This window comes from Candidatus Methylomirabilota bacterium (genome assembly GCA_028870115.1).
Taxonomy (GTDB): Bacteria; Methylomirabilota; Methylomirabilia; order Methylomirabilales; family Methylomirabilaceae; genus Methylomirabilis.
The window spans coordinates 1-57671 of record JAGWQH010000029.1 but is presented as its reverse complement, the minus strand read 5'-3'; the positions used below and the strand labels follow the sequence as shown (position 1 = coordinate 57671).

At 58.5% G+C, this 57671-nt stretch carries 54 protein-coding genes and 1 pseudogene (1 of these 55 running past the window's edge); 17 read left to right on the top strand and 38 right to left on the bottom strand.

From position 1 onward, the window contains the following. From KGL31_02985 to secA, 5 genes are all read right to left on the bottom strand, one after another. Positions 1 to 756, bottom strand: partial view of a DUF1015 domain-containing protein gene (locus tag KGL31_02985; GenBank protein ID MDE2320872.1) — the 5' portion only. Its footprint begins 597 nt before the window's first position; only the first 756 of its 1353 coding nucleotides appear in the window; it begins with the start codon at positions 754 to 756; its stop codon lies off the left edge, out of view. 78 nt (positions 757 to 834) lie between these two features. Continuing rightward, positions 835 to 1662 (bottom strand): acyltransferase, encoded by an 828-nt coding sequence (locus KGL31_02980; protein MDE2320871.1) that lies wholly within the window; start codon positions 1660 to 1662, stop codon positions 835 to 837. Positions 1663 to 1670: 8 nt separating this feature from the next. Next, a complete protein-coding gene (locus tag KGL31_02975; protein MDE2320870.1) occupies positions 1671 to 2000 on the bottom strand; it encodes an OB-fold domain-containing protein in 330 nt (109 codons plus the stop codon). Continuing rightward, positions 1997 to 3154 carry a thiolase domain-containing protein gene (locus KGL31_02970; protein ID MDE2320869.1) on the bottom strand — a complete coding sequence of 386 codons (1158 nt, stop codon included), beginning with the start codon at positions 3152 to 3154 and terminating at the stop codon, positions 1997 to 1999. The genes KGL31_02975 and KGL31_02970 overlap by 4 nt, the downstream gene beginning before the upstream one ends. Positions 3155 to 3310: 156 nt before the next feature. After that, positions 3311 to 6127: a preprotein translocase subunit SecA gene (gene secA, locus KGL31_02965; GenBank protein ID MDE2320868.1), complete on the bottom strand. Its 2817-nt coding sequence runs from the start codon at positions 6125 to 6127 to the stop codon at positions 3311 to 3313. 234 nt (positions 6128 to 6361) lie between these two features. Between secA and KGL31_02960 the strand changes: the two genes are divergently transcribed. Genes KGL31_02960 through KGL31_02950 form a run of 3 tightly spaced genes read left to right on the top strand, consistent with a single transcriptional unit; the run spans position 6362 to position 9863 of the window. Then, on the top strand, positions 6362 to 7900 hold the full coding sequence (locus KGL31_02960; GenBank protein ID MDE2320867.1) for a HAMP domain-containing protein: 1539 nt from the start codon (positions 6362 to 6364) through the stop codon (positions 7898 to 7900). After that, a complete protein-coding gene (locus KGL31_02955; GenBank protein ID MDE2320866.1) occupies positions 7897 to 9288 on the top strand; it encodes a sigma-54-dependent Fis family transcriptional regulator in 1392 nt (463 codons plus the stop codon). Before KGL31_02960 ends, KGL31_02955 begins: the two co-directional genes overlap by 4 nt. 35 nt (positions 9289 to 9323) lie before the next feature. Continuing rightward, entirely contained in the window at positions 9324 to 9863 is a 540-nt protein-coding gene (locus tag KGL31_02950; protein ID MDE2320865.1) for a permease, read from the top strand. A gap of 32 nt (positions 9864 to 9895) precedes the next feature. On the opposite strand, the gene KGL31_02945 is transcribed toward KGL31_02950, so the two are convergent. The 12 genes and pseudogenes from KGL31_02945 to KGL31_02890 all read right to left on the bottom strand — a co-directional run bounded on the left by KGL31_02945 (position 9896) and on the right by KGL31_02890 (position 21511). Further along, positions 9896 to 10804, bottom strand: coding sequence for a 2-dehydropantoate 2-reductase (locus KGL31_02945; GenBank protein ID MDE2320864.1), 909 nt, complete (start codon positions 10802 to 10804; stop codon positions 9896 to 9898). 22 nt (positions 10805 to 10826) lie between these two features. Continuing rightward, on the bottom strand, positions 10827 to 11054 hold the full coding sequence (locus tag KGL31_02940; protein ID MDE2320863.1) for a type II toxin-antitoxin system HicA family toxin: 228 nt from the start codon (positions 11052 to 11054) through the stop codon (positions 10827 to 10829). Then, a complete protein-coding gene (locus KGL31_02935) occupies positions 11051 to 11254 on the bottom strand; it encodes a type II toxin-antitoxin system HicB family antitoxin (protein ID MDE2320862.1) in 204 nt (67 codons plus the stop codon). The genes KGL31_02940 and KGL31_02935 overlap by 4 nt, the downstream gene beginning before the upstream one ends. Before the next feature lie 133 nt (positions 11255 to 11387). Next, positions 11388 to 12047, bottom strand: a complete 660-nt coding sequence (gene radC / locus KGL31_02930; protein MDE2320861.1) for a DNA repair protein RadC — start codon at positions 12045 to 12047, stop codon at positions 11388 to 11390. Positions 12048 to 12216: 169 nt separating this feature from the next. Then, on the bottom strand, positions 12217 to 12369 hold the full coding sequence (locus tag KGL31_02925) for a hypothetical protein (protein MDE2320860.1): 153 nt from the start codon (positions 12367 to 12369) through the stop codon (positions 12217 to 12219). 31 nt (positions 12370 to 12400) lie between these two features. Continuing rightward, on the bottom strand, positions 12401 to 15820 hold the full coding sequence (locus KGL31_02920; protein ID MDE2320859.1) for an AAA family ATPase: 3420 nt from the start codon (positions 15818 to 15820) through the stop codon (positions 12401 to 12403). A gap of 18 nt (positions 15821 to 15838) precedes the next feature. Beyond that, a complete protein-coding gene (locus KGL31_02915; protein ID MDE2320858.1) occupies positions 15839 to 17038 on the bottom strand; it encodes a hypothetical protein in 1200 nt (399 codons plus the stop codon). 267 nt (positions 17039 to 17305) lie between these two features. After that, positions 17306 to 17500 (bottom strand): annotated as a pseudogene (locus KGL31_02910) (hypothetical protein). 96 nt (positions 17501 to 17596) lie between these two features. After that, positions 17597 to 18022 (bottom strand): type II toxin-antitoxin system VapC family toxin, encoded by a 426-nt coding sequence (locus KGL31_02905; GenBank protein ID MDE2320857.1) that lies wholly within the window; start codon positions 18020 to 18022, stop codon positions 17597 to 17599. Beyond that, positions 18019 to 18312 (bottom strand): type II toxin-antitoxin system prevent-host-death family antitoxin, encoded by a 294-nt coding sequence (locus tag KGL31_02900; protein MDE2320856.1) that lies wholly within the window; start codon positions 18310 to 18312, stop codon positions 18019 to 18021. The genes KGL31_02905 and KGL31_02900 overlap by 4 nt, the downstream gene beginning before the upstream one ends. A gap of 117 nt (positions 18313 to 18429) precedes the next feature. Continuing rightward, positions 18430 to 19788, bottom strand: a complete 1359-nt coding sequence (locus tag KGL31_02895) for a sigma-54-dependent Fis family transcriptional regulator (protein MDE2320855.1) — start codon at positions 19786 to 19788, stop codon at positions 18430 to 18432. Next, positions 19772 to 21511 carry a GAF domain-containing protein gene (locus KGL31_02890; GenBank protein ID MDE2320854.1) on the bottom strand — a complete coding sequence of 580 codons (1740 nt, stop codon included), beginning with the start codon at positions 21509 to 21511 and terminating at the stop codon, positions 19772 to 19774. Before KGL31_02890 ends, KGL31_02895 begins: the two co-directional genes overlap by 17 nt. 207 nt (positions 21512 to 21718) lie before the next feature. Here KGL31_02890 and KGL31_02885 point away from each other — a divergent pair, with 207 nt between their 5' ends. Beyond that, entirely contained in the window at positions 21719 to 22273 is a 555-nt protein-coding gene (locus KGL31_02885; protein ID MDE2320853.1) for an NUDIX hydrolase, read from the top strand. A 42-nt stretch (positions 22274 to 22315) separates the two neighbouring features. Here KGL31_02885 and KGL31_02880 read toward each other — a convergent pair whose 3' ends face one another. Further along, entirely contained in the window at positions 22316 to 23191 is an 876-nt protein-coding gene (locus tag KGL31_02880) for an alpha/beta hydrolase (protein MDE2320852.1), read from the bottom strand. 357 nt (positions 23192 to 23548) lie between these two features. On the opposite strand from KGL31_02880, the gene KGL31_02875 reads away from it, so the two are divergent. Next, on the top strand, positions 23549 to 24751 hold the full coding sequence (locus KGL31_02875; GenBank protein MDE2320851.1) for a metallophosphoesterase: 1203 nt from the start codon (positions 23549 to 23551) through the stop codon (positions 24749 to 24751). 176 nt (positions 24752 to 24927) lie between these two features. On the opposite strand, the gene KGL31_02870 is transcribed toward KGL31_02875, so the two are convergent. Further along, on the bottom strand, positions 24928 to 25290 hold the full coding sequence (locus KGL31_02870; protein ID MDE2320850.1) for a sulfite exporter TauE/SafE family protein: 363 nt from the start codon (positions 25288 to 25290) through the stop codon (positions 24928 to 24930). A gap of 414 nt (positions 25291 to 25704) precedes the next feature. Here KGL31_02870 and KGL31_02865 point away from each other — a divergent pair, with 414 nt between their 5' ends. Next, on the top strand, positions 25705 to 26241 hold the full coding sequence (locus tag KGL31_02865; protein MDE2320849.1) for a hypothetical protein: 537 nt from the start codon (positions 25705 to 25707) through the stop codon (positions 26239 to 26241). 14 nt (positions 26242 to 26255) lie between these two features. On the opposite strand, the gene KGL31_02860 is transcribed toward KGL31_02865, so the two are convergent. The 9 genes from KGL31_02860 to KGL31_02820 all read right to left on the bottom strand — a co-directional run bounded on the left by KGL31_02860 (position 26256) and on the right by KGL31_02820 (position 33408). Next, complete coding sequence (locus KGL31_02860; GenBank protein MDE2320848.1) at positions 26256 to 27251, bottom strand: SurA N-terminal domain-containing protein; 996 nt, start codon at positions 27249 to 27251, stop codon at positions 26256 to 26258. A gap of 174 nt (positions 27252 to 27425) precedes the next feature. Beyond that, on the bottom strand, positions 27426 to 27767 hold the full coding sequence (gene yajC, locus KGL31_02855; GenBank protein ID MDE2320847.1) for a preprotein translocase subunit YajC: 342 nt from the start codon (positions 27765 to 27767) through the stop codon (positions 27426 to 27428). 28 nt (positions 27768 to 27795) lie between these two features. Then, on the bottom strand, positions 27796 to 28923 hold the full coding sequence (gene tgt / locus KGL31_02850) for a tRNA guanosine(34) transglycosylase Tgt (protein MDE2320846.1): 1128 nt from the start codon (positions 28921 to 28923) through the stop codon (positions 27796 to 27798). An 89-nt stretch (positions 28924 to 29012) separates the two neighbouring features. After that, on the bottom strand, positions 29013 to 30131 hold the full coding sequence (queA, locus tag KGL31_02845; GenBank protein ID MDE2320845.1) for a tRNA preQ1(34) S-adenosylmethionine ribosyltransferase-isomerase QueA: 1119 nt from the start codon (positions 30129 to 30131) through the stop codon (positions 29013 to 29015). A 34-nt stretch (positions 30132 to 30165) separates the two neighbouring features. Next, positions 30166 to 30381 (bottom strand): DUF2905 domain-containing protein, encoded by a 216-nt coding sequence (locus KGL31_02840; GenBank protein MDE2320844.1) that lies wholly within the window; start codon positions 30379 to 30381, stop codon positions 30166 to 30168. 44 nt (positions 30382 to 30425) lie between these two features. Continuing rightward, positions 30426 to 31439 (bottom strand): Holliday junction branch migration DNA helicase RuvB, encoded by a 1014-nt coding sequence (gene ruvB, locus KGL31_02835; GenBank protein MDE2320843.1) that lies wholly within the window; start codon positions 31437 to 31439, stop codon positions 30426 to 30428. A gap of 38 nt (positions 31440 to 31477) precedes the next feature. Then, entirely contained in the window at positions 31478 to 32104 is a 627-nt protein-coding gene (gene ruvA / locus KGL31_02830; protein MDE2320842.1) for a Holliday junction branch migration protein RuvA, read from the bottom strand. Continuing rightward, positions 32101 to 32601, bottom strand: coding sequence for a crossover junction endodeoxyribonuclease RuvC (ruvC, locus tag KGL31_02825; GenBank protein MDE2320841.1), 501 nt, complete (start codon positions 32599 to 32601; stop codon positions 32101 to 32103). Before ruvC ends, ruvA begins: the two co-directional genes overlap by 4 nt. Before the next feature lie 57 nt (positions 32602 to 32658). Then, positions 32659 to 33408 (bottom strand): YebC/PmpR family DNA-binding transcriptional regulator, encoded by a 750-nt coding sequence (locus KGL31_02820; GenBank protein ID MDE2320840.1) that lies wholly within the window; start codon positions 33406 to 33408, stop codon positions 32659 to 32661. Between the two features lie 867 nt (positions 33409 to 34275). Between KGL31_02820 and KGL31_02815 the strand changes: the two genes are divergently transcribed. The 11 genes from KGL31_02815 to KGL31_02765 all read left to right on the top strand — a co-directional run bounded on the left by KGL31_02815 (position 34276) and on the right by KGL31_02765 (position 47314). After that, positions 34276 to 34881: a TetR family transcriptional regulator C-terminal domain-containing protein gene (locus KGL31_02815; GenBank protein ID MDE2320839.1), complete on the top strand. Its 606-nt coding sequence runs from the start codon at positions 34276 to 34278 to the stop codon at positions 34879 to 34881. 152 nt (positions 34882 to 35033) lie between these two features. Further along, positions 35034 to 35303, top strand: a complete 270-nt coding sequence (locus tag KGL31_02810; GenBank protein MDE2320838.1) for a hypothetical protein — start codon at positions 35034 to 35036, stop codon at positions 35301 to 35303. A gap of 87 nt (positions 35304 to 35390) precedes the next feature. After that, positions 35391 to 36353, top strand: a complete 963-nt coding sequence (gene nadA / locus KGL31_02805) for a quinolinate synthase NadA (GenBank protein MDE2320837.1) — start codon at positions 35391 to 35393, stop codon at positions 36351 to 36353. A 21-nt stretch (positions 36354 to 36374) separates the two neighbouring features. Continuing rightward, positions 36375 to 37238, top strand: coding sequence for a carboxylating nicotinate-nucleotide diphosphorylase (nadC, locus tag KGL31_02800; protein ID MDE2320836.1), 864 nt, complete (start codon positions 36375 to 36377; stop codon positions 37236 to 37238). Continuing rightward, positions 37235 to 38788: an L-aspartate oxidase gene (gene nadB / locus KGL31_02795; protein ID MDE2320835.1), complete on the top strand. Its 1554-nt coding sequence runs from the start codon at positions 37235 to 37237 to the stop codon at positions 38786 to 38788. Before nadC ends, nadB begins: the two co-directional genes overlap by 4 nt. Before the next feature lie 75 nt (positions 38789 to 38863). Next, positions 38864 to 39895 (top strand): zinc-binding dehydrogenase, encoded by a 1032-nt coding sequence (locus KGL31_02790; protein ID MDE2320834.1) that lies wholly within the window; start codon positions 38864 to 38866, stop codon positions 39893 to 39895. 51 nt (positions 39896 to 39946) lie between these two features. Next, complete coding sequence (locus tag KGL31_02785) at positions 39947 to 40702, top strand: glycerophosphodiester phosphodiesterase (protein ID MDE2320833.1); 756 nt, start codon at positions 39947 to 39949, stop codon at positions 40700 to 40702. A 469-nt stretch (positions 40703 to 41171) separates the two neighbouring features. Then, positions 41172 to 42938, top strand: a complete 1767-nt coding sequence (locus KGL31_02780; protein MDE2320832.1) for a long-chain fatty acid--CoA ligase — start codon at positions 41172 to 41174, stop codon at positions 42936 to 42938. Positions 42939 to 42944: 6 nt separating this feature from the next. Then, the gene (locus KGL31_02775) at positions 42945 to 43772 is read left to right on the top strand and encodes a DUF309 domain-containing protein (GenBank protein ID MDE2320831.1); all 828 of its coding nucleotides are present in this window, start codon (positions 42945 to 42947) and stop codon (positions 43770 to 43772) included. A 10-nt stretch (positions 43773 to 43782) separates the two neighbouring features. Beyond that, entirely contained in the window at positions 43783 to 46656 is a 2874-nt protein-coding gene (locus KGL31_02770; protein MDE2320830.1) for an MMPL family transporter, read from the top strand. A 1-nt stretch (position 46657) separates the two neighbouring features. After that, positions 46658 to 47314: an ABC transporter substrate-binding protein gene (locus KGL31_02765; GenBank protein MDE2320829.1), complete on the top strand. Its 657-nt coding sequence runs from the start codon at positions 46658 to 46660 to the stop codon at positions 47312 to 47314. Positions 47315 to 47349: 35 nt separating this feature from the next. Here the strand turns inward: KGL31_02765 and KGL31_02760 are convergent, their stop codons facing one another. From KGL31_02760 to KGL31_02715, 10 genes are all read right to left on the bottom strand, one after another. Next, positions 47350 to 48723, bottom strand: coding sequence for an inositol-3-phosphate synthase (locus KGL31_02760; protein MDE2320828.1), 1374 nt, complete (start codon positions 48721 to 48723; stop codon positions 47350 to 47352). Then, a complete protein-coding gene (locus KGL31_02755) occupies positions 48720 to 49919 on the bottom strand; it encodes a CDP-alcohol phosphatidyltransferase family protein (GenBank protein ID MDE2320827.1) in 1200 nt (399 codons plus the stop codon). Before KGL31_02755 ends, KGL31_02760 begins: the two co-directional genes overlap by 4 nt. Positions 49920 to 49983: 64 nt before the next feature. Continuing rightward, the gene (locus KGL31_02750; GenBank protein ID MDE2320826.1) at positions 49984 to 51042 is read right to left on the bottom strand and encodes a Gfo/Idh/MocA family oxidoreductase; all 1059 of its coding nucleotides are present in this window, start codon (positions 51040 to 51042) and stop codon (positions 49984 to 49986) included. Positions 51043 to 51056: 14 nt separating this feature from the next. After that, complete coding sequence (locus tag KGL31_02745; GenBank protein ID MDE2320825.1) at positions 51057 to 52418, bottom strand: aspartate aminotransferase family protein; 1362 nt, start codon at positions 52416 to 52418, stop codon at positions 51057 to 51059. Beyond that, a complete protein-coding gene (locus KGL31_02740; GenBank protein ID MDE2320824.1) occupies positions 52379 to 53266 on the bottom strand; it encodes a hypothetical protein in 888 nt (295 codons plus the stop codon). Before KGL31_02740 ends, KGL31_02745 begins: the two co-directional genes overlap by 40 nt. Further along, positions 53263 to 54018 carry an NTP transferase domain-containing protein gene (locus tag KGL31_02735; GenBank protein ID MDE2320823.1) on the bottom strand — a complete coding sequence of 252 codons (756 nt, stop codon included), beginning with the start codon at positions 54016 to 54018 and terminating at the stop codon, positions 53263 to 53265. Before KGL31_02735 ends, KGL31_02740 begins: the two co-directional genes overlap by 4 nt. After that, entirely contained in the window at positions 54015 to 54701 is a 687-nt protein-coding gene (locus KGL31_02730; protein MDE2320822.1) for an HAD family hydrolase, read from the bottom strand. The genes KGL31_02735 and KGL31_02730 overlap by 4 nt, the downstream gene beginning before the upstream one ends. Further along, a complete protein-coding gene (locus KGL31_02725) occupies positions 54701 to 55717 on the bottom strand; it encodes a flippase-like domain-containing protein (protein ID MDE2320821.1) in 1017 nt (338 codons plus the stop codon). The genes KGL31_02730 and KGL31_02725 overlap by 1 nt, the downstream gene beginning before the upstream one ends. A 40-nt stretch (positions 55718 to 55757) precedes the next feature. Then, positions 55758 to 57311, bottom strand: coding sequence for a TldD/PmbA family protein (locus KGL31_02720; protein MDE2320820.1), 1554 nt, complete (start codon positions 57309 to 57311; stop codon positions 55758 to 55760). Positions 57312 to 57325: 14 nt separating this feature from the next. Further along, positions 57326 to 57671, bottom strand: a 346-nt coding sequence (locus KGL31_02715) for a TldD/PmbA family protein (GenBank protein ID MDE2320819.1), incomplete at its 5' end; no start/stop codon positions are given.

The following is a 57671-nucleotide window of genomic DNA, read 5'->3' as shown; positions in this document are numbered from 1 at the left end:
CAGCGTCATCATAACGTAGTTGTAAGGCCGTCTCTGCGTGTCGGCGGGATCACCCTTCTCCTTCGCCCGCATGAGATCGCGGTAGGTCAGCGCCGTCTCATACCGATGATGACCGTCCGCGATAAAGAGCGGCGTTGTTGCACATTCCGCCTGAAGTCTGCCGATTGCTGCACGATCCTGACATATCCAGACCCGATGGTGGATGCCGTCCCAATCACACAGGTCAATGATCGGTGTGGATTCCCGGGCGGCAGCCGCCAGTCGATCCAGTTCGAGAAAGCGACCGGGGTAGATGCCAAAGACAGAGCTTAAGTTCGCGTGGCAGGCCTGCATCAGACGAAGTCGGTCCGCCTTGGCCGCCCCCATTGTTCGTTCATGAGGGAAGACCGTACGACCGCCGAACTCTTCCAGGCGAACCAGTCCGATCAGTCCGCATCGCACGAGTTCTCCGGCCCCGGGAAGCTGAAAGGTCTGTTGGTAGAGGTACAACGCGGGTACTGGATCACGAACCAGCACCTGCTCGGCTTGCCATTGGCGAAAGTAGTCTCCCGCGCGACTGTATTGGTTCCGTACCGCGTCGTCTTCCGCCAGCGTCTCACCCAGAATCAGGCGGATCACGTTGTGCGTGTGGCGGGCGTAAAAGGCTTGCTGCCCTTCCGGTGAAATGACATCGTAGGGCGGAGCCATCACCAGGCTCAGGTCTGTTACGAACTCAGGATTGTACCGTAATCCCCTGAAGGGCGCGATGACAGTCATTGTCCTTCCCTACCTCAACTATCGAGGTCCAAATGAGCTTCGTTCCAGGATCAGGGTTTTGCATCTCGAATCCTCATCCTAGGCCAGGCCCACGTAAATCTCCGGCCGGCGGTCTTGCAGGAATGGCCAGATCCCCCTGACGGTCTTGACCCACCTCAGGTCGATCTCCGCCAGAACTACCCCCTCGTCGGCGCCACTCGGCTCCACCACGAAGTCGCCGTTCGGATCGACGCAAAAGCTCTTGCCATAGAACGGCAATCCACCGCCATTGGCTACACGGTTGACCCGAAACACAAACACTCCATTGTAAACCGCGCTCCCAACAAGCGCCCGCTCCCATTTGGCGTGCGACGCGACGATCGAGGCCGAGGTCGGCGCACAGATCACTTCAGCCCCCTGAAGCGCGAGCAGGCGCGACCCCTCGGGAAAGAAATTATCCCATGAGATCTGGACACCGATCGCAGCATAGCGGGTATGGAACACGGGGAATCCCTGGTTCCCAGGGTGGAAATAGAACCGTTCCTGATAATTCGACAGCTGCGGGAGATGATTTTTCCGGTAGCGACCCAGCAGTGTCCCGTCGGCGTCAAATACGAGGGCCGTATTGTAGTAGGCTCCATCGGTCTCGCGCTCGAAGATCGGCGCAACCACAGCGACTTGACACTCTCGCGCAAATGCCGCCATCGCCTCACTGAGCGATCCTGGAACCGCCTCAGCAGCGGAAAACTGTGATGGATCGATCTCACGAGGGAACCAGGGCCAGGCGAAGCACTCCGAAAAACAGATCACCTTCGCCCCCCGTTGGGCGGCGATCTTCCCCAGCTCTATCGCTCGTTCCAGGTTGGCTGCGGGATCTGGCCCGCCACCCATCTGGATACCCGCCATCGTCAGTATGCTGTCGTCCATTCCCATTCTCAGATCAGCCGAAAGACCGGCCCATACGGACGCATCTCTTCAAAGACCGCCGATGCGCCGATCGCCGCCTCTCTTTCCTCCTGGACCGTGAGCCGGGCCGTGACCCGCAGCCCCTCATCCAGATCGATGACCGCGACAGTGTATGGCTCCTGCCCCTGGAAGGCAGTCGGCGGCACCCGAATGGTGGTAAAGGAGGTGAGCGTGCCTCGACCTGACAGATTCACCGGCAGGACAATGGGCGTCCCGCAGCGCCGGCAGGCGCTTTGAGGCCTGGCAAACAGGCCCTTGCAGGCGTCGCACGCGAACGCCTCGAATGAGGCCATACTCATCGCCGCTTCAGGATGTGAACCGTACTGACCGCCCCGGTCCCACCAAGGTTGTGAGCCAAGCCGATCTGCGCGCCCTTTACCTGATTGATAGCTTCACCCCTGAGCTGTCCGACGATCTCATAGATCTGAGCGAGGCCAGTGGCGCCCACCGGGTGGCCCTTGCTCAGCAGGCCGCCGCTCGGGTTGATCGGGAGCTTCCCATTCAGCGCTGTGAGCCCATCGGCAACGGCTGGTCCCCCTTGCCCTTTTGCAACGAATCCCAGATCTTCGATAGCCGTAATCTCGGCGATGGTAAAGCAATCGTGCACCTCGGCCACATCGACATCACTCGGGGCGATGCCGGCTTCTCGATAGGCCTGGTGCGCGGCGGCCACCGAGGCCTCAAAGGTGGTGAGATCCGCCATCTCGAACAGCGTCGCAGGACCCGTCGCGTGACCGGAACCGATGACATCGACCCGCCGATCGGTGAACTCGTCAGCCAAATCGGCTGCACAGAGGACGGCAGCCGCCGCGCCGTCGCTGATCGGTGTGCAGTCGTACAGTCGAAGCGGATCACAGATCAGCCGTGATTCCAAGATCTCCTCCAAGGTCACGGGCTTTTGAAAATGGGCTTTGGGATTGGTACTGCCGTTGGATCGGTTCTTGATCGAAACCATCGCCACCTGCTCGCGCGTCGTCCCGTACTGGTGCATATGCCGCCGCATGATGATCCCGAAGGTCCCCGGAAAGGTGAGACCCAGTCGCATCTCGCTCTCGGCGTCGCCGGCTGACGCCAGCGCCTCCGTCACCGCCCCTGTCTCCGCCGAGGTCATCTTTTCGACACCGCCGGCAAGTACGATATCACAGAGACCGGATGCGATCAGCAACACCCCGTGACGGAAGGCGATACCGGATGAGGCGCAGGCGCCTTCTACCTTCGTACAGGGAATCGGCCCGAGGCCGAGTCGATGAGCGACTATCGGAGCCAAGGAGCCTTGGTGAACCAACGTCTCAGAGACGAAGTTGCCGAGGTAGAATGCGTCAATACGGCTACTGGGAACCTGAGCATCGTTCAGGGCCTCCCGACAGGCCTGTAGCGCCAGGTCAACGATGCCCACACCGTTCTGCTTCCCGAACGGTGTACACCCGATGCCGATGACCGATACCCCACGCATCACTGTTTCTGTGTCATTGCGAGTGACCAACGAGAGCGCAGCAATCTCACCGTCGTGGTCCTGAAAGATTGTGAGATTGCTTCGGCTTCGCCTCGCAATGACGCGGGGGACTTTCGCAGCAATGACCTTGCACAGTCGTACCTGGAAACGCCACGCTCAAGCCCCGCAGCACTTCTTATATTTCCGGCCACTGCCGCAGGGGCACAGGTCATTGCGTCCGATCTTCTTCCCGACGACCTTGATCGGCGCGGTCGCGGCGGCCGGGCGCAGGGACCGCTCCGCCGGGCTCGGCGGTGCGCCGGGCTGCGCGCGCAGGGGCGGCTCGCCATCCCCGCCAGCGGGCGCCTGGGTCTCCGCAAACGCGGTCGCCTCCTCCGGCGCCACCTGGACCCGGTACAGGTACTCGATCGTCTGCGCCTTGATCCGTTCGACCATCGCCTCGAACAGCGCAAACCCTTCGCGTTTGTACTCGATGAGCGGGTCTTTCTGGCCGTACCCCCGCAGCCCGATCCCCTCCTTCAGGTGGTCCATGGCGAGCAGGTGGTCCTTCCACTGCCCGTCGACCACCTGCAGCATGATCATCCGCTCCAGGTACCGCATCAGGTCCGGACCGAACTTCGCCTCCCGGTCCTCGTAGGCCTTGAGGACGCGCGCCTCGAGACTGTCACGGAGTAATGCGACGGTCAGCGACGCGACCTCCTCCGGCGCCCACGCGACCTCCAGATCGAACTGGCGCTTGACCGCCTCGGTGAGCCCGGCCAGATCCCACTGCTCGGCATAGCTCTCCGCATTGGCGTAGAGCGCCAGCAGCCCATCGAGCACCTCGCCCCGCATCTCGGTCAGGGTCTCCTGCAGGCTCTCGCCCTCCAGGATCTTGTGACGCTCCGCGTAGATGATCTTGCGCTGGGTATTCATCACGTCGTCGTATTCCAGGAGATGCTTGCGGATCTCGAAGTTGTGGGCCTCGACCCGCTTTTGCGCCGTCTCGATAGCGCGGGTGACCATGCGGTGCTCAATCGGCTCGCCTTCTTCCATCCCCAGCTTCTCCATGATGCTGCTGATCCGGTCGGAGCCGAACAGGCGCAGCAGATCGTCGTCGAGCGAGAGGTAAAAGCGGGAAGAGCCGGGATCGCCCTGCCGGCCGGCGCGCCCCCGGAGCTGATGATCGATGCGGCGGGCCTCATGGCGCTCGGTGCCGATGATGTGCAGCCCCCCCAGGGCCACCACCTGCCGGTGTTCCCCCGCAGTCTGCTGACGCACCACGGCCAGCGCGGCGGCGTAGGCCTCAATGTTCACCGACCGATCCAGCAGGCCATAGTGCTGCATCTGCCGGACCTCCTCGAGGGTCGTGGCCAGCTCCTGCGGCTCGACCGTAGGCTCGACCGTCTCCCCACGCCGGAGCCGTTCCGCCGCCAGGAATGTCGGACTCCCCCCCAACAGGATGTCGGTGCCGCGGCCGGCCATATTGGTGGCGATGGTGACCGCCTTGAAGCGGCCGGCCTGGGCGACGATCTCCGCCTCCCGCTCATGGTGCTTGGCGTTGAGCACCTCATGGGGGATCCCTTTACGCTTCAGGAGCGCCGAGAGCTGTTCGTTCTTCTCGATCGAGGTGGTCCCGACCAGGACCGGCCGCCCGGTCTGGTGGCAGGCGGCAATCTCCTCGACGACCGCGTCGTACTTTTCCGGTCCGCTCTTGTAGATGACATCCGGGTAGTTGGCCCGGACCATCGGCTGGTTCGTCGGCATCACGAGCACATCGAGGTTGTAGATCTGGGCGAATTCGGCGGCCTCGGTATCGGCGGTGCCGGTCATTCCCGCCAGCTTGGTGTACATCCGGAAGTAGTTCTGGAAGGTGATGGTGGCCAGGGTCTGATTCTCCCGTTCGATCTTGACCCGCTCTTTGGCCTCGACCGCCTGGTGCAGCCCATCGCTCCACCGCCGCCCGGCCATCAGGCGGCCGGTGAACTCATCGACGATCACCACCTCGCCGTCCTTGACCACATAGTCCACGTCCCGTTTGAAGAGGACATGGGCCCGCAGCGCCTGCTGGACGTGGTGGACGAGGTCCATGTGGGCCGGGTCGTAGAGGTTGGTGACCCCCAGCAACTGCTCCACCTTGGCGACCCCGCTCTCGGTGAGCGCCACCGACTTGGCCTTTTCGTCGACGATGTAGTCGCCGGAGCCTTGCGCCTCGGCCTCGTACAGCTTACCGCCGACGATGGTGGCGCCCTGCTTGAGCCGGGGGATGATGCGGTCGAGCTGATAGTACTTCTCGGTCGATTCCTCCGCGGGGCCGGAGATGATGAGCGGCGTGCGGGCCTCATCGATCAGGATCGAGTCCACCTCATCGACGATGGCATAGTGTAGCGGCCGCTGGACGAACTCCGCGGCGGCAAACTTCATGTTGTCGCGCAGGTAGTCAAAGCCGTATTCGTTGTTGGTCCCGTAGGTGACATCGGCGCCGTAGGCCTGTTTGCGGGTCGCGTCGTCCAGGTCGTGCTGGATCAGGCCGACGGAGAGGCCGAGGAACCGGTAGATGCCGCCCATCCACTGGCTGTCGCGCTTGGCCAGGTAGTCGTTGACCGTGACGACGTGGACCCCCTGGCCGGCCAGGGCATTGAGGTAGACCGGCAGGGTGGCGACGAGGGTTTTGCCTTCGCCGGTCGCCATCTCGGCGATCTTGCCTTCGTGCAGGACGATGCCGCCCAGCAGTTGCACGTCGAAGTGGCGCATGCCGAGCACGCGGCGCCCGGCCTCGCGGACGACGGCGAAGGCCTCGACGAGCAGGTCGTCGAGGGGGGCCCCGCGGGCCAGTCGCTCCCTGAATTCGCTCGTCTTACCGCGCAGCTCCTCATCCGAGAGCGCCTGCACCGCGGGCTCCCGCGCATTGATCGCCGTCACCATCGGCCGGAGGCGCTTGAGCTCCCGCTCGTTTTTGGTGCCCACCACCTTCGAGACCCACTTCATGAACATCGTGCCATCCTCTCCTTGCTGTCGGCTCGGCCTGCCACGCGGATCCTACCATAGACGCCGGAGGGCTTCAATGCCGAAAGGGACGCGCCAGCCTCGCCCTCGACAGCCTCACCTCTTTATTTGGTGACGATAACCCCGCTGCACGTTCGCCGAGCTGGGCAGGCACGACGCCTACCCTGCCACATGTTAACTTTCCCTTGACGGCGCTGAAGCAGGACGGCTAAAGTTCTAATCATGAAGTTCCAACGCAAGTTGCTGCTCGGCTTCGCGCTCATGGTTGTACCGGTTCTGCTGATCAGCATAGAAGCCATCTGGAATAACCGGGAGGAACGAGCAGCCCTCAGAGCGCTTGGCGAGAGTATGGCGAGAACTCGGACGTATGCCGAACTCGAAACGGTCTTATTTCGCCAGAGCCGCCAAATCTGGGGGTTTCTCACCGGGACGGACCATGAGGCGCAGGCGGAGTTCTTTCGGTTGGAGCCGGAGATCGAGGAGCACCTCCGCCAATGGAAGCTAACACTGACACCCGATGAAATGGATCTCGTCACAGACGTCGAACAGATCCATGGCCAGATGTTCGACGTCGGCAAGCGCATCATCTCCCTGTATCAGAACGGACAGCGGAGCGCAGCGCTGACCTTGGCCAATACGGAACTGAAGGGCCGGCTCCTGCCTACCCTCAGCGCCAAAAATAAAGAGGTGTACGGCGCGGCCCGCGCCCACAGCCTGCAACGGGCCTACGCCAGACTTGAGAAGATCCTGCAAACCGAGGGGCGCCTGCTGTCATTGATTATTCTGCTTTCCCTGGCCATCGGGGTGGCCGCCTCGATCTTGATCTCCAGAGGGCTGGCGCGTCCGATCCATCAGCTTAAAGCGGCAATGGAGGTAGTGGGCGCAGGCCGTCTGGATCACGAGGTAGCGGTTCGCTCGAAAGATGAGATCGGCGAGCTGGCGCAGGCGTTCGCCGGGATGACCGAGAACCTGAAGCGGTCCCATGAGGCGATGGCCCGGCTCAACCACGAGTTGGAGCTCAAAATCAAGAAGTTGGAAGAGACTCAGGCGCAACTCATCCAATCTGAAAAACTGGCCTCTATCGGCGAGATGTCCGCCGCGGTCGCCCACGGCTTGCGCAATCCCCTGGCGAGCCTTCGAGCCGCGGCCCAGGTTACCCTTCATCACGTAGCCGACGGGCCTGTGGCGCAGGCGCACCTGAAGATGGTCATCGCCGAGGTCGACCGGTTGGACCGCCGCATCACGCATCTGCTCGCCTTCTCCCGCCCAGGCCCTTTTCGTCCCATCCCGGAACAGCTCCCCAGGCTGATCGACGGCCTGTTACCCACATTCGCCGGACCGCTCAAGGATCGCGGTATCCGACTTGAAATCGACATGCAGCGCGACCTGCCTGAGGTAGATATCGATCCGATTCAGGTAGAGCAAGCGCTGGGCGAGATCTTCTCCAACGCCCTCGATGCCATGCCCGATGGCGGGTCTATCACGATCCGGGGGTACCGCGGAACGGGAAACGGCAGGTCTGGATCGGTGGTCCTGGAGATCGCCGATACCGGGGGCGGGATCGCCACGCCACTGCTCCCGTCGGTTTGTGATCCATTCTTCACAACGAAGGCGGAAGGAACCGGCCTTGGCCTCGCCATCGCCAAACGATACGTGGCGCAGAATGGCGGATCACTGGACATCGCCAGTGCGCCGGGAGTCGGAACCACGGTGCGCATCACACTGCCGATATCATCGGGTGACCGGGACAGGACCGCATGAACCCCTCGACGCTGTTGATTGTGGATGACGAGCGCACCCTGGCTCGCTCGATCAAGCTGTTCATGACCGAGCAAGGGTACGAGGCAGAAGTGGCGGAGAACGCCGACAAGGCGCTCGAACTCTTAGATCGTCTCCGCCCCGACCTGGTCTTCCTGGATGTCTGCCTGCCGGGCCAAAGCGGCATGGAGTTGCTGAGCAGAATCAAGGAGTTCGACCGCAATATTGCCGTCATTATTATGACCGCCTACGGCTCTATTGAAGGGGCAGTGGAGGCGGTCAAGCTTGGGGCGTTCGATTACATCAAGAAACCGGTCGATCTGGACGAGCTGAAGCTGCTGGCCGACCGGGCGTGTGAGAGCGCGCGGTTACGACAGCAACTCTCTTACTACCGAGAGCGGGAAGTCCGGGAGCTTCCCCTCATGGGGATCATCGGCAAATGCGATGCGATCCGCGAGATCATTGCAAGAATCCGGCAGATCGCCGCCCTGGAGGAGCCCCCACCGATTCTGATTACGGGGGAGACGGGAACCGGTAAGGGGTTGGTAGCGCGCACGCTGCACCGCCACAGTCGGCGGGCTGCCCGCTCGTTTATCGAGGTGAACTGCACGGCGCTGCCCGCTACGCTGATGGAAGCGGAGCTGTTCGGATACGAGCGCGGAGCGTTCACAGACGCCAAGGAATCAAAGATGGGTCTGTTCGAGGCCGCTGATGGGGGCTTCCTCTACCTGGACGAGGTTGGAGACACCGAGCTCCCGCTTCAAGGTAAGCTGCTTCGCGCCGTCGAGGAGAGGGTCATCCGCCGAGTCGGGGGATTGCGGGACCGGCGGGTTGATGTCACCATCGTTGCCGCCACCCATCGGGATCTCGAAACTGAGGTTAAGGGCGGCCGATTCAGAAAGGATCTCTACTATCGGCTCGCCGTCATCACCATCGATCTGCCGCCGCTGCGCGAGCGCGGCGAAGATATCCTGCTGCTCGCCACCCATTTCCTGGAGACGTTCAACGTCAAATACGGGAAGACGATCCGAGCAATCGATGACCGGGCCGCCCACACCCTATGCGAGTATCCTTGGCCCGGCAACATTCGGGAACTGAGCCACGTCATCGAGCGCGCGGTCCTGTGGAGCTACGGGGATCATCTTTCGATCGAACAGCTCTCCCTGACGCCTGCACCGCCGAGTACGCCGGTGGACCCCCTGCCTGCTACGGGTCTTACCCACGGGGCGCTCCCGCGCGAAGGGATCGACCTGGCGGCGTGGGAACGGTCGTTGGTGGAGCAGGCGTTGCGGGATAGCGGCGGCAATCAGACGAAGGCGGCCAAGCTACTCCGCCTCAGTCGAGACACCCTTCGCTATCGACTGAAGAAGTTCGGCCTATCCCGACCCTGAGTCGTCCTCAGGTCGTCGATTACGGGAGGATGGGTGTGGCAGACCAACCGCCTACGCCGAAGGGGAAAAGGATCATGGATACCGACGTCCTTGTCATGGGAGGGCTGACCATCCTGATGGCCGTATGGGCTTTTACGAGAGGGGCCGATCTGCCACTGCGGGGTCTTCAAGCCGGGTTGAGGCTGCTCCAGGACGTCTGGCTGCCGCTGTTGTTCGGCTTCTGCCTGGCCGGCCTCTTCGAGGTGCTCGTCCCCCGCGAGTTGCTCGTCAGATGGATGGGCAAAGAGTCCGGCATGCAGGGCATCCTGTTTGGGTGGCTGGTGGGCCTGCTGATGCCCGGCGGGCCGTATGTCGTTTTCCCCGTAGCCGCCTCGCTCTTGAAGGAGGGAATGGGGGTCGGACCGTTGCTCACCTTCATTACCGCGAAGTCGCTCCTCTCGCCGATCCGCTTGTTCACATGGGAGGTCCCGTTTCTCGGCTGGGCCTTTGTCACGGCGAGGACAGTTCCGAGTCTGCTCCTGCCCCCGATCATCGGCATCATCGGCCAGCGACTGTACGCCTTGTTTCTCCGCTAGCAATCTCTGATGCAACTGCAATGGTGGACTGCTCAGCTTGTAATCTGAAGCGCCGACAGGAGGGCGTAGAGGGTGAAGTTGTAGGGCGCCTGAAGACTGTGTTCGGCCGCCTTTTTGATGATGACGCCATTCAAGGCTTCATACTCCAAAGGCTTGCCCGCCTCGTGGTCCTGAAGCATTGAGGTCTTGACGTCGTACCCTTGCGAGAACCGAATATTCCGCGCCCAAACCTCTTCAAAAGCAAGGCTGACCCCTGAAGCGTTCGCCAGGGTGACGACCTCTTCCGTCACCCGCCTTGCCAGCTCAAGGGTGTGGGGGTTCTCGATGATGGCCTTGACGGGGCCGCCGACCAGTGTATTGACTGCGTTAAAAGGGGCATTCCAGGCAAGCTTCGCCCACAGGACTTTTTTCATGTCAGGGGAGCCTTCAGCGGATAGGCCGTATCGGTCGAAGAACGCTTTAAGCCTGACAACCCGCTCGCTGACGCCCCCGTCGAGCTCTCCGAATACGATCTTCCCGCTCTCCTGGTGGAGGACCACTCCGGGCTCCGGCGCGCTCGCCCCGATGTAGGCGACCCCCGCTATGACCTTCTCCTTACCGATGAGGGACGCAATCTTCTCCTCGTTGTCGATCCCATTCTGAAGCGACAGAACGTCGGTCTGCTGCCCAATCATGGGGAATGCCTGGCGAATAGCCGACTCGGTATCGTACGATTTCACGCAGAAAAGGACCAAGTTGACGGAACCAACCTCCGCCGGTTCATCAGTAGCGCTGACGCGGACGGAGAAGTCCCCCTTCCAACTCTTGACCGTGAGGCCCTTCGCCCTGAGCGCCTTCAGGCGCTCGCCGCGGGCGATGAATGTGACATCGACACCACCCTTGGCCAGCAGACCACCGAAGTAGCCCCCCACTGCCCCCACTCCCACCACCGCCACCTTCATCCGTTCACCTTCAGGAGGTTGCTCACAGTAATTTGGTAAACTCGTCTACCGAGAAACGAGCATGCTTCAGGATTTGGGAGAGGGTAGATCGCTTGAAAGGGCGATGCGCAGGAACGGCGAGCTTCTGCGTTTCGTCGGAGGTATGCTTCTGCAGCCTGATGTGGCTCCCTCTCTGTCGAACGACTACCCAGCCATCACGTCGAAGAGCCCGAACCACTGCCTCGTAGTTGAGGCTCGGGACCTTCGTCATACAGCTATCTCAACAACCTCTGCATTGGCAGCGAGGTTCGAGTCGTCGTCCACCGGCTCAAGATATAACCTGATCGCCTCTTCGATATTGCGGAGCGCCTCTTCCCGAGTATCACCTTCGCTGATACACCCGGGAAGCGAGGGTACCAGGGCTGTATACCCCCCCTCCTCGCTCAGTTCCAACACCACCCGCAGTTTCATTCTGCACTCCTCTCAGTCCATACTTTAAGCCATTCACACATCTTGCGCAATCTCACGCCGGACGTCAGGCACACCTTGCAGTGCAGCACTCTCTTGGGCTGTTCCTTGACTGTCTATTCGTCGTTTGTCGTCATCAAATCAAACCGGCTTCCTGAAAGCTGAAGTAGCCTTTCCGCGTTACTATCAGGTGATCCAGGACACGAAGTCCGAGAATCTTCCCGGCCTCGGTCAACTGCTCGTGCATGCGAAGATCCGCCTCGCTCGGTTGAAGTTCGCCGGATGGGTGGTTGTGCGCAAAGATGACGGCTGCCGCGCGGTCGGCAATGACATCCGCGAACACTTCTCGGGGATGGACCGGGCTTTTGTCGAGAAGGCCGATCGTGACCACGCGCTTTTCGATAACCTCGTTTGCGCCGTTGAGTGAAATGCAGATGAAATACTCTTGCTGTTTCCCGGCAATGTCGGCCACCAATGGCAGAACATCCTGGGCGACGATGATCTTGACCGTATCCTTGAGTAAGTGACGGCGGGCGAGTTCAAATGCCGACAGGATTTGACCGGCCTTGGCGAGTCCCATGCCGGGAACAGCCCGCAAGTGATCGAGCGTCAATCCGACCTTGTGCTCGCGGATGAGATTGGCCACCTGCCGGGCAATGGTACGCACGTCGACGCCCGCCGTTCCCATGCCAAGAATTGCCGCGACAAGCTCCTCGTCGGTAAGGGCGGACGCGCCTTTCTCCCGCAGTTTCTCGCGTGGGCGGCTATGTTCCGGCAGGTCCTTGATGGTTCTCATGCGCAACTCTATGCATCAGCCTAGGCGACCTATGCATCATCCTCAGATTTTTCTGATGCATATTGAGGCTGATGCGTTAAACGATCAACCGCCGACTTCCGCTCGAAGAAAGGGCCTTCCTGGTCAGTAGTCCAGCGGATTATTTCGAGTTGCTCATTCATCAGATCGTTTAGCCGAAAGGAAGCGTATCATTCTTGCGGCTATCATCTCCTTGGCCCCAAATCTCCGCCAGCTTCGACTGAATCTTCCTCTCGAAAAGCTCCACCAGCTTCCGGTTCGCCTCCACCAACGCCCGCTCGGTCTCCAAATCCGTACAAGCCATGAAAAGGCTGTACAAACGATGTGAATTCACATTAAGAGTGCTTGGTAGCTGTTTCGTCGGCTTGCCTTTCAGGATGCCATAAGGCCCTCAATTCTTGGGCGCGACGAATTACCTGCTCAACAGAATCGGCTTGACTCTGAGCAGATGAAGATTTCCCGGTGGCAAGCTCTGGAGCAATGCCTAATTCTTGCAAACGCCTGAACACCGACTTCAAGGCACGTTCTTCATCACGGAAGAAAAGGCTGCCACGAACGCGAACGAACGTCCAATGGCCACATCGTTTCAGGATGGCCTCTCGTTCGAGGTCTTCTTGGAGTTTCTCCAGGCCATGAAACTGCTCGCCGTCGCACTCAATGGCCAAGCGCTTTCCACTTCCAATGACCACCAAGTCAATGTAGTAAGCCCCCGCTCGGTATTGCGGAAGGACGTTGTAGCCGCGCTCCATCAGCCGTCGCAGAACGGTTCCCTCGAACACCTGCGAGCGAGGGTCCACCTTAGTCAATCGTTTTTCTAATTCGCGTTCCCACGCCTCCGGGTCGAGGGCATGTTCGATGATGCGGCGGCGATAGTCGCCAACCTGAAGATCCGTTTCGTGATTCAGGCTGTGCACGATCCACATCTGGTTGCGCGCACGGCTTGCGGCGACATTGAAGCGTTTCTTAAAAATTCTCTTCGGCCCTTCCTGCCGCATATAGAGCGGTGGCTGTTCAGGTGGAGAGTCCACTACCGAAAGGAACACGACGTCTCGCTCGTCACCTTGGAACTGCGCGGAGTCGCCGCATAGAATCTGTCGTCGTCGATACTCGGCAGGTTCCATACGTTGTCGAAGGAGGCTATCAATTCTTGAGGCTTGTTTGTCGCTGACGAGCGAGACCACGCCGAAGGTTGTCGGCTCCCCTAAATCATTTTTCGTATACTCCGGCCGCTCAATAGCGGCGCAAATGAGCGAGGCAATGGTTTCTGCCTCGACTTCATTGACGTTGTCGCCACGATCGTGCCCTTTCTCAACTCGATAGTGAACGACGTGCGGATTGAGTGGAACGGACGAAGCCTCACGTAGTGGTTTTATTTCACCTTTATAGGATAGGTTGTTGCTAAAAGCGATGATATTGGGCGCACACCGGAAATGTTCAGTTAGCCGAATTACACCGCCGAAGGCAATTTGAGCCAAGTCGTAGACAGAGGTTGTGCCGTCATACAATTCCTTGAAAGGCAGGCCTTCAAGAAAGACACGAATAAGCTTAGTTACCTCTTCCATATCGACGCCGGCGGCGACCGGGGTTACCTGTTCGTCATCGCCCACAATGATAGTTTGATAGCCCAGATACAAGGCAAATAGCGAGGTCGGGTCACATTGGCTGGCCTCATCGATGATCACCACATCAAATCTTGTCTTTGTTGGGTCAAAGGTGTCGGCCACTTCGGCCAGAGGCATAATCCAAACGGGAACGGCATCTTTAGCCGTCGCCATCTCCCGGCGAGCAGCAGCCAGAAGCTCGGCGTCGCGAACTCCTCTACCAGTTTTTGTTAGCTTATTTCGCATCGCTGCGTAAGCACCAAGCGCCCTCTTCTGCGTGGGGTTAGTCTGCCGGATTTGATTCATCCATGTCTGTTTTTCGACAAGATACGCAGTGGTTTCAAGAAGTTGTTGACTGAGCCGTTCAATGTGTTGCTGCAACTGATCAAGTGACACGCTCGCCCGTCTTTCCAATTCGTTATGAAGCTGTCTCCATTCCCAAGCGGCGTTCGGGTCGCCCGGCGGCTGTGACTCACTATGCTCTGCCAGCCGATTGTCAATCGCGGACGCCCAAGCCGGAGCGGACCGACTGAGTCGGTTCAGGAGCTCATGTCGTCGCGTGAGATCTTGTTCAAGGCTCTTCAGCCGTAGCAATTCCTCGTATGCGGATTGATAGTCCATTGCCGAGCGATCATTCATCGCTCGTCGCAATCGCTTTGTCGCTTGAGCTTCTGGAAGATTTGACTTGGGCAACTGCTCGTACCATGTACGCAACGTCGCCAGTAGCCTGTTGTATCGCAGCCATCCGCTCCGCGATTGAAGAATCGGACCAAGGTCGCCAAGCACCGCACGGCGAATTCGGCGAAGTTCAGCGTTATCTCCAGACTCCGGAGCAGTGGAGTCAAGAAATGCAGACCATCCGAAACCGAGGCGATGAAATTCGCTTTCGAGCGGCTGCCAAGTACGGGCCTGCCATTCCAAGCACATCCGGATTTGCGGCACGAACTGTTTACAGACCTGCTCTGGACGATCGCTGAGATCGGAACACGCGAGACCTCCCTGACAAGCCATCTGACGTTCCCAGCGTTCAACCAACTCAGAGCGAAGCTGTTGCATACGTAGAAGCGCCTTCACCGCGCGCAAGTGCGTCGCATCGCTCAGTTCTATTGCGCGGCTGCCAACGCGAACCTTTGCCTTAAACTCAAACCAATGGGGCCTGGTCAGCCTGGCGAGCAAACCGAATGAGTTGCCTGCTTCCTGGTACCGAATAATTTCTTCCACCAATGACAAGAGTTCGTGCGGAGGGCGTGGGTCAGATAGATTCGGACCGTGTTCAATGACCAGTGCGTGACATTCATGCACCTCACGCCAAGTATCTTCAATTTTCTTGACCAGCGAATCCCATTCACAACGCGCGGTCTCACCGTCTCTTCCCGCCTGGATGGCCAATAGCTGCCACGGCGCGCTATCACGCAGAAACTCAATCGTTTTGCTGGCCAGTTCTAACATCCGGTCAAACTCGGTCAAATCTACAGGCTCGAGCGTGTCATCCCATAGTTCCTCGCGTAGCCGGAGATTCTGGCCAGCCAAAGCGGTCATCTCCTCAACAGCAGAACGGAACTCCCCTGGCGTAGGTAAAGTACCCAACTCAGGCCGGCTGCTTGCGAGTTCACGTTCGTCTGTGAGAGAGACACGAGCGTTCGTTTGATACAGCACTACAACCTCGGCATGAGCAAGGGGAAGCACCTCACCGAGATTCACTGGACTGGGAATCCAGTCGTCCTTGCCAGCACCTTCTTTCACACGTTTGGCCGCCTCAATCGGTCGCATGGCTTTCCCGCCGAAGACGACATCGCGAATTTCATCCTGCCTGGCGTTGAGAAGCCGGTGACGCCCATCGCCCAATGATTCGAGAATGTGCTTTCGCTCCTCACGCAAACGGTGCGCATCTCGTTCCAAGAGACGGTCGTCGTCGCTCAGGCGAACGTGAATTTTCTGAACTGAGGTTTGAAGCTCTTCCTGGCTCTGCTTGTCATTGTGAAGAACGCTGATGCAGAGCGGCTGAAGCGGCTCGACGACTTTTTTGCGGAGTACGCGCAGCGCCTTGGGCGTATGGGCAGTGACAAGCACACGTTTCCCTTGCGCCAACAAGTGACCGAGAAGATTCGCGATTGTGTGCGTCTTTCCTGTACCTGGGGGACCCTGCACGAGCACACAACCTCTACGCGTCAATTACTTTGCGATTTCAAGCTGTTCACGATTGGCGGGCTTGCTCAAGAGAACGTCGTCATCCTCATTTCCTATAGACAGCTCGCTATCATGAGATTCTGTTTGGCTGACAGCGCTCGCCTCCAGTCCAAGGATCTGCAGCAACGAGGGAGGGAAGGCCTCACGGCCTGCAATGTCCTCCAACACCAAATCGAAGACGTTAGCTGGGCCCGTTCGTCGCTGTCGCATGAAAATGACTGGCCGGCGCTCTATGGTCGGTTTGTCCTGCTCTCGCATGGTGTGTGGCTGATTGAAGAGTGTTAGATCGGACTGCGATGAAGAACCAGTTCGTCTGCTTACTGAAGGCTGGTCATTCTCAAGCACGGCACCACTGCTAGGAAAAAGTCCCTGGATGAGGCGGCGAAGAAAACCGTGGGTGTCGTCTACTCCAAGAGGAGCAAATTCCGATTTCCTCATTTCGTCCGCGCAACGAGCAAGCTGTTGGCTGTTAACTCCGGGAAGAATACGGAGAAACTCTGTATAAAGTTCTGGTGGTTGCTCTCGCTTTCGGAAAATAAACTGCGGCTGCCGTTTCTCTGGATAGAATTCCAGTTCCAACTTTTGCAGAAGGACTGGATGGTAAAACTCGCCGCCAACATCACGACATCGCAAGAGACCATCACCTACCACCAACTCAATCCTTTCGCCTTCCCGCTCCTGAATGCCATACCACTCGTATACGGTTTGGAAAAGTATCATTGATTGCCGAGCTGGACGCTCGTTAGTCACCCACTGCTCACGTTGCTGCTGCCACGCGTGGAGGAGCGAAGAACGTCGTGAGTCCGCATCAAACCGCTCAATGAACGTTTTACCATCCTTGCTGGTGCCATTGCGGGTTGGTTGGATTTCGACTTTCCCCGCAATATCCTGCCAGCCAGGCTTCAGCCATTCAGACAGCACTGAAGGCGGTGGAGGGCATTGCGTAACGACCGGGCGCACCAGCCGCAGCACGATATCACTATCTTCGACTTTATCCTCAGTCTTACCTGCGTCTCGAAACAACTCGACGGATGGATGGACAGGAAGGTCTTTCAACCAAAGGGAGTGCGGCTGTTGTGCAATATTCCGAACCGGCGGGTAGCGCAGGTCTGTGTAGGCTTTGAGGAACTCGAAGAGTTTGGTCAAACGCTCGCGCACAGGTTGCATGTTTGGTTGGATGCTCATGGTGCTACTGCTCCGAGGACGTCATTGACTGACAAGACGCTGTGTTGTCGCCGTGGGCGATCTGCGCAATGTTGGCGGAGCTGGTCTCATCATCAAAGAAGCGCCAGCGCGACCTTCGGAGAAGGTCGTTGATCAGAATCCTTGCTTTGGCTTCTTTCGGCATTCGTGCGGGTGGCTAATTCGCGTTAAGGGGCCGCATTGTTAAGCGGTCCGTTTAAGCCGCGTGCGGCGCTGGCGCGATGGCATTGTGCCCGAACTGGCGGCGTCAAGCAAGAGGCGCAAGGCCCGATTCACTGAGTCAGAATCAGGAAACGCTTTCGCCAGAGCAGGTTCAATCAGGACGAGGTTCGTCCCTGCCATAGCCCGCTTGTAGTGTTTGCCGCGGACTCCTCCCTTCAGTTGGGATAGATCGTACTCGGCCCGAAGCTCGTCATCAATTTTCTTCACTGGTTCTCTTTTCATACTGTATTGGCTCCTGGAACCTCTCTACGCCCCCACCACTGCGACTTTCAAGGCCTTACCTTCAGTCACACTATTCGACATGTCAAGTTCCAGGGGTCATGCAGGAAGCAGCGCAAACCCTTCAGTTCTGGCTGCGTCCCTCAACCTGTGATCGAGACAGACAAAGTGGTGACCCCTGGGTGTTGTGCCGGCCCATACAAGACCGGCAGCCAATTGAAGGGAATCAGCCGCGCGTAAAGGATGCGCGAGGAGAAGCCGTGCGGCAATGACCCGTACTTCGGCGCTCGGCTCAATCTCTGTCCATGCATCTGACAGCAGGACCAGCAGGTGACGAATCTGATCCTCCCCCTGAGGCGTCAAGAACCCCTCCCGCCGCAGCCGTGCAAACGCTGAAAAGCATTCAATGGGGCTTCCCCACCAGGCGACGATATCCCCGTCGGCTTTCGCGATGGCACGGATGGCCTTGGTCTGCGGACCTTCAAAGTACAGGGGAATAAGGGCCGAAGCGTCCCAGAATTTCACCGGGATTCCGCTCGTTCTTGCAAGAGTGCCTCCAGGGCACGATTCTTGGGGTCTTTCGGTCGTGGAAGGTCCCAAAATCCATGGGGTAGTCCACCTGTTCCGATTTTGACCATTCCCGCGCGCTCAAGTGCCAGGAGATGGGGCGGCCGATCTGTTTTGTCCCGTGTGACAGGGACCAGCTTGGCGACCGGCTTCCCCCTATCAGTTACGATGACCTCCTCGCCTTCCTTGACTGCGGCGAGAAATCTGCTCAGCGAGGCTTTCAATTCAGACACAGCAACGGCCTTCATAAATATGTCCTCCATGGTTGTTTATATATGACTAACATAGTCAATCATAAGGTGTCAAATTACCTCGCCCCACCGTCTTGACCTCCAGCCCCTTTAACTCGGCAAAGAGCCGGCCCTTCACAGGGAGATGTTGTACCGCTTAATTTTGCTATTCAAGGTTTTGAGGTCGATGCCGAGCAGTCGCGCGGCCTGCATCTTTTTGCCCCCCGTATGATCGAGCACCCGGATGAGGTGCAGCCGCTCCATTTCCGCCAGCGAGGCGGGGCCGGCCGCCGATCCGCTCGGAAACCGGATGTTGGGCGACAGATCCTCAAGGCCGATGATGTCGCCGGAGGAGAGAATCTGAAGGCGCTCGATCGTATTCGCAAGCTCTCGCACATTGCCCGGCCACGGGTAGTCCGCCAGCGATTGCATCGCCTCCCGGGAGATGGTCTTGGCCTTTTGACCGGTTACCTGGAATTGCGTCAAAAAATGCTCAATGAGGAGCGGGATGTCCTCCTTCCGCTCACGCAAGGACGGCAGCGTCAAGCTGACCACGTTCAGTCGATAATAGAGATCCTCGCGGAACCGGCCTGTTCGTACCTCCTGGGCCAGGTCCTTGTTGGTGGCGGCGATGATGCGCACATCTACCCGGTGCACGCGGGTGCCTCCAACCCGTCGCAGCTCCTTAGTGTCGAGTACTTGAAGGAGCTTGGCTTGCATGGCCGGGCTCATCTCCCCCACCTCATCCAGCAGGAGGGTCCCACCTCCTGCCACCTCGAAGAGACCCATTTTGACGCTGGTGGCGCCGGTGAATGCCCCTTTCTCATGCCCGAACAGCTCGCTCTCCAGGAGCGGATCCTGAAAGCCGCTGCAGTTGATGATCAGGAATGGCCCGCCGGCTCGAGGGCTCGCCATATGAATGGCCTTGGCCACCAGGCTCTTGCCGGTCCCGCTCTCTCCCTGTATGAGGACGCTCGCCTCACTCGGCGCAATCCGTCGCACGGTCGCCGACAGGGAGGCCATGGCAGGACTGTGACCGATCATAACAGGCGCGGGTTCGCGCTGGGCGATCATACGGCGCAGGGCCGTATTCTCCGTGCGCAGGCGCTTTCGCTCCGCGGCTCGCCGCAGCACCTCCTCCAATTCGGAGAGCTTGAAGGGCTTGGTCAGGTAGTCGTAGGCACCCAGCTTCATCGCGTTGATGGCGCTGTCCACATCGGGGTGACCGGTCAGGATGACGACCTCCGCCGAAGTCCCGGATTCCCGAATCCGGCGGAGCGCCTCCATCCCACCGATTCCGGGCATCTTGAGGTCGAGGAGGACGACATCGAACTCTCGCGTGCGCAACTGCTCCATGGCCTCTTCGCCGCTTCCGGCGCAGGTGACTATATACCCCGCCCGTGGCAGCTCCTTTTCCATAAGCAGCCGGATGAGTCGCTCGTCATCGACAACAAGCACGCGGGTCACACCGCTTCGTTCACCCGCTTGAGGCATCTTCACCCCCCGTCCTGCGGCGATCTGGCCGCTTCCCATCCATCTCACTGCGGTCGGCCAGCGGCAGACTGACGATGACCACCGTGCCCTTTCCAACTCCCCTACTTCGCACCTCGATGCTGCCTTTATGCTGCTCGACGATGCTCTGGCTAATGGCAAGGCCAAGGCCCGTCCCTTTGCCCACCTCCTTGGTGGTAAAGAAAGGGTCAAAGATCCTTGAAAGGTTCTCTGGCGAGATCCCGCTACCCGTATCGGATACGAACACATCGAGCCATGCGTGTTCACAAGCCGGCCCGACGACATCACGACGGTGATGGGCGTCGATGCGGATCTCCCCACCGCTCTCGATGGCATCGAGCGCATTGGTTAAAAGGTTGAGGAAGACCTGTTGAAGCATCTGCGCATCGGCTTGAACTACACTTCCATCCGGAAATGGGACGACGACAATCCGCTGATTTTCGAGACTGGCTTGCCGCTCTACAAACGAGACCGCGTGTAACGCCACGTCATATACATCCACCAGGCTGAAGGTAGGCTCGCGCTGTCGCGCGAAATCGAGCAGGCGGCGGACAATGGCCGCTGCGCGGGCCGTTTCGTCTTGGATCATCGTGACATACTGTCCCCACTCCGCAAGAGCGGAAGGACTGCTGATCTCTTCGGCCTCAACCCGTCGCTGGAGGGCCTCGGCGAAGCCGGCTACAGAAGCGAGGGGATTATTCAGTTCATGGGCCAGGCCGGCTGCCAATCGACCAAGCGAGGCGAGCTTCTCCTGCCGTACCAGCAACTGCTGCGATTGTTTCAACTCGTCGTACGAGCGGCGCAGTTCCTCATACAGGCTGGCGTTCTCGAGGGCAATGGCGGCCTGAGTGGCTAACGTAATGGCCAGGGTCTCATCCTCTTCACTGAACTCGGCGGCGCCCTGCTTCTGCGTCACATAGAGATTCCCACGGACCTTTCCTTTTGACGCGACGGGTACGCCCAGGAAGGAGTGCATCGCGGGATGATGAGGCGGGAACCCGTGCGCGCGCGGGTCGGCTGTCAGGTTCTTCAAACGAAGGGGCTTTCCCTCACGTACCAGGACGCCCAGGACCCCCTTTCCGACCGGCGGAGAGCCGATGGCCTGCCTGGTACTTTCGTCAATACCCGCCGTGATGAACCGGCTGAGGCCGCCCTTCCCACCCAGGACGCCGAGAGCGGCGTATTTGGCGCTCATCAACTTACAGGCCATGTTGACGATACGCTGCAACACCTCTTCAAGCGAGAGCTTCGCACTGAGGATCATCCCCGCCCTCACCAGCATCCGAAGCTGGTTCATTTCTCGTTTGCTCATCCGCTCCCGTTCCTCTACGAACGTGAGTGTGATCAGGGTCTGGAGGCGGTGCGCTACGGGGGCGTAGAGATCGAGGAGCTTGGCCAGCCGGTCCGCCTCACCCCGATACCTTCTGAAGAGAGATTGCCTGTACACATCATGCAGCAACGCCAGGCAATCGATGATCTGTTCCGGAGTCTGCCCTCCAAGCACCCCCTGCTTCGCCTTGAGATGGGCATAGGCCAAGGCTGAATCATACTTTCCGGTCTCCACGCACTCCAGAACGATGGCAGAGAGCGTGCCGGACTCGATCTCGATCTCGTCTGGGGTAAGACCCTCCAGCAGGCCCTGTGCCGTCATCCGGCGAACCCACTCTCGCCGAAGCAGTTCGCCCTTTGCTGAAAAGTGTCTCACAAGCTCTTCGCGTAGTGCAGAATTCCTATGAACCATCAACGTACCATCTCTTTGACCCGCTTTTTTCCTTGTCACCACGACCTGTCAACCGGCTCCATCCGATAGGGAGAGGTTGGGAATTGAGTATTACCGAAAACGTCGGTGTTGACACACATCATAAAGATCTTTATGCTCCTTCCCGCAGCACGCGCTGTCGTAGGGGGAGACGTGAAACTTTTCGAGCAAGTCCTCAGCACGCAGGTCGTCTACTCGGGGAAGTATCTTTCAACCGAGCAACAGACGGTTGTCCTGCCTGATGGCCGACAGGCGATCCGTGACATCGTTCATCCTCCGGACGCTGTTGCAATCGTGCCGATCGATGGCGATGGCCGAATCTACCTGGTTCGGCAGTATCGGCCGGCCATCCAGCGGGCCATCTACGAGATCCCTGCCGGCATTATCGATCACGGCGAACGCCCGGTCACAACCGCCCGGCGTGAGTGCGAGGAGGAGGTCGGGCTTCGACCCCGCCGGCTGCTCAAACTGTGCACCTTCTATTCCGCGGTTGGCTTCTCCACCGGGTCCATCCAGCTCTTTCTGGCTCAAGGACTCATGGCCGGCCGGAATCGCCGCCACGACGCCACCGAGTTCCTGGAGGTCCATGCGATCCCATTCGAACAGGCCTACCGCTGGGTCTTATCACACAAGATCGTGGATGCCAAGAGCATCGTCGGCATTCTCTGGGCCAAGCAACAGCTTGACCTTCCATCGCTCCGCGATTAGCGCCAGTCTGCTGGACACCGGCGTTAGCAATGCGCACGTTCATCACTCGCAACCAAGAAATTCCAGGATCGCCTGATTGGTCTCGTCAGGCTTCTCCCACATCGGCATATGACCGCTGCCTTTGATCACGACCAGTGTGGAATCTCGGATTGTGGAGTGAAGCTGCTGTCCGACCTCCACAGGAAACAGTTCGTCCTGCTCGCCCCAGATGATGAGCGTTGATGTGCGTAAGGTTGTCAGCGCATCGGTATACCGAGCGACCTCATCAGTATGGCGAATCGTAGAGGCCACAACCCGCGCGGTCCCTGCAATTCGGCCGATCCGGTATTGTCGTTCCACCACCGCGTCGGTGATGAGTCGATCGTCATAGACGACCTGTGCGAGCGCCGTCCGCACCATGCGGCGAGTCCGTAACGCGATAGCCAGATACGGCAAGAGTGGGACGCGACGGAACGCGAGGAACCAGCGCAAGAGGCGATTTCGAACCGCGGGAACCACCTGTGGAGGGATGCCATCAATCAGGACAAGCTTATCAACTCGCTCGGGATGCGCGAGGGCAGACGCCCAGGCGATCCCCGCACCCATTGAGTTGCCGATCAGACTGGCACTGCTCACGCCGAGTTGGTCCATGAACTGCTTGATCATATCAATGAAAAACGACGGCGTGTAGTCAACCTTCGGCCGATCCGAATACCCGTACCCGAGGAGATCGGGGATGTACAGGCGATATCGCTTGGACAGCGCCGCCACCTGCCTTTCCCACATCCAGATCTCTCCTCCAAGACCGTGAAGCAATAGGAGCGGCGGGCCATCACCGGTTACTACATAAGCGAGCGTCCCCTCGTCGATCTCCGCCAGACACAGTTCGAGGGCCGGGTTCCAGTCAAAGGCGGTCGGACGGATGAGTACGTTCGTCACGCTTACCAGTCCCGTTGTAATCGCCTCGGCCCTTGCCGCCTCCGACTCGGGGACTATCCCCTTTTGGAAAGAAAAAGAAGCTTGCGAGGATCACGGAAATCTATTAGCATTATTAGATTTGCTTGTCCACCTTCTCCTGTGTGGACTTCTGGCAGACGGTACCCCTATTAACCCGCATTATTCATGAAGGCGGCCCAATCTTATTTGCAGTCTTCGCTGCGGAGCGACAATACAGCCTTCGCATAGCATGACCCTGAAGACCGGAATCGACATGGTGTCAAAGCCCATCTCGCTCATTTCACTGGTAGTATAGGCATGTATAAATGAACACCAGACATTCATGAATAATGCAGGTTAATGCGATTCATGCTGCTCCGGTCGATCATCGTTGGGATGCTGGTTGCATCGCAGCTCTATCTCTTCGCAAGAGGGGATCGGGCACTGCGGCTGTCCCGGTGGAGCCCTCGGCGCAAGAAGCTGCTCCAACTTGCCCTGATCGGGTTCTTCGTCTCAACATTGATCATCTATGTTGCCTTCCTCTCTCGATGGGCCCCATCGGAGCACCCGTCTCCGCTGATCCTGTATCTCCTGATCTATCCAACCGCCATCTGGAGCTTCGGATCGCTGTTCTCATTTCTGTTGCTGCTGCTTACCGACCTGATCGGCTATTGCACCAGGTTGATCCGCTTCAGGGCCGTCAAGAGAGATGAGATATCTGCGCCACCGCTTGATCCCTCGCGCAGGATATTTATGCAAACCTCGCTGGGCGCGCTGGCTGCGGCACCCATCTTGGTCTCGGGCTATGGGGCATCCTATGCAAGCAATGGATGGGGTATTGAGGAGGTGCATCTCTCACTCAGCCGGCCTCATCCTTTTGATCCCCCGCTGAAGGTAGTCCAGGTCTCCGACATCCACTCCGGCCTCTTTATGACTCCCGCCCAGATGCGCCTTTATGCCGAGGCGATCCGGCAGCTTGAGCCCGACCTGTTCGTGCTGACGGGGGATTTCATCGCAAACTCGGCAGCCGACCTGCCAGCCTGTATCAAGGAGATGGCGCGAGTGGAGAGTCGATATGGAAGTTTTGCCGTTCTTGGAAATCATGAACATTGGTACGGAGAGCCTGAAAAGATTATCGCCGCCTTCGAAGGAGCAGGGATCGCGATTCTACAAAATACCCATCGGGTCTTGGAGACCAACCGTGGCTCCATTGCCATTGCGGGGATCGACGATCTGCGCGTCGGCCGGCCCAATCTTGGCCGAGCGCTGGCTGGTCTGAATCCAGCATATCCAACAATCCTGCTGTCCCATCGTCCTGAGATCTTTCCGCGGGCTGCCATTCGCAACATCGCCCTCACCTTGTCTGGCCATTACCACGGAGGACAGATTAAGATAAGCGCGCTCGGGCTGAATATCAGTCTTGCTCACCTGCTGAGCCCTTACCCCGAAGGTCTATACCGTCTCAGGAATTCCCACCTGTATGTCAACCGTGGCCTTGGGACCACCGGGACCCCCGTCCGCGTCAACGCCCCTCCTGAGATCACCCTCTTTCATCTGACATAGCTGCTGCTCGACGTCAAAGAGCAGAATACACCCGCGCAACAACAGGGCCGGTCCGTCTTCATGCGGCGCGCGGCGGATTGAATATAGCGGTATGTTCTCAGCGCGGAGAAGAGCGGTGCAAGGAGGGTCACAGCACGGGTTGGAAGGTTCAGGGCAACTCCTAACGAACCAGACTGTTATTTGGTTAGTAGCATCTTAAGCGAAATGAGAAGTAAGGCTATCCCAAATAGTTTTTCCAGCACCGAGTTGGACAAGCTCGTCGCAAGTTTGGCGCCCAGCAACCCTCCCAAGAAAAAACCAAGGCATATCAGGCTTGCTATTCTGAGGTCCACATACCCTTCTTTGTAATATGTCCAGGCGGCTAATAGTCCGATGGGCGGTACCAGCAGCGCCAGCGTCGTGCCCTGAGCCTGATGTTGGGATAGCCCGAACAAAAAGACCAGCGCGGGAACAATGATGATCCCTCCGCCGATGCCGATCAGCCCGCTAAAGCTTCCTGCTACCAGGCCCAAGAGCAGATACAGCAGAATGTGTGTCATATGTGAACCTTCCTTGCGTTGAGGAAAAGTTACACAACATAAGGTCATTGACCCCGCTCGATTTGGAAATCAGGATGGGCAAGAGCACGGCGCTAGTTCTCGAATGCCGAATTTCACCAAGAATCTTACTGTTATCGACTGCTGGAAGGCAAGCGCTTTCCAGTCGTTTGAGGTCATGCGCCGCCTCACTGGCTCTGCTGCACTCGGCACAACGAAACTGACTGGGCCGGATAAACCATTCGGCCGATCCACCATTCTACTCGTTGGGGAGATCTAGCGATGGAAAAGCCGTGGGGTGAGAGATAAATGTAACCCCCAGGACCGACCCACCGTAGCTTTAAGCAAGACCACAACGGGCGATCAGTAAAGACGACCGGGGGCGACGCAGCCACCCTTTGCGCAGGAGGAAGATCGATGATACAACGGTTGATGCTGGGTATCGTCTCGGTAGGAGTATTCTTTGTTTCGTCGTTTACGACTGTTTCTGTCTTCGCAGGGTCGCCGCCTATCGCCGGCGCGAGATCAGGCGCCCGCAGTGAGGGCGCGGGAGCAATCCGCAGTCAGACCTCCCCATCCAGTCTGGCTTTCCCGCAGGAGGTCACTACTGCCTTCACCGCGAGTCCCACAACCGGAGGGTTGGGCGATGCGTTAGCGGCATCGCGCAGCACCTTTTCGACTGCCGAACGGATCGAGTTCGATGCGGTCCTGTTCGAATCCGGTCTGGCGGGCAGCGTTGCTGACCTGCAGCTCCTTGTCTTTGATGCGACCGGAGGACGCCATTTGGCCACCTTCACCCCGCCCAGCGTCTTCGCCCCTGGCGACCGAACCGGATTTTTTATCCAGGTGGATGGCGGCTCGCTTCCGCTCGGACAACTGAAGTGGGTAATGGGGATCGTTGACGCCTCGGGCCGACTCTTTGTCACACCCTTCCAGATAATCGAGATCCAGTGAAAAGTTAAGAAGCGTTAGAGGTTGGCCGTCTCGATTTTTACCTTAGCCCGTGCCCGTACTTGACGAATCCAGTCGGCAAACACCTGCGCCCGCTTCCTTTCCAAAAGCCTAAGGCTGAATTGAGCTTTCTCGCGTTCGAATTCTGCGGGACTCGGGTCTTTTCGATCGATGACTCGGAGGAGATAGCTCGCCTTCGTGCCCTGGATGACCGGACTGATTGCCCCCCGCTCCATTGTCAACGCGGCCTCCTTAAACCTCTCCTGGTCCGGTATCTGCGGGAGGTTACGATCTGATGAGAAGAAGTCGCTGATAAGCGGCTTGAGTCCGGACGCCCTAACGATCTCCTCCCAGGGTTTTTTGTCCTTAACCAGTCCGGACACTTTCTGAATGATGGCCTGTTGTGCCTTTGGATCTGAGAACAACAGGTACTCGGCCTTCACGGAAGCTCGATTCAAGCGAAATGCCTCCCACACCTCATCTGGAAGGAGGTGAACCTCCCCCTTCACCCACTCCTGAACCTTGCGAAGCAGCAGGTCCTCACGAAGACCTTCCTCAAACTTCTCAGGGGTCAGGCGCGCCGATTGAAGGGCCCGGAGATATCTGTCTCGGCTGAAGCCGGTCGCATCGCTAAAGGCCGGCACGGTGGTGATCTCTGCGATAAGCTCATCCGGACTGATCACAATATCCAATCGTCTTGCCTCGTGAAGTAGCAGGTACCGTCCGACGAGCCCTTCCATAACCTGCCCTTTCAGGTTCAGTTGGTCGAGGATCTTTTCATCAAACTTATCTCCTAATTTCTCTTGGTATTGCCGATACTGACGCTGGTAAGCCTGCTGATACTCCGTGTATGGGATCTTCTCACCCTCGACGACAGCAATGGGGCCCACCCCGCCGGGACCCGATGTGGAACGGAATCCCCAGACCAGGAAGGTGGTCCCAACAAAGGCAAAGATCACCAGCCACAAAGTAACGCTTAGCGCCTTGCTATATCCTCGCATTCGCTTCAGCACAGTACCCTCCATCGATTTCCGGACACCAGTACGCTCATACAACTTAATGGATTTGATGCTATCGCATTGTGACAACCGACGCAACCCTTTCTTCTTCCAGATAGAAAACGGACAAATCCGTGCACTTTCCTCACGCGATCTGGATACAGTCAAAAGGAATGCGTCGGCGCAAGCCTAATCGCCCTTGGCCTTCGCCACCTCCGCCGTTCCACCGGCTTTCTCGGTGATGGCGCTCCGCGCGATCTCAACCGTGACATTTTCGGCGATCCTTACCTTGACCCGGTTGTCTTCGCCAAACTTGATTATTGTCCCGTACAACCCTCCAGTGGTCACGATCTGATCGCCGGTTTTCAATTTGTCGAGCATATCCTTTTGCTCTCGCGACTTCTTTTGCTGTGGACGAATCATCAGGAGATAAAATACAACGAATATCAGTACTGGAGGGAGGAGAGCCGCAAGCATACCTCCAGTTCCACCTCCAGATGGAGGGCCCTGTTGCGCATACGCCGTTCCCATTTTCTAACCTCCTCGTAGTTGTGTTCTGTTATGCTACAGTTTCGTCGCGATTCAGCGCGTCACTCCTCTCAAGAAACCTTGTCCGGAGTGCGGCAAGGCTCCCATCTTCGATAGCCTGGCGGATCTGCTGCATAAGCGCAACATAGAAATGAAGGTTGTGAAGCGTGTTCAAGTGCAGTCCAAGGATCTCGCCAGCCACAAAGAGATGCCGGAGATAGGCGCGGGAGAAGTGCCGACAGGTGTAACAATCACAGGCGGGATCGGGCGGCCTCTCGTCTGCCGCATACACCGCCCCCTTGATATTGATTCGACCCTGGCTGGTGAACAGGCTTCCGGTCCTGCCGTGCCGGGTGGGCATTACGCAGTCGAACATGTCTACCCCCCGCATCACGCTTTCTACGAGATCCTCAGGCGTTCCGACCCCCATCAGGTAGCGAGGCCGATCGGCGGGTAGGAGCGGCGCAGTATAAGCGACGGTCTCATACATTACAGCTTTCGGCTCGCCGACAGCGAGGCCGCCTAACGCATAGCCGTCAAAGCCGATCTGTTGCAGGGCTGTGGCCGCCTGTTCCCGCAGCGCCTTGTCGGTCCCTCCCTGTAGAATACCGAACAGCGCCGATTGCCCATCGGGATGAGCCGCCCGAGACCGTTCTGCCCACTTGAGCGTCAGCTCCAGTGATCGCTGAAGATACTCGGTGGTCGAGGGATAGGGGGCGCACTCGTCAAGCGGCATGATGATATCCGCCCCGAGGGATTCTTGGACTTCGATGGCGAGCTCCGGCGAAAGAAAGTGAAGTGATCCGTCAAGATGAGACCGAAAGCTTACCCCCTTTTCCGAGATCCGGCGTAATGGGGCCAGGCTATAGACCTGAAACCCCCCACTATCGGTGAGGATCGAGCCGGGCCACGCCATGAAACGGTGCAAACCGCCCAACTCCTTAATGAGTCGGTGGCCGGGACGCAGGTAGAGGTGGTACGTGTTACACAGAGCTAACTGTACCCCGTCAGCCTGAAGCTCATGGGGTGTGAGCGCCTTGACTGCGCCTCCCGTCCCGCAGGGCATGAACACAGGGGTCTCCACGGTGCCGTGGGGTGTCCTCAGCCGCCCCCGCCGTGCGCCTGTTGCAGCATCGATCTTCAATAACTCGAAGGTCACAAGCTTTCCTCTTCAGTGGTCAGCTTTCAGTTCTTGGCTCGATCAATACCCGCGGAGTACTGATTGCGGATTGCCGTCTGACCGCCTCATCACACAATCAACATCGCGTCGCCGTAGGAGTAGAAACGGTAGCGCCCGGCAATAGCCTCGCGATACGCAGCCAACATAGTCTCCCGACCTGCGAAGGCAGAGACCAGCATAAAGAGGGTAGAGCAAGGCAGATGAAAGTTAGTGATGAGGGCGTCGATACTCTTAAAACAATAGCCCGGGTAGATAAAGAGGTCTGCCAGGCCGGTCCCAGCCCGTATCTCGCCCAACGTTGCGGCATGCTCCAGAGTCCGGACGGTCGTCGTCCCCACCGCGATCACCCTCCGCCCCTCTCTCCTCGCGACCTTGACTGCCAGAGCCGTCTGCTCCGGAATGATATAGCGCTCCGGCTCCATCCGATGTTGTGCAATCTGCTGCACTCGAATAGGACGAAACGTACCGGAGCCGACAAAGAGGGTAATCGGGGTCACGGTGACACCCTGCTGCATGAGCGTCTCAATCAGTTCCGGCGTAAAGTGGAGGCCGGCCGTGGGCGCCGCGATGGCCCCTTCATGTTTGGCGTATACCGTCTGGTACCGCTCGTGATCCAGCTCTGCACCCCAAATCCCCCCGTACCCCCCTTTTGTAAAGGGGGAGTGGGGGGATTTTGTACCCTGTCTTTTGATGTACGGCGGAACCGGCATCTGACCGAAGCGCCACAGGAGGTCGGGAAGTCTTCCGTCATAGACGAGCTTGAGCAGGTGGCGCCCCTCACCGCGTTTCTCTATCACCTCGGCCATGATCGTACCATTAGCCAAGGTAATGCGGTCGCCGGCCCGAACCTGCTTGGATGGCTTGATTAAGGCCTCCCAACAGTCTGTCCCAGTACGGCTTGAGCCGGGATCGGCGTCAACCTCACACAGGAGCAACGCCTCGATAAGATACCGCCGCTCGGATCGACCGAAGAGCCTGGCGGGGATCACCTTCGCTTCATTGACGATCAACAGGTCTCCCGGAACGAGATATTCCGGGAGATCGCGGAAGATCCGATCCTGCAGGGCGCCCGTGCTCCGATCCAGGACCAGGAGCCGCGAGCGATCGCGCTCGGGAGCGGGCGTCTGGGCAATCAGCTCGGGGGGCAGGGTGTAGTCAAAATCGGCTGTCCGAAGCGAAATAGGCACAGGTGGTGTCAGCTCCTGGCGGTATCGTCGCCGCTCACCGGCGGCGAAAGAGCGAAAAGAGTATGGTCAGGAGGATACTCAAGAGTATTGAGGTCGTGAGCGGAAAATAGAATGAGAAGTTTTTGCGTTGGATATAGATGTCGCCTGGGAGCTTCCCGATGAAAGGGACCTTACCGATGAACAGAAGGAGTCCCCCTATGGCGGCCAGAACGAGACCGAACAGGATCAACATCCTGGCGAGTGAATCCAGCCCCTGCACTGCTCCTCCGCCTCCAGCGATGTCGAGCGCCCCCGTTACCCGTGCCATAACTCGCCCTGCACCTCGGCCGGGCGGGGGAGCTTGAAGTGATCAAAAGCCAGGCGAGTCACGGTGCGGCCCCTTGGAGTCCTGGCTAGAAACCCTTGCTGGATCAGAAACGGCTCGTACACGTCTTCGATGGTATCTTTTTCCTCTCCCACAGCGACTGCGATCGTCTCGATTCCTACCGGCCCGCCGGCAAACTTTTCGATGATGGTATGCAGGATCCGCCGATCCATCTCGTCGAAACCGTTAGTATCGACCTCGAGCCGTTCCAGCGCGCTCTGCGCGACTTCACGAGTGATGACGCCATCCCCCAGCACCTGGGCGAAGTCCCTGACACGCCGCAGCAGACGATTGGCAACGCGGGGCGTTCCACGGGAGCGCCGCGCGATTTCCCACGCGCCGTCCTCCATGATCGACACCCCCAGGATCTGTGCCGATCGCAGGACGATCCGAAAGAGGTCGGTCTCATCGTAAAAGTCCAGGCGCTGGACTACACCGAACCGGTTGAACAAAGGCGAGGCCAGAAGTCCGGCGCGAGTCGTGGCTCCGATCAAGGTGAAACGCGGCAGTTTCAGCCGGTAGGTCTGCGCGCTCGGTCCTTGACCGATGATCAGGTCCAACCGGTAATCTTCCATTGCCGGGTAGAGGGTCTCTTCGACCAGAGGATTCAGCCGGTGGATCTCGTCGATGAACAGCACATCCTGTTCTCTGAGGCTGGAGAGGATTGCCGCCAGGTCTTTCTGTCGTTCGATCACCGGTCCGGAGGTAACCCGGATGCTCACCCCCATCTCCGAGGCGATCATAAAGGCGAGAGAGGTCTTGCCAAGTCCCGGCGGGCCGTAGAAAAGCAGGTGGTCCAGGGGCTCCCTTCGCGCTTTGGCCCCCTGTACGAAGACCTGGAGGTTCGCCTTGACCTTTTCCTGGCCAATGTAGTCATCCCAGGCTTTTGGGCGCAGGCTTTGTTCGAGCTCCTGATCCTCGTCCTGAAGCTGCCGATTCGCCACCCGTTCTCGCCCGCTCTCCTGCTTCTGTTTCGCCGATGTCATAGCCGCTTCCCCGTTCCTTCGGAGAGATGTTTCAGCGCCTGCTTGACGAACTGTTCAAAGTCCGCCCCGTCGCCAACGGCGTGATGCGCCGCGTCTGCCGCCGCCGAGGCCTCTTTGCGGCTGCAGCCCAGATTCAGCAGCGCGGAGACGACATCCTCGATGGTCCGATCTCGTTCCGGGCTCGGCTGGTGGGCAACCACGACTCGACCCGCGCGAGGAACCCCCAGCACCTTGTCCTTCAATTCCAGGATGATCCGCTCGGCCGTTTTCCGACCCACTCCTGGAATCGCCTTGAGCCTTGCAATATCGCCCTCCAGGATGGCCGGGATAAACTCCTCCACCGCAATTCCTGACAGGATATTGGCTGCGAGGCGAGGCCCGATCCCGGACACTCCCGTCAGCAACTCGAACGTTATCTTCTCTTCGAGAGCATGAAACCCGTACAGTTGGATGGCATCCTCGCGGACATGCGTGTACACACGAAGGCACACCTCCTGTTGGATCTCCGGGAGCTGATAGTACGTCGAAAGAGGGATAAAGACCTGGTAGCCGACCCCGTTCACATCAACCACAATCTGCCCTGGATCCTTGGACACCAACAGCCCGCGGAGCGCTGCGATCACCGTTCTCTGCCTCTCGTGAGATGCAGGAGTCGGGCCGAATGGTGATGACAAATGGCCACGGCCAGCGCATCGGCGGCGTCGGTCGAACAGACCGGCGCTTCGAGCCCAAGGAGCGATTCGACCATCTGCTGGACCTGGCGTTTGCCCGCAGCGCCATACCCGGTTACCGCGCTTTTCACCTGCAGCGGGGTGTATTCCGCGATGGCAAGTCCGCTCTGTGCGGCAGCCAGAATCGCGACCCCTCTCGCCTGGCCTAGCTTGAACGCGCTTTGTACATTTTTCGCGAAGATGAGACTTTCGATTGCTGCCCACTCCGGCTGATAATAACGGATCAACTCGGCCAGGCGGCTGAAGATCTGTTGCAGGCGGGAAGGAAAGGGGTCGGCAGACGTGGTGATGATGCTGCCGTATTCGACGGCTCGCAAGATACCATCACTGCGAGCCACTATCCCGTAGCCGGTCGCGCTGGCCCCTGGATCAACCCCTAAGACCAGCACAGCAGTTCCGTCGTCATCATCGGGCGATCCAATGGTTCGACAGAGCACACCACAGGCCTAGCCGGTTACTGCCGCCATGATCTCTTCGGGGATGTCGAAGTTCGCGTACACATTCTGGACGTCATCATGCTCTTCAAGTGTTTCCATCAACTGGAGCATCTGCTGCGCCTGCTTCCCGTCCAGCCTGACAGTGCTCTGTGGAAGCATGGTCACCTCCCCCTCGGTGATCTCGATCTTTCCTTTTGTCAGGGACTCCTTAACCCGCTCCAGGTCTCGTGGCGCGGTGATTACCTCGAAGATGTCATCCGACCGCCGAACATCCTCGGCACCCGCCTCCAGCGCAACGCCCAGCAGCCGATCCTCATCGGCAGCGGCCGCTTCTACTTGAATCAGCCCCTTCTTTTCAAACATCCACGCCACGCATCCCGATTCTCCCAGGTTGCCCCCGTATTTCGAAAACGCCTTACGGATCTCCGGGGCGGTTCGGTTCTTATTATCGGTCACGACCTCCAGCAAGACGGCGACGCCTCCTGGCCCGTACCCCTCATAGATATACTCCTCGTAGGAGGTGCCAGGCAGCTCACCCGTCCCCTTCAGGATGCCTCGCTGGATGTTGTCCTGGGGCATATTGACAGCCTTGGCCTTTTCGATCGCCAATCGAAGGCGAGGATTGCCATCCGGGTCGCCGCCACCCACCCTGGCAGCTACGGTGATCTCGCGAATAATCTTGGTAAAGGTTCGGCCCCGCTGGGCATCCACCTTCGCCTTCTTGTGTTTGATGCCCGCCCACTTAGAATGGCCAGACATAGTTTCACCTCCTTACTGTAAGGCGAAAATAGCACAATAACTCGAAGATTGTAAAGAAGAATCAGCCGGAAGACCTGCCCTCCAAGTCATCGTGGGCTCGCACCGTAAATCGTTCGGAGGCGAAGAGTTCTACGAAGGCTGTCAAGGAGTTCACGCAGAACTTCTTAGACTTAACCGCACCTATCTGGCCAAGCTCGTTCGGTTGCTCCGGAGGGGGATCGAGCCTGGCCGAAAAAGGCCACTCTTGATGCAGCTGACTAGTTATCCTCCGTGTAACCCTCTTGATTTTTCTAGTACCCCATTAGGTACTTTTTTCTGATGCGTCTTTGTAGCCCAGCAGATTTCACCTCTTCGCCAAATCTCGCCTCAGGCAAATAAATCAATAAGATTACGTCTGATTCTTCGTTGTATAACAGGCGCAGCCGCCAAGATGTGATGTGGCACGCTTGTTGCTTACTATAAGCTGTGTAAACCGGGTAAGAAACAGTACCCGGATTCGAACCAAGGAGTCAGAGTGGTTTTGAAAAACAGCACACTGTCATTGACTTTCCTATGGTCGTTGGTGGCGGTTACTGCAATTCGCCGCACGAAAGAGGCGCATCATCGCAGGATCGTTCAGCTGGCGACCATTGCCCCAACACGGCCCACTGGGGTCTAAGGGAGTAGAGAGGGGGCCTCCGCTACCCCCCAGAGGCCCCCTCTCTACTCCATCCTTTTCAGCATCTGCTGACTTTCCCTCTCTAATAAGTGTCAGCGGTAGGTCGGGTACTCGCCCTGCTGGCCTGAACTCAATTCTTTCTTGACTGATGTAGCCCATTTGGGCTAGAGTTTTAATGTACTAACCGGTCGGTTTGTTTGAGGGGAATCATGGCCAATACTAAAGAGCACATTATCGAGGTCGCAGCTCGTCTGATCCATCTCAGGGGTTTTAACCATACGAGTATTGGGGAGATCTTAAAGGAGAGTGGGGTCGGGAAAGGGAATTTTTATTACTATTTTAGAAGTAAAGAAGAGCTGGGCTATGCCATCGTTAAGGATAACTTCAGGCGGTTTTCAGAAGAGGTGACGGGTAAAGCCTTCGGAAATAATAGAGATGCTGTGACTCAACTGGATGATTTCCTGGATATACTTCTTGAAATACATCGAAGGCGAAACTGCGCCGGCGGATGCCGCTTAGGTAACATGGCTATGGAATTGAGTGATATCCACGAAGAATTTCGAAAGAAGTTTCAAGATGTGTTTGATGGCTGGAGTGTTCAGGTGGAAGGTGTTCTGCAAAAAGCCAAGGCGGGCGGACAGCTTACAGGTCATGCGGATCTTCAAGCGTTAGCCCAGTTCGTCATCGCTTCCGTCGAGGGAGCAATACTGCTCGCGAAGGTAAAAAAGGATATCAGTACCTTGGAACGCTGCCTTAAGGAGTTGAAAAAGTATGTCCGAATGTATGTTAATCGCAGATTGCCGCTTCCGGCTTAAACGAATACGCCGATCTCCACGTCATATTTTGCATAATGTTGTACAACCGAAGAAACTTGGGACAGTCGGTAGCCTCCTTCATGAGATAACAGCAGTTGCGCGATGTGGGTATATAGAACACGGACGATAGTTCATGCTACGAGGGTAAACAGATGGCAACCATCATCGAGTACACAAACCAAAAAAGGCCGACTAATAATTATCCTAAGCGGATTATTTCACCACTCACGCCGGGTCCATGCTGTTACTCTAAAATGGAGCAGATTGGGGTGGAACAGCACGAAGAAGGCTGGAGTTTCATTTATAAGCGTTGCAAGAAGTGCGGGTTTGCAGTCCGCCATGTGACGGCGCGGAACCCACAAATCCTCACGAAGAAGGGTTCTCGCTTCAATTACCAGGAGTTGGTTGGTTTCCACAACTAGAATGGTTCGAAACTTCCGCTCCGCATTGCACTCCATCTGTGTTATACTTTTTTACCAAGCGACAAATCGCACTCATGGAGTTGAGAGATGAAAGTGGGTGGGCTTGCAGAAGCAACTGAGGTGAGCGCTCTGCTTGATCTGGAAGAAGAGATCGAGCGGCTGAAAAAAGATTTACATGCGGTGGTGCTAGCGCATTACTACCAAGACTCTGAAATTCAGGATGTCGCTGATGTCATCGGCGATAGCCTGCAACTTTCCCAACAGGCCGCAAAGACAAGCGCTGAGGTGATCGTCTTCGCCGGCGTTCACTTTATGGCGGAGACCGCAAAGATCCTGAACCCCTCGAAGCAGGTGCTGCTCCCCGATTTACAGGCGGGTTGCTCGCTAGCGGAAGGATGCCCCGCGCCTCTCTTCGGACGCTTTCGGCAAAACTATCCGGACCACATCGTTATCAGCTATATCAATTGCACTGCTGAGATTAAAGCAATGAGCGATATCATCTGTACCTCGAGCAACGCAGAAAGGATCATCAACCAGATCCCGAAGGAGCAGCCGATTCTCTTTGCGCCCGATCAGAACTTGGGCCGCTATCTGATTAAAAAGACCGGCCGTAATCTGACATTGTGGCCCGGCACCTGTGTGGTGCACGAGACGTTCTCTGAGAAGAAGCTCGTACAGCTTATGCTGCACCATCCTCATGCCAAGGTGCTCGCCCATCCCGAGTGCGAAGCAGGCGTGCTTCAGCATGCCGACTACATCGGCTCAACGAGCGGACTCCTGAATTACGTGAAGCAGAGCGCTGACACGGAATTCATTATCGCGACCGAGCCCGGCATCATTCATCAGATGGAGAAGGCCTGCCTGGACAAGACATTTATTCCAGCCCCTCCGGATGGGGATTGCGCCTGCAACCAGTGCCCCCACATGCGGCTCAACACCATGGAGAAACTGTACCTGTGCATGAAGCACCGTGCGCCGGAAATTACGCTTGATGAAGAGCTGCGGCTTCGTGCCCTACGGCCGATCCAGCGTATGCTGGACATGAGTTAGAGCTGTCTCTCCTTTACCACCATGCCCCTATCCGTCGTTCGGATCAGCCGCCGAGAGGCCCTCAAGCGATTTCTTGAGGAAGACATCGGTCGGGGTGATGTGACGACCCTCGCGATTGTCCCGCCCGATCAAAAGGCAACCGGCCATTTTATCGCCAAAGCGCCTCTCGTGCTGGCTGGGATCGAGCTGGCGATCGAGGCCCTCACCCTTTTAGATCAAGGCGTAGTGGTTGAAAACCGGCATCGTGACGGTGATGAGCTCTGCGAAGGCGATAGGGCAGCATCCCTTCGAGGTCAGGCCAGGGCGCTGCTGACCGGCGAGCGTGTGGCTACAAACCTGCTTCAGCGGCTCTGCGGAATCGCCACGCTGACAAGACGGTTCGTCGAGGCTGTCCGCGGAACAGATGCAAAAATTCTCGACACACGAAAAACAACGCCAGGGCTGCGGGTATTTGAGAAGTATGCGGTCACCGTCGGCGGTGGGATCAATCACCGCTTTGGGCTTGATGACGCGATCTTGATCAAGGATAATCACATCAGGCTGGCCGGCGGTATCCGCGCAGCCACTGAAACAGCCCGGGAACATGAGAGCCGCTCGCACCGGTTTGAGGTGGAGGTCACCACACTCGACGAGCTGCAGGAAGCCCTTCGGTACGACCTTGATGCCGTCCTCCTCGATAACATGACTCCTGAGATGGTTCGACAGGCGGTGGCCTGCGTACGCGCTCACGAGCGCGGCAAGAAGATCGTGGTCGAGGCGTCAGGCGGCATGACCCTCGACAATGTTCGAGCATTCGCGGAGGCCGGCGCCGATTGGATCTCTATCGGAGCATTGACTCATGCCGCTCCGGCCGTTGACATGAGCTTTAAGATCTACCCCGCATGAAGACGGACATTCTGATCATCGGCAGCGGCCTCGCAGGATGTGCTGCGGCGCTGGCGGCGGCTAAACAGGGTATTGATGTCACGCTGCTCACGCGGTCACCTCACCCGGAGGAGAGCAGTACCTTCTGGGCCCAAGGCGGCATTATCTATCAAGGCGCGGATGACTCCCCTCGCAAGCTGGTAGCCGATATTCTCGCTGCCGGCGCCGGTCTGAGTTCGCCCGAAGCAGCGCTGCTGGTCAGTCGCGAAGGCCCACGGCTGGTAGAGGAGATCCTCATTGATGAGCTTGGGGTTCCGTTCGACGAGTCGTCGGAGAATTCGACCCGATGGGATCTGACTGCCGAGGCCGCGCATTCGCTTCCACGTATCCTGCATCATAAGGATCGGACCGGATCGGCGATCCAGCGCGCGTTCATCGAAAGAATGGCCCTTTATCCCGGGATCAAGCTGCTTTGTGCGACCACCGCCGTCGATCTGCTCACGATTTCTCACCATTCGGTCGAACCCCTGGATGTCTATAAGCCCCAGACATGCATCGGGGCGTACGCGCTGGACCAGGCAAGCGGCGAGATCTTTCCCATCCTCGCGAAGGAGACGATTCTGGCGACGGGCGGACTTGGCCGCGTCTTTCTGCATACTACGAATCCTGCCGGCGCCCGCGGTGATGGTATTGCGATGGCCTACCGGGCCGGCGCCCGTTGCATCAATATGCAGTACGTCCAGTTCCACCCTACCACGCTCTTCCATCCCAGCGGCCGGTTCCTCATCTCTGAAGCGATGCGAGGCGAAGGCGCCCGTCTGGTGGACGGCAAGGGCCGAGAATTCATGACCGATTATCACCCCGATGGATCGCTGGCACCGCGAGATATTGTCGCGCGCGGAATTCATCAGATGATGTTGGAATCAGGCGAGTCGTGCGCCTACCTCGACATCTCTCACAAGCCGACCAACGAGGTCCGCGAGCGATTTCCCGGAATTTATGCGCACTGTCTGAAGCGCGGAATCGACATGACCAAAGAGCCCATTCCCGTCGTCCCGGCCGCGCATTACAGTTGCGGCGGCGTAGCTGTTGATGAGTGGGGTCGATCGAATCTGCATCGCCTGCGCGCCGTTGGTGAGGTCGCCTGTTCTGGGTTGCACGGCGCGAATCGTCTGGCCAGTACGTCCCTGCTGGAATGTCTGGTGTGGGGAACCCGGGCCGGCGCTCAGGCCGCAGCGCTCATTGCAGGGAATGAGGAGTATTATTTTCCCCAGATTGCGCTCTGGCGGTATGAGCGCGAACCGGTTGATCCGGCGCTGATCGCTCAGGACTGGCTCAGCATTCAACAGACGATGTGGAACTACGTAGGACTCATTCGCAGTGCCAAACGGCTGAATCGAGCCCATGAAATTCTGCGAGAGCTGAGTCTTGAGATCTTGAGATTCTACGAGAAAGCTGAAGTGACCGACGCGATGGTTGGCCTGCGCAACGGTATTCAAACGGCGCTGGTTGTCCTGCTGGCAGCCATGGAATGCCGTATCAGCCGCGGCTGCCACTACCGGATCGACTAGGTTAACGCCTGTGACGGGTTTTAGGTTGCGAGGAAGACGCAGCATGACGCTGTTCAGTATCAGAGAGGCCATTCGATGAAAGCGGTGCGATTTCATGAGCACGGCGGACCTGAGGTTCTCAGGTACGAAGACGCCCCCGATCCCATCATCGCCCCCCATGAGGTGCTGGTAAAGGTCAAGGCATGCGCCCTGAATCACCTGGATCTCTGGTGCCGGAAAGGGATGCTGGGGATGCAGATTCCCCTCCCTCACATCTCCGGTTCCGATATCGCCGGTGAGGTGGCGGCAGTGGGAAGTATCGTGACCCACATCACACCCGGTCAACGAGTAGTTGTCTCACCTGGGGTGAGTTGTGGCCGGTGCGCCTGCTGCTTGTCGGGACGCGACAATCTCTGCCGCTCCTACGAAATCGTGGGCGGTTACCGGATCGACGGTGGATACGCGGAGTACGTGAAGGTTCCCGAGGTAAACATCCTGCCGATGCCTGACGGGATGAGCTTCGAGGCCGCGGCAGCGTTCCCGCTCACGTTTCTGACCGCCTGGAATATGCTCATCAATCTCGCGCACGTGAAAAGGGATGACGAGGTGCTGGTGATGGGGGCGGGAAGCGGGGTTGGAAGCGCCGCTATCCAAATCGCTAAGCTGTTCGGCGCTCGCGTCATTGCGGTCGCCGGCAACGACGAGAAGCTTGACAAGGCCAAGGAGCTAGGCGCTGACGACGGGATCAACTATGCCAGCCAGGATCTGGTCGCCGAGGTGCGGCGCCTTACGGCCAAGCGAGGAATCGACGTAATCTTCGAGCATGTGGGCGGCGCGGTTTTCGAGAAGCTGATTCCGGTTCTGGCCACCGGGGGCCGACTGGTCACCTGCGGCGCCACAGCAGGCCACCTGGCCCAGACCGACATTCGATACCTCTTCATGCGACAGGCATCGATTATGGGCGGCTTCATGGGTCCCAAGGCTGATCTGTTACACATCGTACGGGAGATAGCGCGCGGGACACTCAAACCGGTAGTAGATCGGATCTTCCCGCTCAAGGATGCCACAGCGGCGCAATGCGCGATGGAAGACCGCAAGCTGTTCGGCAAGCTGGTCCTGGCAGTCTAGTCACTATGGCAGACCGATAGCCGGATGGGACGTGAGATCAAGAGGAGGACCATGACGCTGAACGTCGCGCATCGAGGAGCCTCAGCGCTGGCGCCAGAGAATACGATGGCAGCCTTTGAAAAAGCGATCGACCTGGAAGCTGACGCCATCGAGCTGGACCTGCATGTCAGTCGCGATGACGAGCTGGTCGTTATTCACGATTATACGCTGGACCGAACCACCGATGGCCGGGGACCGGTCCATGCGCTGAGCCTCAAGGAGCTCAAGCGGCTGGATGCCGGTCGCTGGTTCGGTGAACGCTTTACCGGTCAACGGATCCCGACCCTCGCTGAGGTTCTCGATCGTTTCGGCGGACAGGTCCCGCTTGCGCTTGAAGTCAAGGCGGGGTCGGCCTTCTTTCGCGGCATCGAGGAGCGCGTAGTAGCGGTCCTGCGTGAGCATCAGGCTATTGAGCAGGTAGCCGTCGCGTCGTTCGACCATCATGCGCTCGTAAGACTGAAGGAGCTGGAGCCAAGCCTTCGGACAGCCGCCTTGCTCGTGGGACGGCCCATGTCGATGTCGACAGTAGCGCTCCCCAGCAAGGCAGACGCCATGGCTCTCGAGTGCAATCTTGTCACGAAAACAGAGATCGATGCCTGCCGCGCCGCCGGGCTTCAGCTTGTAGTGTGGGTAGTCAACGAGCCTGCTCGGATGCGCCACTTTATCGATCTGGGAGCCGACGGTATCATCACTGATAGACCCGACCTGCTGCGTCGTGCCCTGGCTGAGCGCGGCCAGCCCCGCCCAACGCTGCCGCGCTGGAAGTAAGCGGTCGCTTCAGGCCGGCCTCAGCGGCCTCGATTGAGGATAGTCATGGCCTTCGGCTCAACACCCAACGATCCGAACCGGACCGCCTGGCCGTTTATTCTCCTGATCGGTGCGATTGTCGCCGTGATAGTAGCCACCATCCTTTTGTTTGCCGCATGATCGTCATGGCCGGATATCGGAAACGGGTTTCAGGCGTCGGGTTCTGATGCGTGCGACGCACGATTTCTGGTTGCGAATTCTCGCTGCCTTACGCTATCTTAAAGAGGTGCTCATCTGTGGCGCACCAATCCTGAGCCTGTCAACATCTGAGTCTATTGAAGGGGCGGAATGATTCCAGAACCAACTGGCCGCTTCTGAGGGTCCTCGATAATTCCAATAAGGCATCAACGACTATTCAAAGGCTTCGTATCCAGGGAGCGGCCATGGCGTCAACAGGAAACAAGGGTACTGGAAGTTGAAGGAGTACGGAATGGCGGGCACGGTTGCTGCCACGAATCAAGACTTTGACCGACCCTGGTTCGCCTACTATGACCCGTGGGTTCCAACGCGCCTCGAATATCCCGATATCCCGCTCCACCGCTTTCTATCAACCTCCGCCCAGAAGTATCCGGATCGAACAGCGATCATCTTCTATGGCAGGAGACTGACCTATCGAGCCCTGGACGAGGCCGCCACACGGTTTGCTGCCGCTCTCGCAGACCGCGGGCTGGCGAAGGGTGACAGGGTCTCGCTCTTTCTCCCGAACTGCCCCCAGATGGTCATCGCCTATTACGGTACCTTGCGGGCAGGAGGTCTCGCGGTCTCGACCAGCCCGCTCTACTCCACACGAGAGTTGGAGCACCAACTGAACGATTCCGGCGCCGAAACCATCGTTGTGTTGTCGAAGCTCTACCCGCTCGTCAAAGAGGTCGCCCCAAAGACCGGCCTCAAGCGGATCATTGTGACGAATATCAAGGAGTTTTTCCCGCCCATGCTCCGGCTGCTCTTCACTCTTCTGAAGGAAAAGCAGCAAGGACACCGACCCCTAGTAGAGCGAAAGCCTGGGACGGAGTGGTTTGCGGAGATGCTGGCCTCTGCTCCCGCGAAGCCCCCCGCAACCACGGTCGGCTCTGACGACCCGGCGCTGCTGCAGTACACCGGGGGCACGACAGGCTTGGCCAAGGGAGCGATGCTCACGCACAGGAACCTGGTAGGCAACACGGTACAGACCGCCGCGTGGCTGGTGAAGCCTGCCCTGAGCCCTGTCGAAGGGCCTGCCCCGCGCTCAGCCGAAAGGGAAAGCGGTAAAGCTGAGGTCTTCCTTGGGGCGATCCCGTTCTTCCACGTCTATGGGATGACGGTAGTAATGAATCTCTGCATCTCGCTGGGCCACACGATGGTGCTCTTGCCGCAATTCAAGGTGCAGGAAGTCCTGGAAACAATTGCCAAGTATCGGCCCACCTTCTTCCCCGGTGTCCCGACGATGTACGTGGCTATCAATAATTACCCGGAAGTCGGCAGATACAACCTCCATTCGATCAAGGCCTGCTTGAGCGGGGCGGCGCCATTGCCGATTGAGGTGGCCAACAGGTTCGAGGCATTGACCGGCGCTCGCCTTGTGGAGGGGTACGGGCTGACTGAGGCCTCTCCGGTCACGCACGCCAACCCGCTTTTTGGCGCCAGGAAGGCCGGGACGATCGGCCTGCCGCTCCCGGACACTGACGCCAAAATCGTGGATCTGGAGACCGGTGAGCGCACACTGCCGCCAAAGGAGATCGGCGAGGTAGCGGTCAAGGGCCCCCAGGTGATGGCAGAGTATTGGAATCAGCCGAGCGAAACCGCCATGGTACTCCGAGATGGATGGTTGTATACGGGCGATATCGGCTATATGGATGAGCAGGGCTACTTCACCATCGTAGATCGTAAAAAAGAGATGATCATCGCGGGCGGCTTTAACGTCTATCCCCGGGAGGTTGAAGAACCGTTGTATGAGCATCCAGGGGTCAAAGAGGCGGTAGCGGTGGGCCTGCCTGACCCATACCGTGGCGAGACAGTGAAGGTCTATGTCGTTCTGAAAGAGGGCGAGCGCGCCACTGAGCAGGAGATCATCGACTTTTGCAAGCAGAGAATGGCAAAGCACAAGGTGCCCACCTTGGTCGAGTTCAGGCAGGAGTTGCCGAAGACACTCGTAGGGAAGGTGCTCCGTCGTACCTTGCGCGAAGAGGAGATGGCCAAGCGAAACCCAGGAGGCACCTGAAACGCTTTGGGCGCTGGAGACCGGTCCAAGCAGGCCGTCGGATGTGTGATGCGGACTATCCCGCCGCCGATCCGGAGTATTGACCTCCGCGACCGGCTGAGCGAGTTGTTGAGTAACGCGCTCCAAATGGACAACCGGGCTGCGCCGCTGTACCTGCTCCGCTCGTTTGGGGATATGCTCAGCGGGCAGGGACAGGCCGGGGTGAGCCGTGATGCGCTGGTCAAGACGGCAGAACGGACGTTCGGTGAGGTCGGGATTGGGATGACTGCAGCCGAGGCGATCGATGAGCTGCTTGCGGCTCGTTTGTTACGCACCCTTGCCCAGGAGAGCGGGCAGGCTCAGCTGGCCTTCGGAGAGGCGCTGCAAGCGGAGCTGTCCGCTGTAACTGACAGGATTGACGCCTACTGCCGGGTGTTAGAGCGGGTGTCACGACGGAGGTCTCGCTCGGCCAGCCAGGTGGAGCGGTCGCTAGAAGAGGCTGCGTACCTCTTTAATGAGAGCCTGTTCTTCGAGGTGCACGAGGTCCTCGAGGCGGTATGGCTCACGGAAGCCGAGGGTGCGCGTCTTCTCTTGCAGGGACTTATCCAGATTGCAGTCGGGTTTCACCATCTGGAGAACAACAACATCAGGGGCGCCCTCTTCCTCCTGCAGGAAGGGATTGAAAAGGTTAAGAGGTATGGTTCGGATCGATGCGGCGTAGAGCTGGATCAGTTTCTGGCGCAGGTTGAGCGCGCCCGGCAGTCGATCGAATCGCTTGGAGAAGCGGCGTTTGACCTCTTCGATCGTCGGATGATCCCGAATATGCCCCTCATTGGAGTATACAGCCGGATATGAGGCCTGCCGAATGAGTCTTCGAAAGCTGCTGTCCCATACGGTCCTCGCCTACCCCAGGATCACGCTGGTTGCGGCGATACTGCTCACGCTGCTTTCAGTCTGGACATCGATTATGCGACTGAGCTTCACCTCCACGCATGAGGCGCTATCCCCCCTTAGCGGCCGGGTCGGCCAGGTTCAAGAACATTACAACCAGGCGTTCGGCGATCCGGACCGCGCGGTCATCGTTGTGGAGGCCAAAGATCAGGAACAGGCCAAGCGTTATGCCGCTGTCCTTGCCGGCCGGCTGGAGGCGTTGCCGGAGATTGAGGAGGTAATCTACCGCTTTGATCTCACATCGTTAGAGGATCATTTTCTGATGTACCTGACTCCACAAGAGATCAGCGACCTGCAGAGTAAGCTACAGGAGCATCGCTCACTGCTGGAGGAGCTGTCTGCCAATCCGGGCCTGAATCACCTGTTCCAACTGATCCATCGAGAGATCAGCGCGGCGTTGGTCGGTCATCTGTTTACAGGCTTCCTGGGCGAAGAGGAGAATGACGAGGCCAAGGGTCCTGTCGAGCTTCAGCCGCTTCTTGCGCTGCTCACGCAACTTGATGCGTGGGCGGCCGCCCCGCGGACCTACACCTCACCGTGGAAGCAGTTCATGGTCGAGGCCGATGAGAACGGCGAACGGGAAGGCTACCTATGGTCCGATAACAAACGGTTCCTATTTGTCCTGGCCACTGTGAAAGCGGATACGAAGAGCCTGCACAAGTTCGAGCGGCCGATTCAAGCGATCCGCCGGGAAATTCGACTACTGCAAGCGCGGTATCCGGGGGTCATGGCCGGCGTCACGGGGGGCCCGGCCCTCGAGACCGATGAGGTGACCGCCGCACAACGGGATTCCGGGCTGATGTCGCTCATCTCCCTCGGCGGTGTAGCTCTGTTGGTGGTGGTGGTCTTTCGGGGCGTGTTGAGACCCCTCATGGGGTTGATTGCGCTGGTCATGGGAATCTGCTGGGCCTTTGGGTTTGCCGCTGTGACAGTCGGCCATCTGAACATGCTGTCGATGGTCTTGGCGCCGATGCTGATAGGGATCGGGATGGACTACGGCATCCATCTTCTGGCCCGATACGAAGAGGAGCGGGCCGCCGGTCACCCGATTCGTGAGGCGTTGGAGCAGGCCTTTGAAGGGGCCGGTCCGGGGATCCTGCACGCGGCCGTGACGACCTCTGTCGCCCTCTTTACCCTCATTTTGACCGGGATCGGCATTTTGCAGGAGTTGGGCCTGATCACCGGGTGCGGCCTGCTGCTCACGCTGGTCTCGACTTTTGTCGTCTTCCCACCGCTGCTCCTGTTGTGGGATAAGCGGCCCGCCCTGCGTGCTTCGGCGGCGCTCACCGCAGCATCCGTCGAAGGGCGCGCCATCGGCAAGGCCAGCGAAGTCCACTGGCCGCTGCCGCACTTGCCGAGGCCCCCGGATTTTATGGAATTCTGGTATCGGCGCCCCCGTACCGTCCTTGTTCTATCATCGGTCGCGACAGTTTTGGCCCTGTATGCGATGAGCCGCATCGAATTCGACGGCAACGTCCTCCGCCTTCAGGCGGAAGGGACCGAGGCGGTGGACTGGGAGCTCAAGATCATCCGTCAGTCTGAGCGTTCGACCATCTATGGGGCGATTTTGGCCAAGAGTCTCGAAGAGGTCAGAACGAAGACTGAGGCCCTCGAAGCGCTCCCCTCGGTGAGCAAGGTCGAGAGTATCGCGATGGTTATCCCGGAGGATCAAGAGCGTAAGCTCCTACTGGCCCGCAAGCTCGAGCCGATCTTGGCCGGGGTGGACCTTTCGCGACTACCTCAGCCTGGCCCGGTCGATCTCGATGACCTGCTGAACACACTACATCGGGTCAAGGCCAAGATGCTGACGGAGGAGGATGCTGAGAAGTGGACCGGGAAGGAAAAGCCGCCCCTGGAACAGATGGCGCGAGTACGAAACCTGATCGATCAATTCGAGCGACGGCTCCAATACCGAGACCACGCAGAGATCGGTCGGAGACTTGCCGTTTTTCAGAGTAAACTGTTCCACGATTTCTATGATAAGATGTCGCTTCTCGCCAGGGCAGTGGCCTCCGGTCCGGTCGGGCTCAATGATGTGCCGAATGATCTGAAAGAGCAGTTCGTGGGGCGGGACGGTTCGTTTCTGCTTCGGGTCTATCCGCGAGGCGACCCGTGGGAGCTTGCCTCGCAGACTGCGTTCGTACGCGACCTGAGATCGGTTGATCCTGACGCTGTCGGCGACCCCGTGAAGGGATACGAAGTCATCACCGCGATGAAGCGAGGATATCAGCAGGTGGCGATCTATGCGTTGATCGGGGTGGCTGCGTTATTCTTACTGAATCTACGCGATCTGCGCTACTTCCTGCTGGCCAAGATCCCCTTGCTGATTGGAGCCATCTGGACCGCCGGCCTGATGCATCTCTTTCAGCTCAGGTTCAACCTGGCCAACTTGATTATCATCCCGCTGATTGTGGCGCCCGGGGTGGAGAATGGCCTATTGATTATCCATCGCTTCCGAGAGGAGGCGGAGGCCGCCGTGCTGCCAAGAAGCATCGGGAAGGGTGTGGCGCTCTCGTCACTGACAACTATGATCGGCTTCGGCAGCCTCCTTATTGCTCACCACCGCGGCGCATTCAGCATCGGTCTTCTGGTCACGCTGGGGGTTGGAGCCGTCCTGGTTGTCTCTGTTATCGTGTTGCCGGCCCTCCTCACCATCGTGGCCAGGCACCCATTAAAGAAAGCGGTGTTGGGTTCCGGGGGGTTCCGGGCTGAAAGCGTTACAGGACACATTGAATCGAGCACTCGGAGCATAGAACAGGAAACGGTATTTACCACAAAGGAGAAGTAACATGTCAGGTGCTGCAAGGTTGGCCGTACGAACGGGAGTATTCAGTGGAGCCGTAGCTCTGGGGTTGTTGGTCTTTGCGGCGTTCGCCTTCGCGAGCGGAACAACTGATCAGGTAAAAACCGAGCTGGATCAGCTTACCGCCATCGTGAAGGATCCCGCCTTACAGGAAAAGGCGAAGGAAGAGGTGCGGAAATCGATGGTCAAAGAGCGGATCTTACGCTGGTTCGATCTGCAGGAGATGGCGCGCCGCTCTCTGGCCGGCCACTGGGCAAAGCGATCAGGCCAGGAGCGAAAAGATTTCGTTGAGCTGTTCGGGGATCTGTTTGTAGAGTCCTATACAACGTTAGTGGTCGATCATCTCGGCGACCAACGGGTGAGCTACCTTTCGGAGAAGATCGATGCGCAGGACGCCATCGTCAAAACCAAGTTCCTCTCGAAAAGGAATGAGCCGACGTTTGTCGACTTTGCCCTCCTTCGCCGAGGCAACGACTGGGTCCCCTACGATGTGGTGATCGACGAGGTGAGCATCGTAGGAAATTATCGAAAACAGTTCGATAAGGTCATCCGGGACCAGTCGTATGAAGCCCTCGTCAAGAAGATGCAGCTCAAGCGAGAGTCGGAGGGGCTGGGGCGGGCGGCAAAGAAGGGGTCGATGTAGCCGCGCTGCTCCCTCGGCAAAGCCTCAGGACAGGCTCACGCCCCGCCCATGCCCGCTCGATAGGCATCTCCAGATTCGTAGTAATCAAGTCCGGAGTGGTCAAGCACCTCTTCTCCGACCAGGATGCGCAAGGTATTTGTCAGCTTCAGATGCTGGATAAACAGATCGTGCTCAGGCTTCAGGTCCGCTCGGGCCATCGGAGACTTGAAGTAGAACGAGAGCCACTCCTGTATGCCCGATAATCCGGCCCGCTGCGCCAGGTCCAGAAACAGCGTGAGGTCCAGGGCCACCGGCGCCGCCAGGATAGAATCCCGGCAGAGAAAGTTGATCTTGATCTGCATCGGCTGCCCGAGCCAACCAAAGATGTCGATGTTATCCCACCCCTCCTTGGCATCGCCGCGAGGCGGATAATACTCAATGCGGACCTTGTGGAAGACCTGCCCATACAGCTCCGGATAGAGCTCCGGCTGCACAATCGCCTCCAGCACCGAGCCCTTACTGACCTCTTTGGTTCTGAACGATCCCTGATCGTCCAACACCTCGCCGTCCCGGTTGCCCAGGATGTTGGTAGAGAACCAGCCGTTCAACCCCAGCATCTTGGCCTTCAGCCCGGGCGCGACCACGGTTTTCAGAAAGGTCTGGCCGGTCTTGAAATCCTTTCCGGCGATCGGAACGTGACGCTGATGAGCGAATTCGATCAGCGCCGGGATATCTACCGCCAAACTGGGTGAGCCGTTCGCAAAGGGGACACCGGCTGAGATGGCGGCGTAGGCATAGATCATGCTCGAAGAAATTTCCGGGGCGTTCGCCTTCAGGCCGGCCTCAAAGGCTTCAATGGTCTCGTGCACCGGCGCCGGCTGCATGAAGACCTCTGTCGATCCGCACCAGATCATAACGACCCGCTGCGTCCCTTCCCTCTGGCGGAATGCCTCGATATCTTCGATCAGCATGTCTGCCAGGTGCCGCTTGCTCAGACCTGACTTCAGGTTCGTCCCTGAGAGCCTTCGCACATAGGCTTGATCAAAGACTGCCGGCCACGGTCTCACCGCTTCCAGTTGGTCTTTGACCTGGTCCAGCAACTCTCTGGGCAGCACTCCGGCATGGCACGCGGTCTGATAGGCATCCTCGGGAAAAATATCCCAGCCGCCGAAGACCAGATTGTTCAGGTCGGCGAGGGGAACGACCTCCTTGATCGGCGCATAGCGAGGACTGGTCCGCTTACCCAGGCGCATGCGCTGCATCTGCGTGAGAGAGCCATACGGTTGGGACAGTCCCTTATTGATCAGGTGGACCCCCGCAATGAGCGTCGTCGCGACCGCCCCCAACCCCGGGATCAGTACGCCCAACTTACCATGAGGAGACGCAATGTCTCGCTTCAATTCGGGATAGAACGAACTCCTTTGACTCATGCCTGTACCCCTTCCCTATACGAGTTCCACAATACGACCATGAAAAAGATCGGCGCTCCAATCGCCGAGAGCACCAGAAACCAGTGTGCCTTTCCGAAGGCTGAGAGGATGAACACGAGGTAGATGAAATCCCGCCTTGCGAGGGCATCGGCAAGCACAGAAAGGCGGGATGGGACCTCAGAGGTGGTGATGGACGTAAAAAGCGGCCCCTCGGAACGCTTGTGCCGCATGGTCTGCCGATAGACGAATCCAGCCGACAGCAAGCCTCCCACCGTTGCGGAGCAGGCCAGCAGCAGCGGTAACAGCGCCCCGTCGGCCATCCACCATCCCAGACCGATGCATAGAAATACTGCCGAGTGAACGGCATTATCCCCCCAGAAATCCAGAAGACCGCCAAAACGGGATTCCAGATATTTGAGTCTGGCGATCTCCCCATCGCAGCCGTCCAGGATCGAATGCAGGAGGAACAACAGCGCGCCGATCAGTTGATACGCAGACGTAGACGAGAGGAAGAACAGCGCCCCCACGATACCGATTGCCACGCTCACGGCGGTCATCTGGTTCGGGGTGAGATCGGTGCCCACGAGGCGGCGCGTCACCGCCAGCGAGATCTTCCGTTCGACATGCCTCGACATGAAGCCTTCCGTATCTTTAATCAGACCCCTCAGGAGCCACCGCTCAGCATGAGGGAGATCCGCTCGGTTCGAGATCCTGACCCAGCGTCCGTCATCGATGGACACGCTCGCCTTGTGGTAGCTCTGCTCCAGCTCGAAGAACAGAGACCGGTCGTCGTTTGCGCGCTCGATCATTGACAGACAAGTTTTGGGATCGGCCGTCTCAACGGCGGCGATTCCGCTGGTGGGGACACATATCGCCTCAGGGTGTAACGGCATCTCAGTCAGATGCGTCAGGAGCAAGGGATGGGGAAGGATGTGGGCGGTCAGCACCAGGATACGATCGGAGGGTTGATAGCCGGCTAACCTGGCTGGAGGCAGCAGCACCGCCTTCGTTCCCTCCAGCAGCTTCCCGCACTCGAATGATCCATTATCGACAACCAGGATATCCCGACAGCCGGCGCGAGAGGCCATCAACACAATCCGTCGAAGCAACGGCAGCCCCAATACCACGGTATCCGGACCGACCTCGCCAGAGCCCTTTGAGATCATGATCACAATTGTGGCTGGCTTGCTGACCATCACTTCAGACCGTACGGTAGGGGCGCCGCCTACTGCGCCCTTATGGGCAGGGCGAGGCCTGCCCCTACAAGGCTAACGCCTTACCTCCTTGGCTGTCCGATTCCTTGGCGAGGTGCAGAAGCTGCACACAGCGCGACGCCATGGCCAGGTTCTCCCCGTCTCGCCCAGCGGCCGATATCTCCCGCAGAAACTCATCCCGTACCTGGCGAAACCATTCCGGGTGATGAGAGCCCTGCGAAAGCGGCTCCTCAAATGTCCAACTCTGCTCGCCCTCGTCGCGTTTCAACACCAGGGTGCCGTCCTCGATCCGGATCGTCCCACAGGTTCCTTCGATGACGGCCCGATTGCTCCGCGACGAAGAAGCCCACGTCAAAAGGATTTCGACTTCGGCTGCAGACGACCTTAGTCGAACATTCGCCGTATCCTCAACCGGCCACTCCGGATGCCGACGCTTTTCCAACGTGGCCGTGATCGTCCGAGGCGCCTCCCCCAGCCAGTCCAACACGATGTACAGAGCGTGGTAGCCGTGATCGAGCAGGATGCCGCCGCCGGCAATGGCCGGATCCAGCCGCCAGTTGCCTGTCCTGAGCATAGTCGAAGGATCACTGACCGCGCTGTCGACGGGACCCGAGGCCGACTGTACTGCGATCGACGGTTCGCGCCTGTGGACGTGCCAGCTTATATACTGTACGGTCCCGATCTGTCCTTGCCGGATCAGGGCTGTCGCCTGCATGATAATCGGCGCGTATCGCCAGTTGTGGACTGTATGGAGAATACGACCGCTTTCCGCCCTGGCATCACCGACCAGCCGCAACTCGTCCGGCGTGAGCACGAGCGGCTTTTCACACAGCACATGCAGCCCGCGACTCAAAGCCAGCCGTATCAGGGATGCGTGCGTTCCAGGGGGCGTGCAGATATCGACAAAGTCAATGGCCTCGGCAGCCAGCATCGCCGACACATCGGCATAGAGCCTCGCTCCCGGAAGACGCGATCGCTCCTGGGCGAGTCTCGATTCAAGGGCATCAGCGGCGGCAACAATCCAAGCCTGCTCGCATCCTTCCCATCCGACCAGATGCCCATTCACCGCCACATTGCCCAGGCCGATGATGGCCCCCTTCAACATCGCTCCCACATACCCTAACCCCTATACCCTGTTTTATTGAGTTCGGCAAAGGCCTCATCCAGGATAGCCAGACCTTCCAATGCCTGCTGTTCGGTGATGATGAGAGGCGGATTGATCCGGATGTTATAGGAATAGCACATGGCCAGCAGTCCCCGTTTGAGGCAACTCTGAAACAACTTCTGGGTGAGAGATTTCGGAAGCGGCTCCTTAGTCTGCCTATCCTTGACCAGTTCGATGCCGAGCAAGAGCCCTCGGCCCCGCACATCGCCGACAAATGAGTATTTCTCCTTCATCGCTTCCAGTTGCTTCAGCATGACCGCGCCGATACGCTTCGCATTCGCAACAAGCTGTTCCTTGAGAATCACCTCGAGAGCGGCCAGCCCGGCTGTTGCGGCGAGCGGATTGCCTCCATAGCTTGAGGAGCTGCCGCTCGGATTGCTGAAGGGCTTACTCGCCATCAGTTCTTGCGTCGAGATGACTCCGCTGACCGGGAACCCCCCGCCGATTCCCTTCCCGACGGTCATCACATCCGGCACAATCGGCTCGTGATCGCACCCCCACATCGAACCGGTGCGGCCGAAGCCTGTCAGCATCTCATCGGCAATCAACAGGGCGCCGCACTCCTTGGCAATCGCCTGCACCGCACTCAAGAACCCTGGGGGCGGAATGACGTTTCCGGCAGTCCCCTGGATCGGCTCCACGATAATGGCGGCAATCTCGCCCTGGGTCTGATAGCGGATGACCTCGCGCATGAAGTCCGCGCAGGCAATGCCGCAGTCGGGATAGCGGAGCCTCAAGGGACAGCGATAACAGTTCGCGTACGGGGCGCTGTAGAGGCCGGGGACAAACGGTCCCAACTGCTTCTTAAAGTCGTCCCCCAACAGCCCAAGGACACCGCCGGTCTTACCATGAAACGCGCCCCAGAATCCGACAAACTCGAACTTCTTCGTCACCGACTTGGCCAGTCGGAAGGCGGCCTCGACCGCTTCCGCGCCGCCGGAAAACATCTGGATCCGCTTGAGCCCTCGCGGCGTCACCGACGCTAACAGCGCGAGGAACCGGGCCCGATTCTCGGTGGTGAAGCTGCCGAACGTCAGCCGCTCGATCTGAGCCTTCATGGCTTCGACGTAGTGCGGGTGCGTATGCCCGATGCTCCCCACGCCGATTCCGGCCATGAAATCGAGATATCGGTTGCCGTCCTCATCGATCAGGGTGCACCCTTCCCCTCTTGCCATCGCCAATCCGGAATACAGTGCGATCGACTGCAGGCCCGGCGCCATATGGCGTTGCTCTCGGGCAACAATCGCCTTCGACCGTTTGCCGGGAATGTGTCGCTTCATTGGAGCGCTTCCCTCCTTACGCGATGCAGCAGCCATGCGGCGATCTGGGGAGCAGCCTCCTCGCGAAACAACGCAAACGACGGCCAGGCATTGATGTCGATGAGGAATATCTCCCCGCGAGGCGTGACGATGGCATCACCTCCGTACACCTCAAGACGAAGAGTTATAGCCGCACGCTGGGCAATGGCCTGCAAGGCCTCTTCCGAAAATGGATACCTGTTGAGCTCCTGATCTCGATGATAGAACCAGCGAAACCATTGCTCCTGCCGATTTTCACCATCTGATCTACCGATCCCGTAAAATTTGATCAGGTCTCCCGGCACGTGTCGCTGCAGAACAGCGCGGACAATCCCCCTGGTGTTCAGCGCGGCCAGCCTGTTGTACAACTCCTCCGGAAATCGCAGCAATTCAACATCCCCCGTCTGGGTATTGTGCACGTCGGCCCGCTTGACCCAGATCGGAAAAGGGGGTGTCGGGAGTTGCGGCGAAGACCGACCATGGTCGAAAGAGGTGCTCGAGATGACCTGGCTCTGCGGGATCGGAATCGCTGAGGCGAGAAGGAGCGGGATCATGCGGTCCCGATAGGTGTTCAACACAGCCTGCAGCGGGTTGACGTGCGGGATTCCTTTCATCTCCAGCGACTCAAGCGCGCCGAGGGCTTCCAACCGTTCGCACATCAGGAATACAAGTGACGGCGAAGGGTCGGCCACGAGCCCGGTTGCAGGATCGTCGATCGCGCCGAGTTCCTCCGGCCTCTTGAGGCTTACCTGGTAGCCCTCCGCTTCAATATATTTGGCCACAAGCCGCAGGATCTCCGCATCGTCGAATTCCCGACCCGGCGAGTGCTGCTGTTCACGATAGATCCCCCAAAGATGCGGTATCATTCGGCGCTGCCTCCGCTTTTACAGCCATGTTGTTGTACAACTGTTTCAGCCAGCTGCAGATCCTCGGACCGATCGACGTCGATAACCTGGTCCATCACCACCCCGTAGACCGACCCCCCCTCGGCGACCAGCCACGTCAAAAAGTCTCGAAGCCGACTCAATGTGGAGGGGTGGGGGGCCTGCGTAAAGATGGCGCCGGATACCAGATAGAGTCCGGCGGTCACAACATCACCCGAAGCGCCACCGATGGCCGTCACGCGCCCGGAGGGATCCATGGTTACCCAGAGAGGCTTCTCGTCGGCTACGAACGGTGTGACAGCGAGAACAACAGAAGCTTGACGGTAGCGCATCGCTTGATCGATGAATCGGTGAAACGCCGGCTCCGAACAGATCCAGTCCACAGTGGACATAAGGACACGGCCTGGACCGGATCGCCTGCCGACCTCCCAGAAGCTTTCATACGATGAGCGCGTCGTTTTTACGATGCATTGTATATCGAGGCTCGGGAACCGCTCCCGGATGAATGTGGCGCACTTCCGGTCGTCCTCGTTGAAGATGATCTGTAGCCGTGTAATACCGACCTTCACAAAGTTGCTCACCACCCGCTCGATCAGCGGGACACCGGCAACGGGCACCATCGACTTCGGCATCTTCAGGCCGTCCTGTTTCAACCGGGAACCTTCCCCGGCCGCAATGATACCCCCCGTGAGAAGTTCTCCTGGGTCCGCCAGAGGGGTTGTAAGTGGATTCACAGGAGCACCTCTTGAAGATCTGCGAAGGACTTGATGGTGAGATCGTCTGGGCAGCAGGGCGCGAGAGAACCGGAGTGATCCGAGATAAGCCAGACATGAGGCATCCCGAGGCCCTTCGCCCCCATCATATCTCGAGGTAATGAGTCCCCGACGAATATCGCCTCTCTCGGTTCCAGTTGCAACTGCGTCAGCGCGACCTGAAAGATCCTGGGATCCGGCTTGATAAACCCGACGCAGGCCGAGTCAACCATTACGCTCATGAATGGGGCAAGTCCTGTCTCGATGCAGACCTGTTCGAGATTGCCGTAGAAGTTCGAGACGATGCCGAGCCGAAATCGCGCCGACAGCTCGCGCAGGATCTCGAGATTGACGCGAATCTTATCCAACGAGTCCTGCAGAAACCGGTCGCACAGGCGCAATGCCAATCCCGAATCAGTGACATTCAACGCTTCCAGCACGCCTGTGACCAGGAGCAAGACGCTCTCCCGAAACGAGCAAGAAAGTCGCCGCGCCACCAGCGCATCATCGGCAGCATAGAACGCCCGTTCATATCGATCGCGGTCTACCCCCACCTGTTCAGCGAGGTAGAGCGGATAGAATCTGTCTTTCCAGGGAATCCCGTCGGCATCAAGGGTGCCTCCAAAGTCGAGCAGGACCGCCTTCGCCGATCTCTGGATGGCCATCAGCCGGCAACCTCCCCGGGCGCTCTTCCGATTCCCATCTTGATTGCGAGCAGGATGAGCAGGCCGGGAATAGCCCAGGTAACTTCTCTTCCCCGGCGAATAATGCTATAGACGGCGCCCTGCGCGGCGGGCAGTCCTAAGACCGAAAAGACTGCGACTCTCACCGTTTCAGCGCTCCCGACCCGCCCCGGGATAAAGAAGATGATGGTATTCAGCATCATCGCCAGGCTTTCCACTGCCACTGCCGTCCCGAGGCTCGGCTCCGCCGACAGTAGCTGCAGCACCACGTAGGTCTCGAGCAGACCGCCGCACCATCCCAGCAGGCACAGAAACGTCGCCCAGTAGAAGACCGGCATACGGGTCTTGTAGAAGAGGGCAAGCCACCGATCCAACGACGCGGTGGCATGCCATTCGGGCTTGATCTGCTCCGGTTTGATCCCGATTTTCACCAGCCCACGGATCAATGTCCCGAAGGCCCGCCTCTTCAGGACCCAGAAGGCGGCCACCACGACAACCCCCATCCCAGCCGGAAGCATAAGCGCAGCAACTCGAAGTCCGGTAGGAAGCGCGAACTGGGCCACCGCGATGCTCAAGCCCAGGCTGAGGAATAAGACCTGCGCCACAATCTCCGCATGTTTGTGAACCATGATCGAGGTCACCGATCGGCTGAATCCGACCGATCTGCTCAGCAGATGGGCCTTGACAGGTTCTCCGGCCAGGTTGGCGGGCGGAACAAAATAGTTGATAGAATCGCCGACAAGATAGACGCCGAACATCCGCCAGTACCCGATCCGTCTGGCCCTGGACCCGATCACGACCCACCATCCGGACATAAAGGCCATCTGCGCAAAGAGGTACAGAACCACCAGCAGAAAGAACCATTTTCCAATTACGGAGATATTGGCCCGAATCGCCGGCCATCCGATCCTCCCGCAGAGCCAGACGATTCCGACAAGCCCGAACAGGATGAGGAGGGATCGTAGCGCAGGTTTGAACCGTTGCAGAGCGCTGTTCATCGGGGATGTTGTGGATGCAGGATATTCATGCGCATACCGCTCACAGTTGTTCCATGAAGGCGGCAATCTCATCAAGCTTCACATTGCGTACGGCGATCTCAGGCGTATAGACCACCTCGTCTGCCGCCCAGACCAAGGTTCCCTTGACCTCCTTGCCGACTGCAACGATATGGGAAAGGATGGAGTGGATATTGTCGTTGATTCGCACCGTGTTTGGTTTCAGCGGCGCTGCAATCCGTCCATCCTTGATGATGTATGAGTCGCCGACGACTGTGCAGGTGAAGTCGCCCGCCCGCAGCCCATTGATGGGATACGTATACCAGATCCGACCGATCAACAGGCCGTCTTTGACGGTGGCAATCAGCTCGTCGAGGCTCTGATCTCCACCCTGTACGACCGCGTTGGTAGAGGCGATGCCAGGTTGGACACCGAACTGCCGTCCGCCGCCTGCCCAGAACCGGAAACCGTTGCGTGGAACGATCGCGCTGCCGTGCTGATTCGGGTCGACCCCCAGTTTCTCTGTGCTCCTGACATCTTTGAGAATCCGCTGCTGCTCATAATAGTTCGTGAGCAGCCCGACCAGCTTACCCCGCTGGATCAGCCGCGTTTTCCCAGTCGGCAGCCCTTCACAGGTAATCCCCTTACTGCCCATCAGCCCGCGCTGCGCACCATGGTCGTACACAGTCAACTGCTTCGATGCGATGCGCTTGCCGAGTCGTCCCATGAACGCGGAGCTGTCGCTGTAAAAGTTACCGAGGCTGAGGGATGGCAGAATCAGATTATTCAGGAGATCCGCGACCGGCTGACGCCCAAAGATGACCGTATACTGCCCGCCCTTGATCCGCTCCCCGCCGATCGCCGCGAGGGCGTTCTGCGCGGCTTCTACGCCGGCATCGTCAGTAAATTGATCCAGGCGGGTGCCGGCGGAGCAGCCGCTACCTTTGGAAGCTTTGGCCTCGACCATGGCAGTGATAAAGGCCATGATCAGCGTCGATTCGTCGGTCTGGGCCTCCGGCATCGCAGTCGAGGCAATCGCAATCCGCTCCTGCTGAATCGTGACGTCGCCGCCGACGATGAGGCCCAACTCTTTGATTCGGTCTTGGGTGCCCGCCAGGTCCAGCAGCCTGGGCGAGTTGAGAAAGGTCTTCAGGCTCCCCCGCAACACCCTCCAACCGACCTCAACCAGTTCCTCATCCCGAATCTTCATCAGCTTCAGATCGTGGTAGCGGCGGAGTCTTCGCCGCTCACCTGTCGGTCTCGGCAGCGACGAGAACTCGGGATCGGCGACGGCGCCGCGCCTAGCCTTCTCAAGGGCCCTTTTGACCCCGTCAAGACTCAGATCGCTCGGTTCGCTGCCGAACCCCAGCATGATACCGGCCTCCGTCTTGAAGGCCGCCGTGATTCCAAGACCGTACGATTCGCTCGATTTCGGCTCTTCGACGCCATTGCAGGGGATATGCGAGGTGTAGTTCAGCCGGGCCAGAAGGTTGCCGTTGCTTGCTGCGAACACCTCGGCCTCGGTCACCTGCTCGGCCGACTTCAGATACGCCAAGGCCTGTTCCACAGCCTTCGCGAGTTCAGCGGTTGACACCATCGTACGCCTCCGGGTTACTTGCTGATGCCGGTCAGACGCGCTCGACTACGGATAGTGGGGCCCCCATTGCCAAGCCGCTTGGTCTGCATCGGCTGGCCCTTGCCGCAATTGGGAATCGGGTAGAGACGGAAGTCGTTCCCCACGGCATCCACCTTCATCAGGTAGTCCTTCGTATCGGCCATGATCCCGCCATTACAGAACAGCTCTCCAATTTGCCCATGCCTGATCTCGTAGACCTTCATGGCGGTGATTCGGAAATTCTCACGCGATTCGGCAATCGAGGGAGTCCGGTGCCCCACGAGGTAGTAGCCGTGGGGAATCTCCCGGATAATCTCCTGGGGATCCCGTTCGCCTGGACCG

Bases quoted from the DNA above. Each gene is read 5' to 3' on its own strand.
- KGL31_02865 (MDE2320849.1), top strand. From the start codon at position 25,705: ATGATACAACGGTTGATGCTGGGTATCGTCTCGGTAGGAGTATTCTTT.
- KGL31_02750 (MDE2320826.1), bottom strand. From the start codon at position 51,042: ATGTTGAAGGGGGCCATCATCGGCCTGGGCAATGTGGCGGTGAATGGG.
- KGL31_02960 (MDE2320867.1), top strand. From the start codon at position 6,362: ATGAAGTTCCAACGCAAGTTGCTGCTCGGCTTCGCGCTCATGGTTGTA.
- KGL31_02935 (MDE2320862.1), bottom strand. From the start codon at position 11,254: ATGAAACTGCGGGTGGTGTTGGAACTGAGCGAGGAGGGGGGGTATACA.
- KGL31_02730 (MDE2320822.1), bottom strand. From the start codon at position 54,701: ATGGCCATCCAGAGATCGGCGAAGGCGGTCCTGCTCGACTTTGGAGGC.
- KGL31_02970 (MDE2320869.1), bottom strand. From the start codon at position 3,154: ATGCGTGGGGTATCGGTCATCGGCATCGGGTGTACACCGTTCGGGAAG.
- KGL31_02945 (MDE2320864.1), bottom strand. From the start codon at position 10,804: ATGAAGGTGGCGGTGGTGGGAGTGGGGGCAGTGGGGGGCTACTTCGGT.
- KGL31_02915 (MDE2320858.1), bottom strand. From the start codon at position 17,038: ATGAGCATCCAACCAAACATGCAACCTGTGCGCGAGCGTTTGACCAAA.
- KGL31_02745 (MDE2320825.1), bottom strand. From the start codon at position 52,418: ATGGCTGCTGCATCGCGTAAGGAGGGAAGCGCTCCAATGAAGCGACAC.
- nadA (MDE2320837.1), top strand. From the start codon at position 35,391: ATGAAAGTGGGTGGGCTTGCAGAAGCAACTGAGGTGAGCGCTCTGCTT.
- KGL31_02720 (MDE2320820.1), bottom strand. From the start codon at position 57,311: ATGGTGTCAACCGCTGAACTCGCGAAGGCTGTGGAACAGGCCTTGGCG.
- KGL31_02810 (MDE2320838.1), top strand. From the start codon at position 35,034: ATGGCAACCATCATCGAGTACACAAACCAAAAAAGGCCGACTAATAAT.
- nadB (MDE2320835.1), top strand. From the start codon at position 37,235: ATGAAGACGGACATTCTGATCATCGGCAGCGGCCTCGCAGGATGTGCT.
- secA (MDE2320868.1), bottom strand. From the start codon at position 6,127: ATGTTCATGAAGTGGGTCTCGAAGGTGGTGGGCACCAAAAACGAGCGG.
- KGL31_02725 (MDE2320821.1), bottom strand. From the start codon at position 55,717: ATGAACAGCGCTCTGCAACGGTTCAAACCTGCGCTACGATCCCTCCTC.
- KGL31_02975 (MDE2320870.1), bottom strand. From the start codon at position 2,000: ATGAGTATGGCCTCATTCGAGGCGTTCGCGTGCGACGCCTGCAAGGGC.
- KGL31_02955 (MDE2320866.1), top strand. From the start codon at position 7,897: ATGAACCCCTCGACGCTGTTGATTGTGGATGACGAGCGCACCCTGGCT.
- KGL31_02870 (MDE2320850.1), bottom strand. From the start codon at position 25,290: ATGACACACATTCTGCTGTATCTGCTCTTGGGCCTGGTAGCAGGAAGC.
- KGL31_02765 (MDE2320829.1), top strand. From the start codon at position 46,658: ATGTCAGGTGCTGCAAGGTTGGCCGTACGAACGGGAGTATTCAGTGGA.
- radC (MDE2320861.1), bottom strand. From the start codon at position 12,047: ATGAGAACCATCAAGGACCTGCCGGAACATAGCCGCCCACGCGAGAAA.
- nadC (MDE2320836.1), top strand. From the start codon at position 36,375: ATGCCCCTATCCGTCGTTCGGATCAGCCGCCGAGAGGCCCTCAAGCGA.
- KGL31_02820 (MDE2320840.1), bottom strand. From the start codon at position 33,408: ATGTCTGGCCATTCTAAGTGGGCGGGCATCAAACACAAGAAGGCGAAG.
- yajC (MDE2320847.1), bottom strand. From the start codon at position 27,767: ATGGGAACGGCGTATGCGCAACAGGGCCCTCCATCTGGAGGTGGAACT.
- KGL31_02940 (MDE2320863.1), bottom strand. From the start codon at position 11,054: ATGACGAAGGTCCCGAGCCTCAACTACGAGGCAGTGGTTCGGGCTCTT.
- KGL31_02875 (MDE2320851.1), top strand. From the start codon at position 23,549: ATGCGATTCATGCTGCTCCGGTCGATCATCGTTGGGATGCTGGTTGCA.
- KGL31_02740 (MDE2320824.1), bottom strand. From the start codon at position 53,266: ATGATACCGCATCTTTGGGGGATCTATCGTGAACAGCAGCACTCGCCG.
- KGL31_02815 (MDE2320839.1), top strand. From the start codon at position 34,276: ATGGCCAATACTAAAGAGCACATTATCGAGGTCGCAGCTCGTCTGATC.
- KGL31_02755 (MDE2320827.1), bottom strand. From the start codon at position 49,919: ATGGTCAGCAAGCCAGCCACAATTGTGATCATGATCTCAAAGGGCTCT.
- KGL31_02900 (MDE2320856.1), bottom strand. From the start codon at position 18,312: ATGAAGGCCGTTGCTGTGTCTGAATTGAAAGCCTCGCTGAGCAGATTT.
- KGL31_02925 (MDE2320860.1), bottom strand. From the start codon at position 12,369: ATGGCTTGTACGGATTTGGAGACCGAGCGGGCGTTGGTGGAGGCGAAC.
- KGL31_02785 (MDE2320833.1), top strand. From the start codon at position 39,947: ATGACGCTGAACGTCGCGCATCGAGGAGCCTCAGCGCTGGCGCCAGAG.
- KGL31_02760 (MDE2320828.1), bottom strand. From the start codon at position 48,723: ATGAGTCAAAGGAGTTCGTTCTATCCCGAATTGAAGCGAGACATTGCG.
- KGL31_02790 (MDE2320834.1), top strand. From the start codon at position 38,864: ATGAAAGCGGTGCGATTTCATGAGCACGGCGGACCTGAGGTTCTCAGG.
- KGL31_02780 (MDE2320832.1), top strand. From the start codon at position 41,172: ATGGCGGGCACGGTTGCTGCCACGAATCAAGACTTTGACCGACCCTGG.
- KGL31_02980 (MDE2320871.1), bottom strand. From the start codon at position 1,662: ATGGACGACAGCATACTGACGATGGCGGGTATCCAGATGGGTGGCGGG.
- KGL31_02895 (MDE2320855.1), bottom strand. From the start codon at position 19,788: ATGCCTCAAGCGGGTGAACGAAGCGGTGTGACCCGCGTGCTTGTTGTC.
- KGL31_02770 (MDE2320830.1), top strand. From the start codon at position 43,783: ATGAGTCTTCGAAAGCTGCTGTCCCATACGGTCCTCGCCTACCCCAGG.